Origin of the sequence: Saccharothrix sp. 6-C, from assembly GCF_016695385.1 — a bacterium.
In the GTDB taxonomy this organism is placed as follows: Bacteria; Actinomycetota; Actinomycetes; order Mycobacteriales; family Pseudonocardiaceae; genus Actinosynnema; species Actinosynnema texasense.
Window position 1 is genome coordinate 2,860,104 of the sequence record NZ_CP064192.1, and the last position, 57,671, is coordinate 2,917,774.

The following is a 57,671-nucleotide window of genomic DNA, read 5'->3' on the forward strand; positions in this document are numbered from 1 at the left end:
CTACGCCGCCACCTCCGACGCGCACCACTGGACCGCGCCGCACCCCGAGGGCAGGGGCGCGCGGGCCGCCATGCGCGGCGCGCTGGCCGACGCGGGCCTCACCCCCGAGGACGTCGGCTACGTCAACGCGCACGGCACCAGCACCGTGTTCAACGACCAGTCCGAACTGGACTCCATCCGCGCGGTGTTCGGGGGGCACGCCGAGCGCATCCCGGTCAGCTCCACGAAGTCCATGACCGGCCACATGATCGGGGCGGCGGGCGCGGTGGAGGCGATCGTCGGCGCGATGGCCATCAACCGCGGGCTCGTGCCGCCGACGGTCAACTGCCACCGGCCGATCGACCGCGCGGTCAACTTCGTCGCCCACGAGGCGCAGGCGCACGACGTGGACGTGGTCATGAGCAACTCCTTCGGCTTCGGCGGCCACAACGCCGTGGTCGTGCTGCGCCGGTGGCGGGACTAGGCAATCCCGGGCCGGGATCACGGGACGAGGGCTAGGGAGGACCAGGGACATGAGCGAGGACAGGCGGCGGTGGCCGCTCTCCCCGGGGCAACTGGGGATCTGGTACGGCCAGCGGTTGAACCCCGACAACGTGTTCGTCATGTCGGAGTACCTGGAGATCCACGGCGCGGTGGACGTGGCGCTGTTCGAGGAGGCGTTGCGCCGCACCGTGCTGGAGGCCGAGACCGTCCAGGTCCGGTTCGCCGAGGACGCCGACGGCGTGTGGCAGTTCCTCGCCCCCGACCCGCACCTGCACTACTTCGACCACACCGACCGCGCCGACCCGGTGGGCGACGCGGTGGCGTGGATGGACGACGACCTGTACCGGCCGATGGACCTGGAACGGGGCCCGCTGTCGGTCGACGCCCTGTTCAAGGTCGAAACCGACCGGTACCTGTACTACCAGCGCAACCACCACGTCATCGCCGACGGCGTGAGCGGGCGCATCTTCACCGACCGGCTCGCCACCGTCTACTCGGCGCTCGTCGCGGGCGAAGAGGTCCCGCCCGGCGCGTTCGCCACCCTCCAGCAGTACCTGGACGACGACGCCGCGTACCGCGCCTCGGACACCTACCGCCGCGACCAGGAGCACTGGCGGACCCGCCTCGCCGACCGGCCCGCGCCCGTCGGCCTCACCTCCGGCACCGCGCCCGCCAGCGCCCGCCCGGCCCGCGCCACCGCGCACGTCGACCCCGCGTTGATGGACCGGATGAAGGCGCTCACCCGGGCCAACGCGTCCACCTGGCCGATGGCGCTGACCGCCGCCACCGCCGTCTACCTGCACCTCGTCACGGGCGCGCGCACCACCCCCGTGGGCTTCCCCGTCATGGCGCGCAAGAGCAAGCTGCTGCGCGACACACCGGGCATGGTCAGCAACATCCTCGCGCTGTTCGTGGACCTCGGCCCGGAGTCCACGTTCGTCGACGTGCTGCGCCGCACCACCCTGGAAGCCCGCACCACGCTCAAGCACCAGCGGTACCGGCAGGAGGACGTGCTCCGCGACCTCGGCCTGGTGCGCGGCGCGGGCCAGCTCGCGAACGTCGTGGTCAACATCATGCCGTTCGACTACAACGTCACCTTCGGCGGACACCCCGTCACCGCGCACAACCTGTCCAACGGCGTCATCGACGACGTGGAGATCACCGCCTACGACCGGTCCGACGGCAACCCCGTGCGGATCGACCTGGACGGCAACGAGTTCCTCTACGCCGAGGACGAGGTGGCCGGGCACCTGGACCGGCTGCTGCGGCTGCTCGACCGGCTGCTGGCGCAGCCGGACGCGCCGCTGGCGACGTTCGACCTGCTCGACGCCGCCGAACGGGAGCAGGCGCTGGACGGGTGGAACCGCACCGACGCGCCGCTGGCCGACGCGGACGGCGTGGTGCGCCGGGTGCAGGACCACGCGCGCCGCACGCCCCACGCGGTGGCGGTGGTGGACGACGAGGGGCCGACCACCTACGCCGAGCTGGCCGGGCGCGCCGGCGCCCTGACCCGCCGGTTGTGGGACGCGGGCGTCGGGCGCGGTGACCTGGTCGCGCTGCCCACCGCGCCGGGCCGCGACTTCGTGGTGTCCGTGCTGGCGGTGTTCGGCGCGGGCGCGGCCTACGTGCCGGTGGACTCCGACGCGCCACTCGCCCGCGGCCGAGCGCTCCTGGCCGACAGCGGCGCACGGCTGGTCCTCGCCTCGCCCACCGTCGCCTCCTACGCCGCCGAGCTGGTCGCACCGGCGGCCGACCCCGACCAGGACCAACGCCTGTCCACCCCGGTCCCCGCCACCCCCACCTCGGCGCTCGGCCCGGAGAACCGCAGCGTTGCGGATCTTCCCGCAGCCGCCGTCCACCGTGCCGGGCTGCTGGTGGTGCCCGACGAGATCGCGGACGAGTGGCCCGAGCCCGTCGGCGCGGGCGACGACCTGGCCTACGTGTTGTTCACCTCCGGGTCGACCGGCAAGCCGAAGGGTGCGATGGTCACCCACCGCGGCATGGTGAACCACCTGCTCGCCAAGGTCGAGGACTGCGCCCTGTCCGAAGTGGACACCGTGGTGCAGAACGCGCCGCTGACGTTCGACATCTCCATCTGGCAGATGCTCGCCCCGCTCGTCGCCGGCGGCACGGCTCGGGTCGTCGCCCGCGACCTCGCCGCCGACCCGCGCGCCCTGTTCGACCGGACCGACGCCGAACGCGTGGCCGTGCTGGAGGTCGTGCCGTCGCTGCTGCGCGCCGCGCTGGACCTGTGGGACGCCGACGGCGGGCGGCCCGCCCTGGCCGAGCTGCGCCTGCTCGTCGCCACCGGTGAGGCGCTGCCCGCCGACCTGTGCGCCCGCTGGCTCGACGCGTTCCCCGGCATCCCGCTGATGAACGCCTACGGCCCCACCGAGTGCGCCGACGACGTGACGCACGCGTTCATCACCTCGCACGACGACGTGGCCGACGGCGTGCCCATCGGCAGCGCGCTGCGCAACACCCGCCTGTACGTGCTGGACGACCGGCTGCGGCCGGTGCCCGTCGGCACACCCGGCGAGCTGTACGTCGGCGGCGAGGGCGTCGGCCGGGGCTACCTCGGCGACCCGGGCCGCACCGGCGTGGTGTTCGTGCCCGACCCGTTCACCCCGCGTCCCGGCCGCCGCATGTACCGCACCGGCGACTACGTGGTGCGCCGCGCCGACGGGTCGTTGGTGTTCCTGGAGCGCCGCGACCACCAGGTGAAGGTGCGGGGACACCGCATCGAGCTGGGTGAGGTCGAGGCCGTGCTCGCCGGCGGGGCCGACGCGGTCGCGGTCGTCGTGCGCGAGGACCGGCCCGGCGACAAGCGGCTCGTCGCGTACGTGACGCCCGCCGACGTGGACACGGCCGCGCTGCGGGCGACCGCCGAGGCCCGGCTGCCGGGGTACATGGTGCCGTCGGCGTTCGTCGGGTTGGCCGCGCTGCCGTTGACGCCCAACGGGAAGCTCGACCGGCACGCGCTGCCCGCGCCCGACGCCGGCGCCACCGGCCGCGCGCCCCGGACGCCACTGGAGGAACTGCTGGTGGCCGTGTTCGCGGACGTGCTCGGTGTCGAGCGGGTCGGCGTCGACGAGGGGTTCTTCGACCTCGGCGGGCACTCGCTGCTGGCCACCCGGCTGATCAGCAAGGTCCGGGCCGCGCTCGGCGTGGAGCTGTCCTTGCGGTCGGTGTTCGACCACCCGACCCCGGCCGGGCTCGCGCTCGTCGTGGACGGCGCCGCGGTCGCCCGCTCCCGTCCCGTCGCCCGCCCGCGCCCGGACCTCGTGCCGCTGTCGTCCGCCCAGCGCCGCCTGTGGTTCCTGCACGGCCTGGACGAGACCGGCGGCACCTACAACGTGCCGCTGCCGCTGCGCCTGACCGGACCGCTCGACCGCGCGGCGCTGCTGTCCGCCCTCGGTGACGTCGTGACGCGCCACGAGCCGCTGCGCACCCGCTACCCGGAGGTCGGCGGCGAGCCCGTGCAGCAGGTGCTCGACGTGGCCGAGGCGCTGCGCCTGCTGCCGGAGCACGTGGAGACCGCGGCCGTCGCGGACCCGGCGCGGGAGATGACCGCCGCCACCGGGCACCGCTTCGACCTCGCGCACGGCCTGCCGTGGCGGCTCTGGCTGTTCGAGACGGCTCCCGACGAGCACGTGCTGCTGCTGGTCGTGCACCACATCGCCGCCGACGGCTGGTCGCTGGCACCGCTGCTGCGCGACCTGGGGGCCGCCTACCGCGCCCGGCACGCGGGCGCCGCGCCGGAGTTCGCGCCACTGCCCCTGCAGTACGCGGACTACGCGCTGTGGCAGCAGGACGCGCTCGGCGACGAGGACGACCCGGACGGCGCGTTCAGCCGCCAGGTGCGGTTCTGGCGCGACCGGCTCGCCGGCCTGCCCGAGGTGCTGGAGCTGCCCGCCGACCGGCCGCGACCGGACGTGCCGTCGCACCGGGGCGCCCGCGTGCCGCTGACCGTGGACGGCGAGGTGTACGGGCGGCTGGCCGAGATCGCGCGAGACGCCCGCACGAGCGTGTTCATGGTGCTGCACGCGGCTGTGGCGGCGTTGTTGACGCGGTTGGGCGCGGGCACGGACATTCCGTTGGGCACGGCGGTGGCGGGTCGTTCGGACGAGGTGTTGGACGACCTGGTCGGGTTCTTCGTGAACACGTTGGTGTTGCGCACGGACACGTCCGGCGATCCTTCGTTCAAGGAGTTGTTGGAGCGGGTGCGGCAGACCGACCTGGCCGCGTTGGCGCACCAGGACGTGCCGTTCGAGCGGCTGGTGGAGGAGCTGAACCCGCGCCGCTCGCTGGCCCGGCACCCGTTGTTCCAGGTGATGCTCGTGCTCCAGAACACCCCGGACCCGGACGTCGGGCTGCCCGGCCTGGACGTCGCCGTGGCCGACCTGCGCACGGCCGTGGCCAAGTTCGACCTGTGGTTCGACCTGTACGAGACCCGGGACGACAGCGGCGCGGTGACCGGGGTCGCCGGGGCGCTGGAGTACGCGCTCGACCTGTTCGACGAGGCGACCGCGCGGCGCCTGGTGACCCGCCTGGGCACGCTCCTCGCGGCCGTCGCCGCCGACCCCGCCACCTCGCTCGGGCGCCTCGACCTGCTCACCGCCGACGAACGGCACGCCGAGCTGGTCACCTGGAACGACACCGCCCGCCACGTCGACGCCACGTCCCTGGTCGCCCTGTTCGAGGCGCGGGCCGCCGCCACGCCCGACGCGCTCGCCGTGGTGTCCGACACGGGCTCGTTCACCTACCGGCAGCTCGACGCGGAAGCCGACCGGTGGGCGCACCGGCTCGCCGCCGCCGGCGTCGACACCGAGACGCCGGTCGCGCTCCTGGTGGACCGGTCGCCCGCGCTGGTCGTCCTGGTCCTCGCGGTGCTCAAGGCCGGTGGCTACTACGTGCCGCTGCACGAGTCGTACCCGGTGGAGCGCCTGGACTTCGTGCTCGCCGACCTCGGCGCGCCCGTCCTGGTCACCGACCGGCCCGAGCTGCCGGCCGGGCTGACCGCGCCCGCGCACGTGGTGCGCACCGACGAGCAGCCGCCCGCCGCGGGTCCGCTGGGCCGGGCTCCGCACCCCGACCAGCTCGCGTACGTCATGCACACGTCCGGCTCCACGGGCGTGCCCAAGGGCGTCGCCGTCACGCACGCGAACGTCGTGGAACTGGCCACCGACCGGCTGTTCACCACGGCCGCCCACGCCCGCGTGCTGCTGCACTCCTCGCACGCCTTCGACGCCGCCACCTACGAGCTGTGGGCGCCGCTGCTGTCCGGCGGCACGCTCGTCGTCGCACCCCCCGGCGTGCTGGACATCGCCACGCTCGGCCGGGTCGTCGCCGAGCACCGCGTCACCGCCCTGTGGCTGACCGCCGGGCTGTTCCGGCTGGTCGCCGAGGAGGCGCCGACGTGCCTGGCGGGTGTGCGGGAGGTGTGGACCGGCGGCGACGTCGTGCCCGCCGGCGCGGTGGCCCGCGTCCGCGCGCACTGCCCGGACCTGACCGTGGTCGACGGCTACGGCCCGACCGAGACCACGACGTTCGCCACGCGCTTCGCGCTGCGGCCCGGCGACCCCGACCCGGAGGCCATGCCCATCGGCCTGCCGATGGACAACACGCGCGTGCACGTCCTCGACGCCGACCTCGGCCTCACGCCGCCCGGCGCGGTGGGTGAGCTGTACGTGGCGGGCACCGGTCTCGCGCGCGGCTACCTGGGCCGGGCGGGGCTGACCGCCGAGCGGTTCGTGCCCGACCCGTACGGGCCGCCCGGCGGGCGCATGTACCGCACCGGCGACCTCGTGCGCCGCCGGCCCGACGGCCGGTTGACGTTCCACGGGCGGGCCGACGACCAGGTCAAGCTGCGGGGTTTCCGGATCGAGCCCGGCGAGGTCGAAGCCGTGCTGGCCCGGCACCCCGACGTGGCGCACGCCGTCGTCGCCGTGCGCGCCGACCACCGCGGTGAACGCCGCCTCGTGGCCTACGTGGTGCCCGGCGCGGGCGCGACCGCCGACCAGGCGGTGTTGCGCGCCCACGTCGCCGACGTGCTGCCCGCGTACATGGTGCCGTCGGTGGTGGTGGAGCTGGAGTCGTTGCCGCTCAACGGCAACGGCAAGGTCGACCGGCACGCCCTGCCCGCGCCCGCCACCGCCGCCACCGCGCCGTCACGGGCGGCGCACGGCGTGGAGCAGGCGCTGTGCGGGCTGTTCGCCGACGTGCTCGGGGTGGCGTCGGTCGGCGTGGACGACGGGTTCTTCGACCTCGGCGGCCACTCGCTGCTCGCCATGCGGCTGATCAGCCGGGTGCGGGCGGTGCTGGGCGTGGAAGCCCCGATCCGGGCGGTGTTCGAGCACCCCACGCCCGCCGGCCTGGCCCTCGCCCTGCACGACGCCGCGCCCGCCCGTGACCGGGTGACCCCGCGCCCCCGGCCCGACGTGGTGCCGCTGTCCGCCGCGCAGCAGCGCCTGTGGTTCCTCGACCGGCTGGACGAGGCGGGCGGCATGTACTCCGTGCCGCTGGCCGTGCGGCTCACCGGCGCGTTGGACGACGCCGCGCTGCTCACCGCCGTGACCGACGTGGTGGTGCGGCACGAGGTGCTGCGGACGGTGTTCCCCGAGGTCGACGGCGCGCCGCGGCAGGCGGTGCTGGACCCGGCGGCGGCCGCCGCGCTGCTCAGCGCCGCGACCAGGCGCGTCGACACCACCGAGGACGCGCTGACCGCCGAGCTGGCCGACGCGGTGCGGCACAAGTTCGCCCTGGCCGACGACCTGCCGGTGGCGGTCCGGCTGTACCGGCTCGCCGCCGACCACCACGTGCTGCTCCTGCTGCTGCACCACGTGGCCGCCGACGGCTGGTCGCTGGCGCCGTTGCTGCGCGACCTGGGCGTCGCCTACCGCGCCCGGCACGCGGGCGTCGCACCGGAGTTCGCGCCGCTGCCCGTGCAGTACGCGGACTACACGTTGTGGCAGCACGACGTGCTCGGCTCCGACGACGACGAGCGCAGCGCCCTGCGCGCGCAGCTCGACCACTGGCGCGCCCGGCTGGCCGGCCTGCCCGACGCGGTGGACCTGCCGACGGACCGGCCGCGGCCCGGCCGGCCGGAGAACGAAGGCGGCTCCGTGCCGCTGCGGCTGGACGCCTCCGTGCACGCCCGCGTGGCGCGCTTGGCCGCCGCGCACGGCGCGAGCCCGTTCATGGTGCTGCACGCCGCGCTGGCCGCGTTGCTGACCCGGTTGGGAGCGGGCGTCGACATCCCGGTCGGCACGCCGGTGGCCGGTCGGCGCGACGAGGCGTTGGACGACCTGGTCGGGTTCTTCGTCAACACGCTCGTGCTGCGGGTGGACACGTCGGGCGAGCCCGCGTTCGGCGAGCTGCTGGACCGGGTGCGCGACGCCGACCTGGCCGCGTTCGCGAACCAGGACGTGCCGTTCGACCGGCTGGTCGAGGAGCTGGCGCCACGCCGGTCGCTGGCCAGGCACCCGCTGTTCCAGGTGCTGCTGGCGCTGCAGAACAACGCCGACCCGGACCTGGACCTGCCGGGCGTGACGCCCGAGGTGGTGGACCTGCCCGCCGGGCCCGCCAAGTTCGACCTGTCGTTCACGCTGGCCGAGCGGCACTCCGACGGCGAGCCCGCGGGGCTGCACGGCGAGCTGGAGTACAGCCGGGACGTGTTCGACGAGGACACCGCGTTCCGGGTCGCGACCTGGTTCGCCCGGGTCCTGGACCAGGCCACGGCCGAGCCGTCGCGGCGCGTCGGCGAGCTGGACCTGCTCGCGCCCGGCGAGGCCGACCACCTGGCTCGTGGCGCGGCCGGTCCGGTCGGCCCGGTGCCCGACCGGACCGCGTTCGCCGCGTTCGAGCGGTTCGCGGCGGCGCACGGCGACCGGCCGGCGCTGGTCGCCGGGGACGTCCGGCTCACCGCGGCCGAGGTGGAACGGCGGGCCAACCGGCTCGCGCACTCGTTGCTGCGCAAGGGCACGGCGGTCGGCGACGTGGTGGCCGTGGTGCTGCCGCGCTCGGTCGACACGGTCGTGGCGCTGCTGGCCGTGCTCAAGGCGGGCGCGGTCTACCTGCCGCTGGACCCGGACCACCCGGCGGAACGCCGGCGCGCCACCCTCGCCGACGCCCGCCCGGTCCTGGTCGTCGACGGCTCGGTCGCCGCCCACACCCTGCCGGACGTGCCGGACACCGCGCCCTCGGACGCCGACCGGACCCGGCCGTTGACGGCGCGTGACGCCGCCTACGTCATCTACACCTCCGGTTCCACCGGCCGGCCCAAGGGCGTCGTGGTCGAGCACGGTTCCCTCGCGAACCTCCTGCGCCACCACGAAGAGAACGTGTTCACGCCCGTCACCCGCCGCCTCGGCCGGGACCGGTCGAGGGCGGCGCTCACGGCGCCCGTGGCGTTCGACGCGTCGTGGGACCCGGTGCTGTGGATGCTGGCCGGCCACGAGCTGCACGTCATCGGCGACGACGCCCGCCGCGACCCGGCCGCCCTCGTGGCGCACCTGCGCCGCGAGCGGATCGACGTCATCGAGACCACCCCGTCCTACGTGGACCACCTCGTCGCGCACGGCCTGCTGGACGGCGAGGAGCGGTACCCGGCGGTGGTGCTGCTCGGCGGCGAGGCGGTGCCCGCCCACCTGTGGGAGGCGCTGCGCGGCACGCCGGGGCTGGTGGCGCTCAACCTCTACGGGCCGACCGAGTCGACCGTGGACTCGATGATCGCCGACCTCGCCGACCACCCGACGCCGGTCATCGGCACGCCGGTGCTCAACAGCCGCGCGCACGTCCTCGACGCGTGGCTGCGGCCCGTGCCGGTCGGCGTGCCGGGCGAGCTGTACCTGTCCGGCCCGAACGTCGCCCGCGGCTACCTCGACCGGCCCGCGCTCACCGCGCACCGGTTCGTCGCGGACCCGTTCACCGGCGGCGGAGCGCGCATGTACCGCACCGGCGACCTCGCCCGCCGCCTGCCCGACGGGCACGTGGAGTTCCTCGGCCGGGTCGACAGCCAGGTCAAGGTCCGCGGCTTCCGGGTCGAGCCCGGCGAGGTGGAGGCCGCGCTGCGCCGCCACGACGGCGTGGACGCGTGCGCCGTGCTGCTCCGCCCCGACCACGGCGGCACGCCCCGGCTCGTCGCCTACGTCACCGCGACACCCGGCGGGCAGCTGGACACCGCGGCCCTGAGGTCCGCGCTGCGCGCCGAGCTGCCCGACTACATGGTGCCCTCGGCGGTGGTGGTGCTGGACGCGCTGCCGTTGAGCCGCAACGGCAAGCTCGACCACGCCGAGCTGCCCGCGCCCGCCGCGCCGGAGCCCGCGCCGCGGACCGGCGGCACGCGCACCGCGCGGGAAGAGGCGCTGTGCGCGGTGTTCGCCGACGTGCTCGGCCTGCCCGACGTCGGCGTGGACGACAGCTTCTTCGACCTCGGCGGCGACAGCATCGGCTCCATCCAGCTCGTCAGCCGCGCGCGCCGGGCGGGCCTGGTGTTCACCCCGCGCGACGTGTTCGAGCGCAAGACCCCGGCCGAACTCGCCCTCGTGGCCGTGGAACCCGCCGACGCCCGCCTCGTGGCCGACCCGACCGGCAGCGGGCCCGCCGTGCTCACGCCGGTCGTGCGCTGGTTCCTCGACAGCGGCGGCACGCTCGACGGCTTCAACCAGGCCCAGCTCGTCGCCGTGCCGGCCGAACTGGGCCTGGACCGGCTGCTGGGCGCGCTCGACGCGCTGCTCGACCACCACGACGCCCTGCGCTCCCGCCTCGCCCGCGACGACGAGGGGGAGTGGGTCTACGAGATCGCCGACCCCGGCGCGGTGCGCGCGGCCGACGTCACCAGCCGCGTGGACGTGACCGGGCTGGACGACACCGCGCGGGCCGCCGCCGTCCGCGCCGAGGCCGACACCGCGTGGCGGGACCTCGACCCGGCACGCGGCCGGCTCGTGCGGGCGGTGTGGTTCGACGCGGGCCCGGCGCACCCCGGCGACCTGCTGCTGGTCGTGCACCACCTCGCGGTGGACGGCGTGTCGTGGCGCATCCTGCTGCCCGACCTCGCCCAGGCGTGGCACGCCCTCGCCACCGGCCGCGACCCCGTGCTCGAACCGGTGTGGACGTCGTGGCGGCGCTGGTCGCACCTGCTGCACGACGCCGCGCACGACCCGGCGCGCGCCGACCAGCTCCCGTACTGGACCACCGTCCTGGACGGCCCGGACCCGCTGCTCGGCGCACGGCCCCTCGACCCGGCGCGCGACACCGTGGGCACCGCCCGCACCAGCGAAGTCGCCCTCACGGTCGAGGAGACCGCGCCGCTGCTCACGGAGGTGCCCGCCGCGTTCCACGCGGGCGTCGACGACGTGCTGCTGACCGCGCTCGCGCTGGCCGTGGGCCGGTGGCGGGAACGCCGGGGCCGGGGCGCGGAGACCTCCGTGCTGCTCCAGGTCGAGGGCCACGGCCGGGAGGACGTCGTGCCGGACGTGGAGCTGTCCCGCACGGTCGGCTGGTTCACCAGCGTGCACCCGGTGCGGCTGGACCCCGGCCGGGTCTCGTGGCCCGAGCTGCTGGCCGGCGGACCGGCCGCGGGCACGGCCCTCAAGCGGGTCAAGGAGCAGTTGCGCGAGCTGCCGGAGAAGGGCGTCGGCTACGGCCTGCTGCGCCACCTCAACGCCGACACGGCGGGCAAGCTCGCGGGTCTGGGCGCCCCTCAGGTGGCGTTCAACTACCTGGGCCGGGTCGACACCGCCGCGCCCGGCGGCGACCGGCTGTGGCTGCCCGCGCCCGGTTTCACCGCCCCGGTGGGCCACGACGACCTGCCGTTCGTGCACGCGATCGAGGTCACGGCCGTCACCGAGGACACCGCGGACGGCCCGCGCCTGGCCGCCACCCTCGCCTGGCCCGCGGACCTGCTCGCCGACACCGAGGCCGACGACCTCGGCGCGGCGTGGCGGCAGGCGCTGCGCGGGCTGGTCGAGCACGTCCGGGGCGCGGCGGCGGGCGGGCTCACCCCCTCCGACGTGGACCTGGTCCCGCTCAGCCAGGACGAGCTCGACCTGCTGGCGGACGACGAAGACGACGAAGACGACGAAGACGACGAGAGCGAGGACTTGGACCGATGAGCAAGAAGTCCGCAGTCGAGGACGTCCTGCCGCTGTCGTCGTTGCAGGAGGGGTTCCTCTTCCACGCCCTCTACGACCGCGACGGCCTGGACGTCTACACCGTGCAGATGGCCACCGAGCTGACCGGCCCGGTGGACGTGCCCGCCCTCCGCGCCGCCGCCGACGCGCTGCTGCGCCGGCACGCGAACCTGCGCGTCGGGTTCCGCCACAAGGGCCTCGACCGGCCCGTGCAGGTGGTGCGCCGCGAGGTGCGCGCGCCGTGGCGCGAAGTCGACCTGACCGGCGTGGCCGACGCCGAGGCCGAGTACGCCGAGCTGGTCGACGAGGAACGCGCCCGCCGCTTCGACATGGCCCGCGCGCCGCTGCTGCGGTTCGTGCTCGTCGCGCTGCCCGGCCAGGTGCACCGGCTGCTGCTGACCATGCACCACATCCTGATGGACGGCTGGTCCACGCCGGTGTTCCTGGACGAGCTGTTCACCCTCTACGAGCACGCGGGCGACGACTCGTCCATGCCCCGCGTCACGCCCTACCGCGACTACCTGGGCTGGCTGAACCGCCAGGACGCGGCCGGCGCGCTGGCCGCCTACGACGACGTGCTGGCGGGCCTCGACGGGCCGACGCTCGTCGGCGCGGCGGCCGACAACGCCTCCGTGGTGCCCGAAGGCGTGCTGGTCGAGCTGGACGACGAGCTGACCGACGCCCTCACCCGCACCTCGCGCGCCCGCGGCTGGACGATGAACACCCTCGCCCAGGGCGCGTGGGGCGTGGTGCTCGGCCGCTACCTCGGCCGCCGCGACGTGGTGTTCGGCGGCACGGTGTCCGGCCGGCCCGCCGAGCTGCCGGGCGTGGAGACGATGCTCGGCCTGTTCATCAACACGCTGCCGGTGCGCGTGTCGTGGACCGGCGGCCAGTCGCTGGGCGAGCTGCTGGCCGCCGTGCAGGACCGGCAGGCCGGGCTGATCGCGCACCAGCACGTCGGCCTGGCCGACGTGCAGCGCCGCACCGGCCACGGCGAGCTGTTCGACACCACGATGGTGTTCGAGAACTACCCGGTCGACGTCGACACCGCGCCCGTGCTGGGCGGCGGCGTGCGGATCACCGACTTCCAGGCCCGCGACGCCACGCACTACCCGATCAGCCTCGTGGGCCTGCCCGGCGAGCGGCTGGCGTTCCGGCTGGACTTCCGGCCCGACGTGCTGGGCCGGGCGACCGTGGCGCGGATGGGGGAGTGGCTGCGGCTGGTGCTGCGCGCCATCGCCGCCGACCCCGACCGGCCGGTGGACGCCGTCGACCTGCTCGACGCGGACGAGCGGGACCGCATCCTGGTCGACTGGAACGACACCGACCACGCCGTGGAGCCGCTGCACCTGACGGCCCTGCTCGACCGGCAGGCCGCGGCCACGCCCGACGCGACCGCCGTCGTGCACGGGACCGACGTCCGCACCTACGCCGAGCTGCACGCCGACGCCAACCGCCTGGCCCGCCTGCTGGTCGAGCACGGCGCCGGGCCGGAAACCCTGGTGGCGGTGGCGCTCCCGCGCGGCACGAGCCTGGTGACGACGCTGCTCGCGGTGCTCAAGACCGGCGCGGGCTACCTGCCGCTCGACCCCGACCAGCCCGCCGAGCGGCTCGCCGACATGCTCGGCGAGACCCGGCCCGTGGGGCTGGTCACCGACGCCGTCCTCGCGCCCCGGCTCGCCGCGCTCCCCGTGCCGGCACTGGTCCTGGACGAGCTGGAGCACGACACCCGGTCCGCCGAACCGCTGACCGACGCCGACCGGCGCGCGCCGCTGCGGCTGGAGCACGCCGCGTACGTCATCTACACCTCAGGCTCCACCGGCCGCCCCAAGGGGACGCTGATCGAGCACCGCGCGGCGGTGAACTACCTCCAGTGGTCGGTCGACGCCTACCCGGCGGTGCGGTCCGGCGCGTTCCTGCACTCGCCCGTCACGTTCGACCTCACCGTCACCGGCCTGTACGCGCCGCTGATCTCCGGCGGCGCCGTGCACCTGGGCGACCTCGCCGACGACGGCATCGACCCGGCGAGCCCCACCGCGGCCGGTTTCGCGTACCTCAAGGGCACGCCCAGCCACCTGTCCGTGCTGGACGTCCTGCCGGACACCTACTCGCCGACCGCCGAGCTCGTCCTCGGCGGCGAGCCGCTGCCCGGCGCGCAGCTCGACGTGTGGCGCAAGCGCCACCCGGGCGCACGCGTGGTCAACGAGTACGGCCCCACCGAGACCACCGTCGGCTGCACGTCGCTCGTGATCGAGCCGGACGACGAGATCCCGGCCGAGGTGCTGTCGCTGGGCCGGCCGCTGTGGAACACGCAGGCGTACGTGCTGGACGACGCGCTGCGCCCGGTGCCGCCCGGCGTGGTCGGCGAGCTGTACATCGCGGGCGCGAACCTGGCCCGCGGCTACGTCGCCCGACCCGGTCTGACCTCCGGCCGGTTCATCGCCGACCCCTACGGCCCGGCCGGGTCGCGCATGTACCGCACCGGCGACCTGGCCCGGTGGGGCGAGCACGGCGACCTGCTGTTCGCCGGCCGCGCCGACGACCAGGTCAAGATCCGCGGCTACCGGGTGGAGCTCGGCGAGATCGAGTCCGTGCTGTCGCGCCACCCGTCGACCGGCCCGGTCGGTGTGGTCGTGCGCGAGGACCAGCCCGGCGACCAGCGGCTGGTCGCCTACGTGGTGCCCGCCGAGGGCGGTGACTTCGACCCGGTCGCGCTGCACGCCCACGTCGCCGCCGCCGTGCCGGACTACATGGTGCCCTCGGCGTTCGTGCGGCTCGACGCGTTGCCGCTGACCACGAACGGCAAGCTGGACCGCCGCGGCCTGCCCGCGCCGGACGTGGTCGGCGGCACCGCCACGACCGGCCGCCCGCCGCGCAACTTCACCGAGGAAGTGCTCGTCGGCGTGTTCGCCACGGTCCTCAACCTGCCGTCGGTGGGCGTCGAGGACAGCTTCTTCGACCTCGGCGGCCACTCGCTGCTCGCCACCCGCCTGGTCAGCCGGGTCCGGTCGGTGCTGGACGTGGAGCTGTCCATCCGCTCGGTGTTCGAGGCGCCCACGCCCGCCGCGCTGGCCGTCCTCGCCGAACGCGCCCGGGGCACCCGCCACGACGTGGAGGTGGCGCCGCGCCCGGACGTGCTGCCCCTGTCGCACGCCCAGCGCCGGCTCTGGTTCCTCGACCGCCTGGAGGAGGCGGCGGGCATGTACAACGTGCCGCTGCCGCTGCGCCTGACCGGGCGGTTGGACCGGGACGCGCTCACTGCGGCGTTCCGCGACGTCGTGGCCCGGCACGAGTCGCTGCGCACCACGTTCCCGGAGGTCGACGGCAAACCGCGCCAGCACGTGCTGCCCGCGCCCGTCCTGCCGGTCGCGCACGTCGAGGTCGACGAGGACGACCTGCCCGCCGCCATCGCCGACGCCCTGGGCCACCGGTTCGACCTGGCCGCCGAGATCCCCTGCCGGGTCTGGTTGTTCGAGCTGGCGCCCGACGAGCACGTGGTGCTGTTCCTGGTGCACCACATCGCGGGCGACGGCTGGTCGTTGACGCCGCTGCTGCGCGACCTCGGCGCGGCCTACCGCGCCCGGCTGGCCGGCTCGGCGCCGGACCTGCCGCCGTTGCCGTTGCAGTACGCGGACTACACGCTGTGGCAGCGCCGCGTGCTCGGCTCCGACGAGGACGAGGGCAGCGCGCTCGCCGCGCAGGTCGAGTTCTGGCGCACCCGGTTGGCCGGGCTGCCCGAGGTGCTGGAGCTGCCGACGGACCGGCCGCGGCCGGCGGTGGCCTCCTACCGGGGCGGCCGGGTGCCGTTCCGGCTGGACGTCGACACCCACACCAAGCTCGTCGCCCTCGCCCGGCAGACCCGCACGACCGTGTTCATGGTGCTCCAGGCCGCCGTGGCGGCGTTGTTGACGCGGTTGGGCGCGGGTACGGACATTCCGTTGGGCACGGCGGTGGCGGGTCGTTCGGACGAGGTGTTGGACGACCTGGTCGGGTTCTTCGTGAACACGTTGGTGTTGCGCACGGACACGTCCGGTGACCCGTCGTTCAAGGAGTTGTTGGAGCGGGTGCGGCAGACCGACCTGGCCGCGTTGGCGCACCAGGACGTGCCGTTCGAGCGGCTGGTGGAGGTGCTCAACCCGCGCCGCTCGCTGGCCCGGCACCCGCTGTTCCAGGTGATGCTCGTGCTCCAGAACACGCCCGAGGCCGACCTCGACCTGCCGGACCTCGCCATCGACCTCGAAGAGGTGCCCGGCGGCGCGGCCAAGTTCGACCTGCTGCTCGACCTGCGCGAAACCCACGACCAGGCGGGACGACCGGCCGGCGTGGAGGGCGACCTCGAACACGCGCTGGACCTGTTCGACGCGCCGACGGCCCGGGTGCTCGCGCGGCGGCTCGTGCGGCTGCTGGAGACCGTCGTCGCCGACCCGGCGATCCGGCTCGGCGAGGTGGACGTCCTCGACCCCGCCGAACGCGACCGCGTGCTGCACACGTGGAACGACACCGCGCGGCCCGTGCCCGAGGTGTTCGTGGAGCAGCTCATCGCCCGGCAGGCGGGCCGCACGCCGGACGCGATCGCCGTCGTCACCCCGGACCGCACCCTCACCTACGCCGAGCTGGACGCCCGCGCGGACCGGCTCGCCGCCCTGCTCGCGGCACGCGGCGTGCGGCCGGAGACGGTCGTCGCGGTGTCGCTGCCCCGCACGTCCGACGCCGTGGTCGCGCTGCTCGCGGTGCTGCGGGCGGGTGGCGCGTACGTGCCGCTGGACCCCGGGCACCCGGCCGAGCGGATCGCGTTCGTGCTCCAGGACACGCGCCCGGTGTGCGTGATCGCCGACGCCGGCACCGCGGACCGGTTGGACGTGGCCGCCGACCGGCTCGTCCGGCTCGACGACCCGGCCGTCGCCGACCACCTCACCCGGCCCGTCGCGCCGCCCACCCCGGCCGTGCACGGCGGGTCGCTCGCCTACGTCATCCACACCTCCGGCTCCACCGGCCGGCCCAAGGGCGTGGCCGTGACGCGGCACGGCATGGCGAACCTCGTCGCCTGGGCCGCCGACCACTTCACCGCCGACGAGCTGTCCTCGGTGCTGCTGTCCACCTCGCTGAACTTCGACGTGTCCGTCTTCGAGCTGTTCACGCCGCTCACCGCGGGCGGCCGGGTCGAGGTCGTGGAGAACCTGACCACCCTCGTGGAGCGCGGCGGCTGGACCGGCGGCCTGGTCAGCGGCGTGCCGTCGGTGTTCGCCCAGGTCCTCGCGGCCGGGGTGGAGCTGGACGCGCGGGCCGTCGTGCTCGCCGGCGAAGGGCTGCCCGCGAGCGTCTACAACGACGTGCGCGCCGCCCTGCCCGCCGCCCGGATCGACAACATCTACGGCCCCACCGAGGCCACCGTCTACACCCTCCAGTGGGGTTCCACCACGCCCGGACCGCTCGACGGCCCCGCGCCGACCGGCCGTCCACTGTGGAACACCCGGGCGTACGTGCTCGACGCCGCCCTGCGGCCCGTGCCGCCCGGCACGCCCGGCGAGCTGTACCTGGCGGGGGAGAGCCTGGCCCGGGGCTACGTCGGGCGCGCCGCGCTGACCGCCGAGCGGTTCGTGGCCGACCCGTTCGGCCGGGGCGGGCGGCTCTACCGCACCGGCGACCTCGTGCGCTGGGGCGCGACCGGCCAGCTGGAGTACCTGGGCCGCTCCGACGACCAGGTGAAGCTGCGCGGCTTCCGCATCGAGCTCGGCGAGGTCGAGGCCGCGCTCGCCCGGCACGCCGACGTGGACCGCGCCGCCGTCGTGGTCCGCGAGGACCGGCCGGGGGACAAGCGGCTCGTCGGGTACGTCGTGCCCGGCCGGCCCCTCGACCCGGCCGCCGTGCTCGACACCGTGCGCGCGGCCCTGCCCGCGTACATGGTGCCCGCCGCGCTCGTCGTGCTCGACGCGTTCCCCCTCAACGCCAACGGCAAGCTCGACCGTCGCGCACTGCCCGCGCCGGACGCCGCCGTGATCGGCGACGCCGCGCCGCGCACCCCGGCCGAAGAGGTGCTGTGCGCGGTGTTCGCCGACGTGCTCGGCCTGGACCGGGTCGGCGTGGACGACGGGTTCTTCGACCTGGGCGGCCACTCGCTGCTCGCCACCCGCCTGGTCAGCCAGGTGCGTGCGGCGATGGGAGTGGAACTGCCGCTGCGCGCGGTGTTCGAGGCGCCGACGCCCGCGCTGCTGGCCGCCCGCGCCACCGCCGCGGGAGCCGCCCGCCGGGGCGTCACCCGCGCCGACCGGCCCGAGGTGGTGCCGCTGTCGTTCGCCCAGCGCCGGCTGTGGTTCCTCGACCGGCTGGAGGACGCCAACGGGATGTACAACATCCCGATCGCGCTGCGGCTGTCCGGCGACCTGGACGTGACCGCGCTGCGCGCCGCGCTCGGCGACGTGCTGGCCCGCCACGAGTCGCTGCGCACCGTCTTCCCCGACGCCGACGGCACGCCGCGCCAGCTCGTGGTGCCCGCACCCGAGGCCGACGAGATGCTGACCCGGGCGTTCAGCGTGCGCACCACCGACGCGAGCGTGCTGCGGGAATGCCTGGACGACGCGGCGGCGTGCACCTTCGACCTGTCCCGCGAGCTGCCGCTCAAGGCGTGGCTGTTCGAGCTGTCGCCCTCGGAGCACGTGCTGCTGCTGGTGCTGCACCACATCGCGGGCGACGGCTGGTCCTTCACGCCCCTGACCCGCGACCTCGGCCACGCCTACCGCGCACGCCTCGCCGGCCACGCCCCGCGGCTGCCGGAACTGCCCGTCCAGTACGCGGACTACGCGTTGTGGCAGGCCGACGTGCTCGGCGAGGACGGCGACCCCGACTCGGCGGGCACGGCCCAGCTGGAGTTCTGGCGGCGGCAGCTCGACGGCGTCCCCGACGCCCTGGAGCTGCCCGCCGACCGGCGGCGGCCCGCCGTCGCCTCCCACCGCGGCGGCCTCGTCCGGTGGCACGTCGACGCCGGCCTGCACGCCGACCTGCTCGCCCTGGCCCGCCGGTCCGGCGCCAGCCTGTTCATGGTGCTCCAGGCGGCGATCTCGGCGATGCTGACCCGGCTGGGCGCGGGCGAGGACGTGGTCCTCGGCACGGCCGTCGCGGGCCGCACGGACGCCGCGCTGGAAGACCTGGTCGGCTTCTTCGTCAACACGCTCGTGCTGCGCACCGACACCTCCGGCGACCCGGCGTTCACCGAGCTGCTCGGCCGGGTCCGGCAGACCGACCTGGCCGCGTTCGCGCACCAGGACCTGCCGTTCGACCGGCTCGTGGACGCGCTCAACCCCGAGCGGTCCGTGGCGCGGCACCCGTTGTTCCAGGTGATGCTCGTGCTGCAGAACGCGCCGGAGCCCGACCTGGAGCTGCCCGGCCTGAGCCTGGACCTGGTGGACCTCGGCGAGGGCCCGGCGAAGTTCGACCTGTCGTTCGACCTGGGCGAGACCCACCGCGCCGGCCTGCCCGCCGGCCTGGAGGGCACCATCCAGTTCGCCGCCGACCTGTTCGACCGCGCCACCGCCGAAGCCCTCGGCGCGCGCCTCACGCGCGTCCTGCGCGCCGTCGCCGCCGACGCCGCGACCCCGGTGAGCGCCCTGCCGGTGCTCGGCGAGGGCGAACGCGGCATCGTGCTGGACGTGTGGGGCCGCAACCCCTCCCACCGGGAACGCGGCACGGTCGTCGGCCGCTTCCGCGCCCAGGTCGCCAAGGCGCCGGACGCGGTGGCCCTGGTCGACGGCGACCGGCAGCTGACCTACGCCGAGGTGGACGCCCGCGCCCGCGCGCTCGCCGTCCACCTGCTCGGGCACGGCGTGCGCGCCGAGACCCGGGTGGCCGTGCTCGCCCGGCGCACCGCCGAGCGGACCGTCGCCACCCTGGCCACGCTCTACGCGGGCGGCGCGTACGTGCCGCTGCACGACGGCAACCCCGTCGAGCGGCACAACCTGATCCTGGCCGACACCTCGGCCGCGGTCCTGCTCACCGACCGCGCCGACCTGCCCGCGGGCCTGGCCGCGCCGGCGCACGTCCTGGACCTCACGGCCGTGCTGCCGCCCGCGCACGACGCGGAGCTGCCGACGCCGCACCCGGACCAGCTGGCGTACGTCATCCACACCTCCGGCTCGACGGGCGTGCCGAAGGGCGCGGCCGTCACCCACGCCAACGTGGTGGAGCTGGCCACCGACTCGATCTTCACCACCGGCGCGCACCACCGCGTCCTCGTCCACTCCTCCTACGCCTTCGACGCGAGCACGTACGAGATGTGGGTGCCGCTGCTCAACGGCGGCACGTCGATCGTCGACTCGCCGGACGAGGTGGACCTCGCGGGCCTGGCCGCCGCGATCCGCCGGCACGACGTGACCGCCCTGTGGATCACCGCCGGCCTGTTCCGGCTCGTCGCGCAGGAGGCGCCGGAGACGTTCGCGCCCCTGCGGGAGGTGTGGACCGGCGGCGACGTGGTCTCCGAGCACGCCGTGGCCGCCGTGCGCCGGGCGTGCCCGGACCTGGTGCTGGTCAACGGCTACGGCCCCACCGAGACCACCACGTTCGCCTCGCGGCACGCGGTGCTGCCCGGCGACGTGGCCGCGAGCCCGCTGCCGATCGGCGCCCCCATGGCGGGCACCGCGCTGCGCGTGCTGGACCACCGGCTCCAGCCCGTGCCGCCGGGCGTGACGGGCGAGCTGTACGTGGCGGGCGGCAAGCTGGCCCGCGGCTACCTGGCCCGGCCGGGGCTCACCGCCGAGCGGTTCGTGCCCGACCCGCACGGCGCGCCCGGCGACCGCGCGTACCGCACCGGCGACCTGGCCCGCTGGTCCCGCGACGGCAGGCTGGAGTTCGTCGGCCGCACCGACGGCCAGGTGAAGCTGCGCGGCTTCCGGATCGAGCCGGGCGAGGTCGAGGCCGCGCTCACCGGGCGGGCGGGCGTCACCGGCGCGGCGGTCGTGGTCCGCGAGGACCGGCCCGGCGAACGCCGACTCGTCGCCTACCTCGTGGGCGAGGACGTGGACGTGGCGCAGGCGCGGGCCGTCGCCGCCGCCGCGCTGCCGGACTACTCGGTGCCGTCGGCGTTCGTGGTGCTGCCGGAGCTGCCGCTGACCGTCAACGGCAAGGTCGACCGCCGCGCCCTGCCCGCGCCGCACCGGGAGGCCACGCCGGTCGCCGTGCCGCGCACGGCCGTGGAGGAGGCCCTGGCGGGTGTCTTCGCCGACGTGCTCGGCGTCGAGCGGGTCGGCGTGGACGACGGGTTCTTCGACCTGGGCGGCGACAGCATCATGTCGATCCAGCTCGTCAGCCGCGCCCGCACGGCCGGGTGGGTGTTCACCCCGCGCGACGTGTTCGAGCTGAAGACCGTCCGCCGCCTCGCCGACGCGGCCGCGCCGGTGGCCGAGCAGGACGACGACGTGGCCGACCGCGACGGCGTGGGCGAGGTGCCGCTGACGCCGATCGTGGAGTGGCTGCGCGCCGGCGGCGGCCCGGTCGACGGGTTCAACCAGTCGCACGTGGTCGCCACCCCCGCCGGGCTCACCGCCGGGCACCTGGTGGACGCGCTGGCCGCCGTGCTGGAGCACCACGACGCCCTGCGCACCCGGCTGCGCCGCGACGACGACGGCGGCTGGGCGCTGGAAGTCCTGCCGCACGGCGCGGTGCGGGCCGAGGAGCACGTGGCCCGCGTGGACGTCGCCGGCCTGACCGAGGGCGACCTGGCGGCCGTGGTCACCGAGCACACCGAGGCCGCCCGCCGCGCGCTGCGGCCCGACGACGCGGTGATGGTGCGCCTGGTGTGGTTCGACGCCGGGCCCGACGCGCCCGGCCAGCTGCTCGTCCTGGCGCACCACCTGGTCGTGGACGGCGTGTCGTGGCGCATCCTGCTGCCCGACCTCGCCACCGCCGCGACCGCCGCCCGGCTCGGCGTCCCGCCCGAGCTGCCGCCGGTGCGCACGTCGTGGCGGCGCTGGGCCGCCCGCCTCGCCGAGGCGGCGACCGAACCGCGGTGGGCCGGTCAGCTGCCGCACTGGCTCGCCACCGCCGACACCGCCCAGCCCGCCCTCGCCGCCCGCCCGCTCGACCCGCGCCGCGACACCCTCGCCACGGCGCGCACCGCGGTGGTCGAGGTCGACCCGGACGTGACCACGGCGTTGCTGACCACCGCCCCCGCCGCGTTCCGCGTCAGCGTGGACGACGTGCTGCTCACCGGCTTCGGCCTGGCCGTGCGGGAGTGGCTGGCCCGGCGCGGCGAACGGCTGCCCGACGGGCTGCTGGTGGACCGCGAGGGCCACGGCAGGCACGAGGACGCCGTCGCGCCCGGCCTGGACCTGTCCCGCACGGTCGGCTGGTTCACCAACCTCTACCCGGTGCGGGTGGACGTGCCGCCGCTGCGGTGGGACGACGTGCTCGCGGCCGGCGAGCCCGTCGGCACGGCGCTCAAGCAGGTCAAGGAAGGGCTGCGCGCGGTGCCCGACCACGGCCTCGGCTACGGCCTGCTGCGCCACCTGAACCCGGACACCGCGGGCAAGCTCGCCGCCTGCCCGGCGCCGCAGATCGGGTTCAACTACCTGGGCCGCACGAGCGTCGGCGCGACCGGCCGCGACTGGACCCCGTTGACCGACGCCGGCGGCGCGGTCGGCGACGACGGCCTGCCGTTCGCCCACGTGCTGGAGGTCAACGCCTTCACCGAGGACGGCGCGGACGGGCCGCGCCTCGTCGCCGCCCTGTCGTGGCCCGCGGCCCTGCTCGACGAACCGGACGTGGCCGCGCTCGGCGGGCTGTGGCGCGACGCCCTGGCCGCGCTCGCCGCGCACGCCCGCGACCCGCGCGCCGGCGGCCTCACGCCCTCCGACGTGGCGCTGGTCCCCCTGTCGCAGAAGAACATCGACCACCTGGAGGCCATGATGAGGAAGGCAGGGCGATCATGAGTGGACCACGCCTGAGCGCCGCACCGCGCATCGAGGACATCCTCCCGCTGGCCCCGTTGCAGCAGGGCCTGCTGTTCCACGCCCTGCACGACACCGACGGCCTCGACTTCTACACCGTGCAGGTGGCCGTCGACCTCTACGGCGAGCTCGGCGTGGACGCGCTGCGCGACGCCGTGGAGGCGTTGGTGCGGCGGCACGCCGGCCTCCGGTCGGTGTTCGTCCACGAAGGGCTCGACCAGCCCGTGCAGGTCGTGCTCGACCACGTCGAGGTGCCGTGGGAGGTGGTGGACTGCTCGGCGATGTCCGTCGCCGAGGCGGAGGCCCGGTTCGAGGAGCGCTACGACGCCGACCGGCTGCGCCGCTTCGCGCTGCACGAGGACGTGCCGCTGCGGTGCGTGCTGTTCCGGATGCCGTTCAAGGACTTCCGGCTCGCCGTCACCGTGCACCACATCGTGGTCGACGGCTGGTCGCTGCCCGTGCTGCTGGACGAGCTGTTCGAGCTGTACGACCGGCACGGCGACGAGAGGGGCATGGCGCCCGTCGCCCCGTACCGCGAGTACCTGGCCTGGCTCGACGCACGCGACCACGAGGTGTCCCGCAAGGCGTGGGACGCGGTGCTGCACGACGTCGCCGGGCCCACGCTGGTCGGCGGCCCGGGACGGCCGGGCGAGCAGGCGCCGCCCGCGCAGCTGAGGGCGAAGCTCGGCGAGGAGCTGACCGGCCGGCTGGCCGAGCTGGCCCGTGAGCGCGGCTGGACGGTCAACACCGTCGTGCAGGCCGCGTGGGGCCTCACCCTCGGCCTGCACACCGGCCGCACCGACGTGGTGTTCGGCGGCACGGTGTCCGGCCGCCCACCGGAGCTGCCGGGCGTGGAGCGGATGATCGGCCTGTTCATCAACACGCTGCCGGTGCGGGTGCGCTGGTCGCCCGACGACACCGCCGCCGACCTGCTCGACGCGCTCCAGTCGCAGCAGACCGGCCTGCTGGAGCACCAGCACGTCAACCTCGCCGACCTGCAGGGCCGGGTCGGTCGCGGACCGCTGTTCGACACGACCCTGGTGTTCGAGAACTACCCGGCCGGCGACGAGGACAACACCGAGTTGGCCGGCGGCGCGTTCCTCATCGACGTGGAGGCCCGCGACGCCACGCACTACCCGGTGACGCTGATCGGCGTGCCCGGTCCGAACCTGGCGTTCCGGCTGGACCACCGGCCCGACCTGGTGGACGCCGCCACCGCCCGCCGGCTGGCGGACTGGCTGCTGCGCACCCTGACCGACCTGGTCGAGCACCCGGACCGGCCGCTGGGCGCGGGCACGCCGCTGACCGACGCCGACCGCGACCGCGTGCTGCACGCGTGGAACGACACCGCGACGCCCGTCGAGGACGTCACGCTCACCGACCTGCTGGACCGGCAGGCGGCCTCCTCGCCGCACGCCACCGCGATCCTCGACCAGGACCGCGTGCTGGACTACGGCGAGCTGCACGAGTCCGCCGACCGCCTGGCCCGCCGACTCGTCGCCGCGGGCGCGGGGCCCGACGCGGTGGTGGCCGTGTCCCTGCCGCGCTCGGCCGACCTGGTGGTGGCGCTGCTGGCGGTGCTGAAGTCCGGCGCGGCCTACCTGCCGCTGGACACCGACCTGCCCGCCCGGCGGCGCGCCGTGCTGCTGGCCGGGGCACGGCCGGTGTGCGTGCTGACGGACGACGCGGCGGCGTTCGACGGCCTGCCGGTGGTGGCGGTGCACGGCGACGACGCGCCGGACGTGGCGGTCCGCCGGGCCTCGCCTGACGACCTGGCGTACGTCATCCACACCTCCGGCTCCACGGGCACCCCCAAGGGGGTCGGCGTGCCGCACCGGGGCATCGTGAACCGCCTGCTGTGGATGCAGGACCGCTATCGGCTCACCCCCGACGACCGCGTGCTGCTCAAGACGCCGTGCACGTTCGACGTGTCGGTGTGGGAGTTCTTCTGGCCGCTGATCACGGGCGCGGCGATCGTGGTGACCAAGCCGGACGGCCACCGCGACCCGGCCCACCTGGCGCGGGTGATCAACGACCACGGCGTCACCACCGCCCACTTCGTGCCGTCCATGTTGGACGCCTTCCTGGTGGACCCGGTGGCGTGCCCGACCCTGCGGCGGGTGGTGTGCAGCGGCGAAGCGCTCCTGCCCGCCACCCGGGACCGGTTCCTGGCCGCGTACTCCGCCGAGCTGCACAACCTCTACGGCCCCACCGAGGCGTCGGTCGACGTCACGTCGTGGCAGTGCGACGCCGACGACCCGCGCGTGCCCATCGGCAGGCCCGTCTGGAACACCCGCGCGTACGTGCTGGACGCCCGCCTCGCGCCCGTGCCGCCCGGTGCGCCGGGTGAGCTGTACCTGGCGGGCGTGCAACTGGCGCGCGGCTACCTCGGCCGTCCCGGCGTCACCGCGACGCGGTTCGTCGCCGACCCGCACGGCCCGGCTGGTTCGCGGCTGTACCGCACCGGCGACCTGGCGCGCTGGGACGACGACGGCGCGCTCGTGTACCTGGGTCGCGCCGACGACCAGGTGAAGCTCCGGGGCGTCCGGGTCGAGCTGGGCGAGGTGGAGGCCGCCGTGGCGCGGTGCGCCGGGGTCGCGCACGCGGCCGTCGCGGTGCGCGAGGACGTGCCCGGCGACCAGCGGCTGGCCGCCTACTACGTGCCCGAGCCCGGCGCCTCGCCGGACCCGGACGCGGTGCGCGGGCACGTGGCCGCCGACCTGCCCGCGCACCTCGTGCCCGGCACGTTCACCGAGCTGGCGGAGCTGCCGCTCAACGCCAACGGCAAGCTCGACCGCCGGGCACTGCCCGCGCCCCGGGGCGCCGCCGCCGCGGGACGCGCGCCGCGCACCCTCGTCGAGGACCTGCTGTGCCGCATGTTCGCCGAGGTGCTGCGGGTGGACTCGGTCGACCCGGACCGCGGGTTCTTCGCGGCCGGCGGCCACTCGCTGCTCGCCGTGACGCTGGCCGACCGCGTCCGGTCCCGCTTCGACGCGGACGTGACCGTGCGGACGTTGTTCGAGTCGCCCAGCCCGGCCGAACTGGCCCGCCGCCTCGACGGCGACCCGGCCGCGACCGGCGTGGACGCGCTGGGCGCGCTGCTGCCGCTGCGGGCGGGCGGTGACGCGCCGCCGCTGTTCTGCCTGCCCCCGGCGTCCGGGCTGAGCTGGTGCTACACCGGGCTGCTCGGCGCGCTCGACCCGGACGTGCCGCTCTACGGCCTCCAGGCCGACCTGACGGGGGCCGACCCCGGCACGATCGGCGACCAGGCCGCCCGGTTCGCGGACCACATCCGCTCGGTCGCGCCGCACGGCCCGTACCGGCTGCTGGGCTGGTCGATGGGCGGGCACCTGGCCCACGAGGTCGCCGTCCGCCTCCAGGAGGCCGGCGGGACCGTGGACCTGCTGGCCGTGCTCGACTCCTACCCCCGCGTCGGCACGACACCGCTGAGCACCGCGGAGGTCTTCGCCGACGCGTTCGCCGGCACCGGCCTGAGCCCCGAAGACCTCGCCACGCCCGAGGGCCACGCCCGCGCCGTCGCCGTGGTGCGCGCCGAGCTCGGCGGCTACGAGCAGACCACCGAGGACCTCGCCCGCGCCGTGCTCGACGCCTACCTCGCCAACGGCCGCGCCCTGTCCGCGCACACCCCGCGCCGCTTCGACGGCGACCTGCTGTTCTTCCGCGCCACCGACGCCGCGGACCACCCGGAACGCGACCCGGGCCGGTGGGCGCCGCACGTCACCGGCGCCATCCGCGTGCACGACGTGCCCGCACCCCACGAAGAGATGACTCGTCAAGACGTCCTTGACGAGGTCGCCGCGGCGGTCGACGCCGCCGTGGCGACGCCGCGACCCGAAGGAGACCCGCGATGAGCACCAACCCGTTCGAGGACGAGAACGGCACCTACTTCGTGCTGGTCAACGACGAGGGCCAGCACTCCCTCTGGCCGCACTTCATCCCCGTCCCCGACGGCTGGCGCGTGGTGTTCGGCGAGGCGGGCCGCCAGGAGTGCCTGGACCACGTCGAGGCGAACTGGACCGACATGCGCCCCAAGAGCCTCGTCGACGCCATGGGCGCCTGAGCAGACCCGTCTACGACAAGGAGGTGCGCATGGCGGCCACGACCACCGCCGACCGCTGGCTGCGCACGCGCACGCCCCGGCCGTCGGCCGCGACCACCCTCGTGTGCCTGCCGCACGCGGGCGGATCGGCGAGCTACTACCGCGACTGGGGCGCGCGGCTGCCCGCGTCGGTCGAGGTGCGCGTCGTGCAGTACCCCGGCCGGGAGGAACGCCTCGTCGACGAGCCGGTCGACGACATGGCGGCGATGGCCGACGTGCTCGCCGACGTCCTCGCGCCGCTGTCCGACCGGCCCGTCGTGCTGTTCGGCCACAGCATGGGCGCGGCCATCGGCTACGAGGTGACCCGGCGGTGCGAGCAGCGCGGCCACCCGCCCGCGCTGCTCGTGGCCTCCGGGTTCACCGCCCCGCACCGCCGCACGCCCCAGGACCTGCACACCCGGGACGACGACGCGCTCGTCGCCGAGATCAGCCGGGTGTCCGGCGCCGACGCCGCCGCGCTGGCGAGCCCCGACCTGCGCGAGCTGCTGCTGCCGATGATCCGCGCCGACTACCGGCTCATCGAGCGGTACGCGCCCACCGCGCCGGACCCGGTGGCCACGCCGCTCGTGGTCTACCGGGGCGACGCCGACCCGGACGTCGACGCCGCCGGCGGCGAGGCGTGGCGCGACCTCGCGGCGTCCGGCGAGCTGCGCGAGCACCGCGCGTTCGACGGCGGCCACTTCTACTTCCGGCACGACCCGACCGCCCTGCTCGGGGCGATCTCCGCGCACCTCGGGCGGGTCCGCCCGGTGACGACTCACTGAGGGTGAGGGAAATGTTGTTGGCCAACGAAGACACGCTGACCACCGCCACGCTGGACACCGTCGAGCACGAGTGGCTCGACCGGATCGCCCGCGACCTGCTCGACGTGGCGGGCGGGCGGCTCGACAGCCCCGAGTGGGTGGCCGCGGCGCGCCGGGCGTGGGAGGACGCGCCCGCGTCGCTGCGGCACGCGCTCAAGGAGTTCCGCCGCGACTCCGGCACGGGCGGCGCGCTGCTGCTGCGCAACCTGCCCGTGGACGAGGACAACCTGCCGCCCACGCCGAAGGCCGAGGGCTCCGTGGTGCGCGAGGCGACGGTGTCCGCCGCCGTGCTCGTGCTCGTGGCGCACGGCCTGGGCGACCCCGGCGCGTTCCGCGCGGAGAAGTCCGGCGCGCTGGTGCAGAACGTGGTGCCGGTGCCGGGCAGGGAGGAGGTGCAGGGCAACGTCGGGTCGGCGCACCTGACCTTCCACACCGAGAACGCGTTCCACCGTCACCGGCCCGACTTCGTGCTGCTGGGGTGCGTGCGCCCGGACCACGAGCGGATCGCCGAGCTGCGGCTGGTGTGCTCGCGCCAGGTGCTGCCGAAGCTGGGGGAGCAGGCCCGCGCCGCGCTGTCGTCGGCGGAGTTCGTCACCGCGCCGCCGCCCTCGTTCGGCGCGACGTCCGGCGAGGTGCCCCCGCGCGCCGTGCTGCACGGCGACCCGGACGACCCCGACCTGTGCGTGGACCAGGCGGCCACCGAGCCGGTCACCGACCGCGCGGTGGCGGCCCTGGCCGAGCTGGGCGAGCTGTTCGACAACTCGTTCAACGCGCTGCGGCTGACCGCGGGCGACCTGGCGATCGTCGACAACCGGGTCACCGTGCACGGCCGGTCGGCGTTCACCCCGCGCTACGACGGCGCGGACCGCTGGTTGCAGCGCACGTTCGTCTTCGCCGACCTGCGCCGCTCCCGGGGCCACCGCCCCGGCGACGGCTACGTGCTGGAGAGCTGAGCCGTGGACCTGCTCAAGGGCAAGACCCTGCTCGTGACGGGCGTGCTCACGCCGTCCTCCATCGCCTACCACGTGGCGCGCCTGGCGCAGGAGGAAGGCGCGAACGTCGTCCTCACCGCGTACGGCCGGGTGCGGCTGGTGGAACGGCTCGCGCAACGCCTCCCGTCGCCCGCGCCCGTGGTGGAGCTGGACGTCACCGACGCCGACCACCTCGCCTCCCTGCCGCAACGGCTGGCCGCGCACGCGGACCGCGTGGACGGCGTGCTGCACTCGGTGGCCTACGCGCCGGCCGAGGCGCTCGGCGGCAACTTCCTCACCGCGCGCTGGGACGACGTGGCGCCCGCGTTCCACGTCTCCGCGTACTCGTTGCAGGCGCTGGTGCGGGCCGTGCGCCCGATGCTCGGGCCGGGCAGTTCCGTGGTGGGCCTGGACTTCGACGCCTCGCACGCCTACGCGGAGTACGACTGGATGGGCGTGGCGAAGGCGGCGCTGGAGTCCTGCGCCCGGTACCTGGCGTCCTACCTGGGCCGTGACGGCATCCGGGTCAACCTCGTCGCCGCCGGGCCGCTGCGCACCACCGCGGCCGTCGCCATCGGGCCGGGCGGCGACGAGGCGGCCCGCCGCGAGGGGCAGCGGTGGCACGGCAAGTCGCCGCTGGGCTGGGACGACCAGGAGTTCACGCCCGTGGCCCGCGCGTGCGTGGCCCTGCTGTCGGACTGGTTCCCCGCGACGACCGGCGAGATCGTCCACGTCGACGGCGGCGCGCACGTGATCGGGGACCGCCCCGGCGTCCCCGTCGCGGCGCCGTCCCCGCCGGCGGGATCGTGATCACGGGCGATGGGGTTCGCGGTGCAGGCCCGGGGGACCTCGGCCGGAGAGGTCCGGTCGCGGGAGGTCCTGGCGCAGGCGGCGGGGCAGGACCCGGTCGTGCTGTACCTGATCGTGGCGTGCGAGATCGCCTTCTGGGTCGTGCTGGCCTTGGGGCTGCTCGCCCGGTACCCGCTGCGCAAGCCCCGCCTCGGCGGGGCGCTGCTGCTGGGCGTGCCGGTGGTGGACGTGGTGCTGGTCGTGGCGTGCGCCGTCGACCTGCGCACGGGCGGCACGCCGGGCATGACGCACAGCCTGGCCGCGGCCTACCTGGGCGTCAGCCTGGCGTTCGGGCCGCACCTGGTGCGGCGGGCGGACGCGTGGTTCGCGCACCGCTTCGCCGGCGGCCCGCGACCGGCCCGACCGCCGCGCCGCGGCCGGGCCCGGCAGCGCCACGAGTGGGCGATGTGGCTGCGCTGCCTCGCGGCGCTGGCCGTCTCGTCCGCGCTGACCCTGGTGATGTTCCTGATCGGCGGGCCGAGCACGGTCGAGCTGTGGAACTTCGAGATCCAGCTCGCCGCGGTCACCGCGCTCTGGCTCGTCGGCGGCCCGCTGCGCCTGACGCTGTTCCCGCCCAAGACCCCGGTCGGGGCGGACGACCACACGGAGGAGGAACGGTGACCGCAGCCGTCGAGGCGCGAGGCGTCGTCAAGTCGTACAAGGCGCACCGCGCCCTCGACGGCGTGGACCTGACCGTGCCCACCGGGACGGTGCTGGGGCTGTTGGGCCCCAACGGCGCGGGCAAGACCACGATGGTGCGGGTGCTGACGACGTTGCTCAGGCCGGACGCGGGCGACGTCCGCGTCGCCGGCTACGACGTGCTCTCGCAGTCCGCCGACGTGCGGCGTTCCATCGGCCTGTCCGGGCAGTACGCGGCCGTGGACGAGAGCCTGACCGGGTACGAGAACCTGTACCTGGTCGGCAGGCTGTACGGCTTCAAGGCCACCGAGGCGCGGGCCCGCGCCCGCGAGCTGCTGGCGCTGTTCCGGTTGGAGCAGGCCGCCTCCCGCCTGCTGCGCACCTACTCCGGCGGCATGCGGCGGCGGCTCGACCTGGCCGGCGCGCTCGTCGCCCGGCCGCCGGTCGTCGTGCTGGACGAGCCGACCACCGGCCTGGACCCGCGTTCCCGCCTCGACACCTGGGAGATGGTGCGGCGGCTCGTGGACGACGGCGCGTCCGTGCTGCTCACGACCCAGTACCTGGAGGAGGCCGACCAACTGGCCGACTCGATCGTGGTGATCGACCGGGGACGGGTGGTGGAGCGGGGCACCTCCGACGAGCTGAAGGCCCGCGTCGGCAGCGAACGGCTGGAGATCGTCGTGGCCGACTCCGCCGACCTGCCCGCGCTGACGGGCGTGCTCGCCGAGGTGGGCGCGGCCGAGCCCGTGGTGGACGAGCACCTGCGCCGGGCGCACGTGCTCGTGCACGTCGGCCCGAAGACGCTGATGGAGGCGTTGACGCGGCTGGACGCGCTGGACGTGCGGGTGCTCGACGTGTCGCTGCACCGGCCCAAGCTGGACGACGTGTTCCTGATGCTCACCGACCGCGCCGAGGACGGGGAGGACTCGTGACCGCAGTGGCCAAGGTCGCCGTCGACGGCTGGATGATCGCCTGGCGCAACCTGCTGCACGTGCGGCGCAGCGTCGACTGGGCGTTCGCCGCGGTGGTGCAGCCGGTGATGTTCGTGCTGCTGTTCGGGTTCGTGTTCGGCGGCCTGCTCGGCGGCGCGGCGTACCGCGAGTACCTGCTGGCGGGCATCCTGGTGCAGACGTTGGCGTTCAACTCCGCGTTCACCGTCATCGGCCTGTCGACGGACCTGCGCAAGGGCTTCATCGACCGGCTGCGGTCGCTGCCGATGTCCGGCGTGTCGGTGATGGTCGGCCGGACGCTGTCGGACCTGGCGGTGAGCGTCGTGGCGATGCTCGTGACGTGCCTGTGCGGGCTGCTCATCGGCTGGCGGGTGCGCGGCAGCTTCCTGGACGCCGTGCTGGCGTTCCTGGTGCTGCTGGTGTTCGCGTTCGCCATGTCGTGGATCGGGGCGCTCATCGGGCTGGTCTCGCCGAGCCCGGAGGCGGCGCAGAGCGCCGGCCTGATCTGGCTGACCCCGCTGACGTTCGTGTCGTCCGGCTTCGTGCCGGAGGAGTCCATGCCGGGACCGCTGCGCGTGATCGCCGAGTGGAACCCGCTGACCGCGGTGATCAACGCGGTGCGCGGCCTGTTCGGCAACACCGTGCCCGGGCTGGACGTCGTGTCCGGCTCCTGGCCCGACGACCACGCGCTGGCCTACGCCTGGCTGTCGTCGCTGCTGATCGTGGCGGTGTTCGTGCCGCTGAGCATGCGCGCCTACCGCCGGGTCGCGGCCCGCTGAGCGCAGGAGAAGGCGGTAGGTGGGACGGGCGCCCGTCCCACCTACCGCGCGGCGGCCAGGGGAGGCCGCCGAGTCCCGGTCGACGTCACCGCCGCCGGGTGGCGACCATCGACCGGTACACCGCAGTGATGGCGAAGATCAGCACGCCGACCATCGCCACCGTGATCGCGACGTTGGCCACGTCGGACACCTTGCCGCCGATGAAGTACTGCTTGATCAGGTTGGACCCGACGATCAGGACGACGTACACCCACCACGGGGCCCACCGACCGTCGTTCACCTTGCCCTCAGCCACTTGTCCTCCTCGCCGGGCGCGGGCACACCCTCAGCACAGTTCCTTGATTTTCGCGGCGCCGTCGGCGATGTCCTCGGATTTGTCCGACAGCAACTGGCGGGCCGCGGCCAACACCTTGGCAGCCCGCGACGATTCGTCCATGTTCCCGGCGATGTCGTCGATTACCGAACCCAATGTCCTGGCCGCTTCGCTCTTCCCGTCGGGGTTCGCGGACATCCATCCGTTCGCCACGTGGCACAGCAGGGTCGTGCGGCCTTCATCGGTGTTGTCGCCGGTCGAATTCCCGTCGGCGACCGGGTCGCAAGCGCTCAGCGCGAAAGCCGACACCACCGCCAGTGCTACCGCCACGCTTTTCATGGTGACATCCGCTCCTCTCGGTGTGGTCGGCGGGCCGTGCGCCTGCCGTGACACCATCATCGCGAGGCGGGCGGGTGCGCGGCATCGGCGGTCGGAGCGATCACGGGTCATCACTTCGGCCGATGCGAGCCGCGGTGGCGTGTGCTGTGATCGCGCGGTGCAGGCCGGAATAACTCGCGCCGTCTCCGGGCTCCGGAAGTTGCCGGAGTGGCAGCACGACGCCCTCATCGTGATCAGCTCGTTGCTGGTCGGCTCGGTGTTGTTCGCCACCGGCCTGTACCCGTTGTTCCGCCTCGACGACCAGATTCCGCCGTGGGTGCGGGTGCTGTTGTTCGGCGGTATCTGCGTGGTGGAGGCGTTCCGCCGGATCGCGCCGGGCACGGCCCTCGCGGTGGGCACGGCGTTCCTGTTCGTGGACTGCGTCATCGGGGTCAGCACGCCGACCCTCGTCGTGTACGCCGACCTGCTCTACGCGGCCACGCTCTACGGCCCGCGCCGGCTCAGCCGCGACATGGTGCCGATCGCCGTGCTGACCTCGATCAGCACGATCACCGCGACCGTGCTCCTGGTGCCCGGCTGGCGCGCCACGGTGCTGGCCGCGTTCGCCGTGCTGCCGTTCCTGCTGATCCCGGTGTGGTGGGCGACGAACGTGCGGCAGCACCAGCGGATGGCCGAGGTGGAGCGCGCGAACACCCGGCAGCTCGCCAAGATCGCCCAGCTGGACCGGACCGCCGCGGTCGCCGCCGAACGCGCGCACATGGCCCGTGACCTGCACGACGTCATCGCCGGGCACCTGTCCGCGATAGCCATCCAGGCCGAGGCCGCGCTGTCGTTGAAGGACGACGACCCGATGACGCGAGTGGTGCTCAAGTCCGTGCGGGAGAACAGCGTCAGCGCGTTGGACGAGATGCGTGCCATGATCAACCTGCTGCGCGCCGACGTCACCGACCCGGACGAGCCGACCGCTCCCGCGCGGTTGGCCCAGCTGTCCCGGCTCATCGAGTCGGCGCAGGCGGGCGGCATGCGGCTGGACGTCCGGGTGGAGTACGACGACACCGAGCCGCTGCCCGCCGCGGTCGACCTGACCGCGTACCGGATCGCCCAGGAGGCGCTGACCAACGCCATGAAGCACGCACCGCGCACGAACGTCGTCCTCGACCTGCGCCGCACCGACACCGAGATGGTGCTGGAAGTGGTCAACGAGCTGTGCGACGGCGGTGACGGGGGAGGCCTGGGCACCGGGCTGCTGAACATGCGGGAGCGCACGGCGGCGGTCGGCGGCTCGCTCACCGCCGGACCGGCCGACGGCGCCTGGAAGGTCCGCGCGGTGCTGCCGCTGCCCGGGGTGGAGCGGTGAGCATCAGGGTGCTGGTGGTGGACGACCACGCGGCCATCCGCGCGGGCCTCGTGCTGATCCTGGGCAACGCCGAGGGCATCGAGGTGGTCGGGGAGGCGGGCGACGGCGCGACGGCGATCAGCCAGGCGCGGGCGCTGCGGCCGGACGTGGTGCTGATGGACATCCGGATGCCCGGCCTGGACGGCATCGCCGCGACGAAGGCGCTGCACGGCGACAGCGTGGCCCAGGTGCTGGTGCTGACCACGTTCGACCTGGACGAGTACGTGTTCGCCGCGCTGCGCGCGGGCGCCGCGGGGTTCCTGCTGAAGTCGGTGGACGCGCCGCGGCTGGTGGAGGCGGTGCGGCTGGTCGCGGCGGGCGAGAACGTGCTCGGCCCGGAGATCACCCGCAAGCTGATCAAGGCCTACGCCGAGGCGCCGGTGAAGACCCAGCCGGTCCTCGACAGCCGCCTGGACCAGCTGACCGAGCGGGAGCTGGACGTGCTGCGCTGCCTGGGCCGCGGCCTGTCGAACGCCCAGATCGCGCACGAGCTGTTCATCAGCGGCGCGACGGCGAAGACCCACGTCTCCCGCATCCTGACGAAGCTGGACCTGCGCTCCCGCGTGCAGGCCGCCATCTACGCCCAGGAGAACGACCTGGTGTGAGGAAGGTCCGGCCGAGCGCGCGGTACCCCCGAGGGCTTCACCAGCCGAGCGCGCCGCCGCCCGTGACCGGGATCGTCGCGCCGGTCACGTACGTCGAGCCCGCGACCCAGCGCACCACCTCGGCGATCTCCTCCGGCCGGGCCAGCCGGCCGAGCGGGACCTGGTCGATCAAAGCCTGCCGCTGCCGGTCCGTCAGCACCGCGACCATGTCGGTGTCCACCGGGCCCGGCGCGACGACGTTGACCCGCACGCCGCGCCGCCCGTACTCCAGCGCCACCGACCGCGCGAACCCCTCCAGCGCCGCCTTGGCCGCCGCGTAGTTCGCCTGACCGGGTGACCCGGCGCGGGCCGAGGCCGAGGAGACCAGCACGATCGACCCCGCCCGCGCCTTCGCCATCGCGGGCAGCACCCGTTGCGCGACCCGGAACGCGCCGAGCTGCGTCACCTCGATGACCTCTCGGTAGTGCTCCTCGGGCATCCGCGCGACCAGCCCGTCGCGGGTCACGCCCGCGTTCAGCACGACCACCTCCGGCGCGCCCTGGTGCGCGGTGACCTCGGCGACGGCGTCGGCCACCCGTTCGGCGTCGGACAGGTCCAGCTCCACCCCGAACACCCCGTCGACCGACACGCCCGACCCGCGGTGCGTGCCCGCCACCCGGTCCCCGGCGCGCAGGAACTCCCGCGCCACCGCCTCGCCGATGCCCCGGTTCGCGCCCACGACCAGCACGGACCTGGTCACGACGCCAGCTCCACGACCGCCTCGCCGCGCGCGACCACGACGCCGTCGTCCCGCGTCGCCGTCACCTGGACCCGCGCGGTCCCTGCCGCCACGTCGACCGAGGCGACCTTCCCGCCGCACGTCACCCGCGCGCCCAGCGGCGTCGGCGCGGTGAACCGGGTCTTGAACGACCGCAGCGCGCCCGTCGCCGGCCACGACGTGACCAGGCGGCCCAGGTGCGCCATGACGAGCATCCCGTGCGTCACGATTCCGTCCAGCCCGCCTTGCCGCGCGGCGTCGTCGTCGAGGTGCACGGGATTGTCGTCGCCGGACGCGACTGCGAATTCCCGAAGCTTCTCCCGGGTGATCGCGGGCACCTCGGTCGCGGGTAACCGGTCACCGACCGCCGGCGCGCTCACGCGGTCTCCCCTTCCTCGATGACGAGCACCTGTCGCAAATCCGCCAGGTGTTCCCCGCCCCGGTGCACGGCCGTCTCCTGCACGATGAACTCCAGCCGTCCGCCCATCCGCCGGTAAACGTCGGCGACCACGCTCTCGAAGCGCAACTCCTCGCCGGCGTGCACGCTCCGGTGATAGGTGAACGACTGCTCGGCGTGCAGCACGCGCAAGGGGTCGAGTCCCATCTCGACCAACAACCCCTCGCCGCGGGCCTCGAGTTCCAACCCGAACAGCATCGTCGGCGGCAGCACCACCTCGGGATGACCGGCGGCGCGCGCCGCGTCGACGTCGACGTGCACGGCGGCGTCCTCGCCGATGGCCCGCGCGAATGCGACGACCCGTTCCCGGGGCACTTCCAGCACAACGGGATCGAGTCGTTTTCCGACGAATTCCGGAGCGATCATCGGCGCACCGTACCGGCGCCCGCGGCCGCACCGCGAGAGCGCGCGCGAATAGCGCGACGGTTTACCGAAATCTATATTTCCGCGATATCCGGCGCGGTCCGGGTCCGGTCCTGAGCGGGTCCGGTCGGGTCGGAGGCCGAGCCCGGTGCGGGACGACCCGCGCCCGGGTCGTCCCGCACCGCCGGGCCGTCAGTGGCAGCAGTCGCCGTGCTCCGCCGCCTGGACGGAGACCTTCCCGCCCTCGTCCTCGGCGGCCCCGGTCGACCACCACTCGACGGGCCTGGTGTCGGTGTAGGAGTCGTGCCACTTCCACCACGAGTACGCCGAGGTCTGGGGGTAGCCCTCGGGCGAGTCCTCCCAGTGCTCCTGCCTGCCGAGCGCGGTCATGTCGAGGTAGCTGAACGTGCTGCCCAACGCCTCGTCGCCGCGCTCGTTGATGAAGTAGGTGCGGAACACGCGGTCGCCCTCGCGGATGAACGCGTTCGTGCCGTGCCACTCGTCCACGCCGAAGTCCGCGTCGAAGTCGTCGAGGATGGTGACCCAGGGCATCCGCCAGCCCATCCGCGCCTTCAACCGCTCGATGTCGGCCAGCGGCGCGCGCGAGGCCAGCGTCAGGGTGGTGTTGCGGGCGTTGAGGTGGGCGACGTGCCCGACCTGGTCGGCCGTCACGAACGAGCAGCCGGGGCAGGCGTGGTCCGGCCAGCCGTGCACGCCGGGCTCGAAGAACGCGCGGTAGACGATCAGCTGCCGCCGGCCCTCGAAGAGGTCGAGCAGGCTCCGCCGGCCGTGCGGGGTGTCGAACGAGTACTCCTTCTCCACCTCGAACCACGGCATCCGCCGACGTGCCGCGGCCATCGCGTCCCGTGCCCGGGTCAGCTCCTTCTCCTGCACCAGCAGTTCCTGGCGAGCGTCCTCCCACGCCGACGCGGAAACGATCGGAGGTGTCTTCATCGGTGGTGTCCACCTTCCAATTTCAGGGTGACGCGCACGGTCCCGCCCACCGCCGGGGTCGGCGGGCCGTGATCAGCCGCGGTGTCTTCGGGTGCATCCGGTGGGACCGCGGTGGGGACGCTGCGGTCGAGGTGGTCCTTCAGCGCGCTGAGCGGTCCGTCCCAGTCACGCGCCAGCGACGCCAGGTACTGCTGTGCCACCTGCATCGGCGCGGAGCGCAGCCGGAACCGCACCCGGCGCCGCTCGCCGGGTTCCGCCAGCACCAGGCCCACGTCGGTGAGCAGGGCGAGGTGCTTCGCGATCGCCTGCCGGGTGACGGGCAGGCGGTCGGCGAGGTCCGTGGCCGTGGCCGGGCCGCCCGCGGCCAGCGCCGCCAGGATGGCGCGCCGGGTCGGGTCCGCCAGGGCGGTGAAGACCTGCTCGGCCACCGCCTCGATGTCGGGTGGCATCGACGTCAAGCGGGTTCGAGGTGGTCGACCAGCTCCCCCAACTCGCTCGCCCAGCCCTGGTTGTGCGCGTCGTACGCCTTGCCGTGACCGTCCTCCGGCAGCTGCGCGAACCCGCTCTCCACGACCTTGAGCCGCGTGCCCGCGCCGATCTCCTCGAGGGTGAACTCGACGTACGTGCGGCGCGGGTCGTCGGCGGGCATGCCGAAGACCGGCCAGGTGAAGGCGAACACGGTCGGCTCCTCGACCCGTTCCACCCGCAGCTCGACCGTCGGGCCGCCGGACCAGGTCATCCGCGCGGCGCCGCCCGGGCGCAGGTCGATCGTCGCCTCATCGCCGAACCACTCGCCCAACCCCTCGGCCGTGGTGATCGCCGCCCACACCCTGGTCGGCGGTTGCGCGATCTCCACGACCCGTTCGATGCGATCAGGAAAACCCATGACGGCCCCTCGCGAGTAGCGAAACCTACGGTCGCGAGGTTATCGCAACCATTTGGTTGCGTCCACGTGGTCGAGTGGTCTCGATCGGGTGATGCGGCAGCTCGCCGGTCAGACCCCCACGGTGAGTGCGCCGACCAGCGACAGCCGGGAGACGCCGGTGGTGGCGCAGCTGAGCGGGTCGGGGTTCAGCGCGGTCAGCTGCATCTTCGCCGGCTGCGCGGCGAACGCGCCCGAGCTGATCGAGCCCAGCAGCACGATGACGATGTTCGCGCCGACCCGGCTGGACGTCCGGTTGTACGAGTACGCGCTCGGCGTCACGGCCGGATCGGTCCACGAGAAGACCCGCGTCCCGGCGCCTTGGTAGAACAGCGCGGTGCAGGTGTAGTCCGGCAGCGTGGCGGTCTCGGTGTAGGAACCGGTGGCCGCGGCGCCGTTGGCGCAGTTGAAGAGCTGGCCGTTGACGGTGACGCCGACCGTCCTGGGTGTGTCGGTCACCGGCTCGCTGAAGGTCACCACCTCGTTGACCAGGCAGAGCTGCCCGTCGGCCGCGTTCGCCGACGGGGTGACGCCGGACAGCGTCGCGGCGGCGGCCAGGCAGGCGGCGGCAGCGGCTTTGCTCGCGTTCATCGGGGACCTCCGGGTCTCGACGGCGGGGACACGGTGGTCATCGGCGGCCCCTCGCGTTGCGTTACCGGTCGGGCACCGCCCGTGCAGGCGAGGGGGCGGGCCGGGTCGCGTGGACCCGGCCCGCATCGCCCGTCGCCTCAGGCCACCCGGTGCAGCCAGCCGTCCACGTCCGGCACGCGGCCGTGCTGCAGGTCGACCAGGGCTTGGCGCAGGGCGCCGGTGACGGGGCCCATCTCCCCGTCACCGACGGTGAAGTCGCCGTCCACGTCGCGCACCCGGCCGACCGGGGTGACGACCGCCGCCGTGCCGCACGCGAACACCTCGGTGATCTCGCCCGCCTCGCACCCGGCCCGCCACTGGTCGACCGACACCGGTCGCTCGGCGACCCGGTAGCCCAGGCGCGCGGCCATGCGCAGCAACGAGTCCCGGGTCACGCCCGGCAGCAGGGTGCCGGTGAGCGGCGTGGTGAACACCTCCGCGCCCGCGCCCGAGCCGCGCACGAAGAACAGGTTCATGCCGCCCATCTCCTCCACCCACCGGCGCTCGGCCTGGTCCAGCCACACCACCTGCTGGCACCCGGCCTCCTGCGCCTTGCGCTGCGCCACGAACGACGGCCCGTAGTTCGCCGCGCACTTCACGTCGCCCGTCCCGCCGGGCATGGCCCGCGCCTGGTCGCGCGACACCAGCACGGACACCGGCCGCACCACGTCGCCGAAGAAGCCGCCCGCCACGAAGGCCATCACCAGGAACAGGTACTCCTCCGACGGCCGCAGCATCAGGTTCGCGTCCGTGCCGAACATCAGCGGGCGCAGGTACAGGCTGTGGTCGGGGTGGTCGGACAGCTCGGCGTGGTCGGCGGCGACGAGCCGGTCCACGCCGTCGACGTAGAGCTGCTCGGGCAGCGACGGCATCGCGAGCCGCGCGGCCGACCGGTTGAAGCGGCGCGCGTTCTCCCACGGCCGGAACACCGCCACCGAGCCGTCCTGCTGGCGGAACGCCTTCATGCCCTCGAAGATCACCTGGCCGTAGTGCAGGCCGAGGGTGGCCGGGTGCAGCGACAGGTTGTCCATCGGCAGCAGGTCGCCGTCGTGCCAGCCGAGGTCGGGGGAGTACTTGAGGCTGTAGAGGTGCGGGGTGAACGCGGCGCCGTGGCCGGGGGACGCGGCGGCGGGCTTGTTCAGCAGCGAGGTCATGACGGGGCTCCGTTCGGTGGGGAGGGATCAGACGAGGGGGGCGAAGAAGAACGTCTCGCGCTTGCTGAAGCGGCCGTCGTCGGCGAGGGTGAAGAAGTCGGCGTAGCGCAGGCTGGTCCGCGTGCCGTCGCGCAGCACGCCCTCGAACGACCCGCGCACGGCGACCTGGTCGCCTTCCAGCACCACGGACTCGACGCGGTGCTCGCCCTCCTTGATGACCCGCACGCTGGTGTAGAAGTGCGCCACGCCGTCGTGGCCGGCGACCGGCGGGTAGCCCGGGCGGTGGTAGGTGGTGTCCTCGGTGAACATGGCGACCAGCGCGGGCACGTCGCCGGTGTCGACGAACCGGTAGAAGTCGTGGACCAGGGCGGCTTCGCGGGTCAGGGCTGCGGTCATGGCGGTTCTCCTCACGAGTGGTTCTCCAGGTGGGCGGCGAGCACCGCGCCGACGGCGGCCAGCGGGCCGGGCCGGGTCAGGTCGCCGTGCCGGCAGTCGACGCGGTGCGCGTCGACGTCGCCGGTGATGTGCGCGCGCCAGTCGGCGGGCACGGGGGACAGGTCGGTCTTGTCGGCGGTGGCGGCGAAGAACAGCACGTCGCCGTCGAAGCGGGCGGTGGTGCCCTCGCCCATCAGGGTCAGGTTGTCGGCGAAGACCTCGGCGAGGTCGGCGAGCCGGGCGGGCACCACGTCGGCGAGCGGCCCGTCCGCGACGCGGGCCGCGAAGTCCGCCACCGACACCGGCGCGGGGTCGTCGGGGTAGCCGAGGGAGCGCAGCAACGCGGCCAGCACCCGCGGGTCGCGGGCGGAGTGCACGTCACCGGTGGGCGCGGTGGGGTAGCCGTCCAGCAGCGCCAGGGTGGCCACCTGCTCGCCCTCCTCGCGCAGGGCGGCGGCCATCGCGTGCGCCACGCCCGCGCCGAACGACCAGCCGAGCAGGTGGTACGGCCCGGTGGGCTGCACGGCGCGCACCTGGTCGAGGTAGTCCTTGGCCATCCCGGCCAGGCTCGTGGGCCGGGCGTCCGGCTGCGACAGCCCCCGGGCCTGCAGGGCGTACACGGGCCGGTCGGGCAGGTGCGGCAGCAGGCCCGCGTACACCCAGCCGACGCCGGCCGCCGGGTGCACGCAGAACAGCGGCGCGGCGGAGCCATCGGCGCGCAACGGGAGCAGCACGGGGGGTGGCGCGTCCTCGGTCGCGCCGTCGTGCAGCCGCCGTGCCATCGCGGCCACCGTGGGCGCCTCGAACACCGCCCGCACGCCCAGCCGCACGCCGAACTCCGCGCCGATGCGCGCCACGAGCCGGGTCGCCAGCAGGGAGTGCCCGCCCAGGTCGAAGAACCCGTCGTCCACGCCGACCGCGGGCACGCCGAGCACGTCGGCGAACAGCGCCGCCAGCGCCTCCTCGGCGGGTGAGGACGGCGCCCGGCCGGTCGACCGGACGGCCGGCGCGGGCAGCGCCTCGCGGTCCAGCTTGCCGCTCGGGCCGACCGGGATGTCGTCGAGCACCACCACGGCCCACGGCACCATGTGCTCGGGCAACCGCGCCGCGGCGTGCGACCGGAGCGCCGACTCCTCCGGCACGCGGTCGCCCGCCGCGACGACGTAGGCGACGAGCCGCAGGTCGCCGGGCGCGTGCTCGCGGGCCACGACGGCGGCGCGGGCCACGTCCGGGTGGTCCTGGAGCACGGCGGCGATCTCGTCCGGCTCGATCCGCAGGCCGCGGACCTTCACCTGGTCGTCGGCCCGCGACAGGTACTCCAGCACGCCCTCGCCGCACCACCGCACGACGTCGCCGGTCCGGTACACCCGCGCGCCCGGCGTGAACGGCGACGCGACGAACCGCTGCGCGGTCAGCCCCGGCCGCGCGTGGTAGCCGCGGGCCAGCTGCACGCCGGTCAGGTACAGCTCGCCGGGCACGCCCGGCGGCACGGGCCGCAGCCGGTCGTCCAGCACGTGCACGCCGGTGTTCCACACCGGGCGCCCGATCGGGATCGTCGCGGTGGTCTCGTCGCCGCGCACGGCGTGGGAGGTCACGTCCACCGCGGCTTCCGTCGGCCCGTACAGGTTGTGCAGGCCCGCGTCGGAGACCGCGGCGAACCGGCGGGCCAGCGCGGTCGGCAGGGCCTCGCCGCTGCACACCACCCGGACCAGGTCGGCGCACCGCCCGCCGGACTCCTCCAGGTGCGCGACGAACGCGTCCAGCATCGACGGCACGAAGTGCGCCGTGGTGACGCCTTCCCGGCGGATCACGTCGGCCAGGTACGCGGGGTCGCGGTGCCCGTCCGGACGGGCCACGACGAGCGCCGCGCCCACCTGGAAGGGCCAGAAGAACTCCCACACCGACACGTCGAAGCTCGACGGCGTCTTCTGCAGCACCCGGTCGTCCGGGCCGAGGCGGTACTCGTCCTGCATCCACAACAGCCGGTTGACGATCGCGCGGTGCTCGACCACCACGCCCTTGGGACGCCCGGTGGAGCCGGAGGTGTAGATGACGTAGGCCGGGTCGCCGGGAAGCACCTCCGGCAGCGGGCCGGCCGGCCCGTCCTCCAGGCCCCGCAGGGTGTCCGCGTCGAGGACCAGCACGGGGTCGGCGTCGGCGAGCATGAACGCCACCCGCTCGGCCGGGTAGCCGGGGTCCACGGGCAGGTAGGCCGCGCCCGCCCGGTGCACGGCGTGCAGCGCGACGACCAGGTCCACCGACCGGGGCAGCAGCACGGCCACCACCCGGTCCCGGCCGGCGCCCGCGGCGTGCAGCGCCGCGGCGAGCCGGTCGATCCGGGCGTCCAGCCCGGCGTAGGTCAGGCGCTCGCCGTCGGCGATCAGCGCGACGGCGTCGGGCGTGCGGCGGGCCTGCGCGGCGAACAGGGCGGGCAGCGTGGTGTCCGGCACGGTCCGCTCGGTGTCGTTCCACGCCACCAGCACCCGGTCGCGCTCGTCGTCGCCGAGGAGGTCCACGTCGCCCAGCCGGACGTCCGGGTCCGCGGTCGCGGCGGCCAGGACGCGGACGAGCCGCTCGGCCAGGGAGCGGGCGGTGCCGGCGTCGAACAGGTCCTCCCGGTAGAGGAGGGCGCCGTCGACGCCGGCGGGCGAGCCGTCGCCCGCGCGGGTCTCGCGCAGGCCGAGGCTCAGGTCGAACGCCGTGGTGCCGGACGTGACGCCCACCGGCTCCGCGGTCAGGCCGGGCAGCGCGAGGTGCGCGTCACCGGTGTTCTGGAGGGTCAGCAGCACCTGGCACAGCGGGTGGCGGGTGAGCGAGCGGGGCGGGTTGAGCCGTTCCACCAGCCGTTCGAACGGCACGTCCTGGTGGTCGTAGGCGGCGAGGTCGGTGTCGCGGACGCGGGCCAGCAGCTCGGTGAACGTGGGGTCGCCGGAGGTGTCGGTGCGCAGCACGAGGGTGTTGACGAAGAAGCCGACCAGGTCGTCGAGGGCTTCGTCGGTGCGGCCCGCGACCGGCGTGCCGATCGGGATGTCCACGCCCGCGCCGACCCGGGTCAGCAGCGTCGCCAGCGCGGCCTGGAACACCATGAACGGCGTGGTCCTGGTGCGGCGGGCCAGGTCGAGCACGGCGCGGTGCAGGTCGGCGTCCAGCGCCAGCGGCACCCGGCCGCCGGTCTGCGCGGACGTCGCGGGCCGGGGCCGGTCGGCGGGCAGCGCCAGCTCGTCGGGCACGCCGGCCAGCGCGTCGGCCCAGAACGCGATCCGGTGCGCGAACGGCCCGTCCGGGTCGTCCTCGTCGCCGAGCAGGTCGCGTTGCCACAGCGTGTAGTCCGCGTACTGGACGGGCAGCGGTGTCCAGGCGGGGGCCCGGTCGTCGAGGCGGGCGGTGTAGGCGTCGGCCAGGTCGCGCAGCAGCGGTCCCATGGACCAGCCGTCGCCCGCGATGTGGTGCAGCACCAGCAGGAGCACGTGCTCGTCGTCGGCCAGCCGGATCAGGGCGGTGCGCAGCGGCAGGTCCGCGGTCAGGTCGAACGGCGCCGAGACGAGCCTGCGCAGCACCGCGTCGAGGTCGCCGGGCGCGCGGTCGAGCAGCGTGAACGGCGCCGTGACGCCGTGGCGCACCTGCTGGTGGGGTGTGCCGCCGACCTCGGGGAACACGGTGCGCAGCGCCTCGTGCCGCGCCACCACGTCGGCCAGCGCGGCGCGCAGCGCGGGCACGTCCACCGCACCGCGCAGCCGCAACGAGACCGGTACCGCGTAGCTCGGGTTCTCCTCGTCGAGCCGGTTCACGAACCACAGGCGGCGTTGCGCGAACGACAACGGCACCAGGTCGGGCCGCGCGGCGGGGCGCAGGGCGGGCCGGGCGGCCGGGCCGCGGTCCAGGCACGTGCCCAGCCCGGCGGGCGTGGGGTTGGCGAACAGCTCGGCCACGGTCAGCTCGGCGTCCAGCGCGGTGCGGACCCGGCTGACCAGGCGGGTGGCCAGCAACGAGTGCCCGCCCAGGTCGAAGAAGTCGTCGTCGGGCCCCACCGAGGGCACGCCCAGCAGCTCGGCGAACAGGCCGCACAGGATCTCCTCGCGCGGCGTGCGCGGCGCGCGGCGACCGGTGACGAGCTCCGGGACGGGCAGGGCGCGGCGGTCGAGCTTGCCGTTGGGGGTCAGCGGGAGCGCGTCGAGCACGACCAGCGCGGTCGGCACCATGTGCTCCGGCAGCACGGTCGCGAGGTGCGCCCGCAGGACGCCGGTGTCGAGCGCTCCGCGCGGCACGACGTACCCGGCCAGGGTCTTCATGCCCGGCCGGTCCTCGCGGACCACGACCGCCGCGTGCGCCACCGCCGGGTGGGCCGCCAGCACGGACTCGACCTCGCCCAGCTCGATGCGGAACCCGCGCAGCTTCACCTGCTGGTCGGCCCGCCCGGCGAACTCCAGCTCGCCCCGCGCGTTCCACCGCACCAGGTCGCCGGTCCGGTACATGCGCTCGCCCGGCTCGCCGAACGGGCACGCGGTGAACCGCTCGGCGGTCAGCCCGGGCCGGTCGTGGTAGCCGCGCGCCAGGCCCGCGCCCGCCAGGTACAGCTCGCCGACCACGCCGACGGGCGCCGGCCGCAGCCGGGCGTCCAGCACGAGCGCGCGGGTGTTCGCGACCGGGCGGCCGATGGGCGGCGGGACGTCGGCCCGCGCGTCCGGCGGCACGTCGGCGCCCGTGGCCACGACCGAGAACTCCGTCGGCCCGTACAGGTTGCGCAGCCGGAACGCGGTGTGCGCGGGTGGCCGGCGGCGCAGCGCGTCACCGCCGGTGAGCAGGGCGCGCAACGCGGTCGGCCGGTCCGCCAGGTCGTCCAGGACCAGCTCCAGGCGCGGTGTCGGCAGGAAGCAGGTGGTGAGGCCGGTGTCGGCGATCCACGCCACGAGCGCGTCGTCGTCGGCCAGGACGTGCGCGTCGGGCAGGTGCACGGACGCGCCCGCCGTCAGCTGCGGCCAGATCTCCCAGACCGCCGCGTCGAAGCCCTGCGCGGCGACGTGCCCGGCCCGGTCGGCGGGCGTGATGCCGTACTCGCGGACGTGCGAGGTGCACAGGTCGGCGAACCCGTGGTGGTCGACGACGACGCCCTTGGGGCGGCCGGTGGAGCCGGACGTGTAGATCACGTAGGCGGCGTCCCTCGGGTGCACCGGCACGTCCACCGGCGTGTCCGGCGAGTCGCTCAGGTCTTCGAGGCACACGACCGGCGGCCCGGTCACGAGGTCGCGCAAGGCCCGCTCGGTCACCACCACGGGCGTCGCGGAGTCGGCGAGCATGTGCGCCAGGCGTTCGGCCGGGTAGTCGGGGTCCAGCGGCAGGTAGGCGGCGCCGACCCGCAGCACGCCCAGCAGCGCGGCGACACCGGCGGGCGAGCGGCGCAGGCAGACCCCGACGACCGAGCCGGGCCGCACGCCGAGCGCGAGCAGCCGGTTCGCCACCCGGTTCGCCGCGCCGTCCAGCCCGGCGAACGTCAGACCGCCCGCCGCCGAGCCGAGGGCGGTCGCGTCCGGTGTCTCCCGCACCCACCGGGCCACCAGCGCCGGCACGGACTCCCACACGTCGACCGGCGCGGCGGTGTCGTTCCACTCGACGAGCACGCGGTCCCGCTCGCCGGGCACGAGGACGTCGAGGTCGCTGAGCCGGGTGGCCGGGTCGGCGGAGGCGAGCAGGCGTTCCAGTCGCGTCACCAGCGACCGGGCGGTGTCCTCGTCGAACAGGTCGACCGCGTACTCCAGGTTCGCGGTCAGGCCGCCGTCGTGCTCGGCGAACGCCAGCACCAGGTCGAACTTGGCCGTGGGCGTCCAGGCGGGCACGGGCTCGACGGTCAGGCCGGGCAGGGACGACCCCTCGCCGTCCGCGTTGTTCTGCACCACCAGCGTCACCTGGAACAGCGGGTGCCGCGACAGCGACCGGGCCGGGTTCAGCTCCTCCACGACCCGCTCGAACGGCACGTCCTGGTGGTCGTAGGCGGCCAGGTCGGCGGCGCGCACCCGGGCCAGCAGCTCGCCGAACGCGGGGTCGCCGGAGGTGTCGGCGCGCAGCACGAGCGTGTTGACGAAGAACCCGACCGCGTCGTCCAGCGCCTCGTCGGTGCGGCCCGCGACGGGCGAGCCGATCGGGATGTCCGTGCCCGCGCCCAGCCGGGTCAGCAGCGCGGCCAAGGCGGCGTGCAGCACCATGAACGTCGTGCTGCCGGTCGCGTCGGCCAGCGCGCGCACCGCGTCCCGGGTGGCCGGCCCGAACTCGGCCGCCACCAGCCCGCCCCGCCCGGACGGCACCGCCGGTCGCGGCCGGTCCGCGGGCAGGTCCAGCTGTTCGGGCACGCCGGCGAGGGTGTCGCGCCAGAACGCGAGCTGGGTGGAGACGAGGCTGCCCGGGTCGTCCTCGGCCCCGAGCAGGTCCCGTTGCCACAGCGCGTAGTCCGCGTACTGCACGGGCAGCGGCGCCCAGTCGGGGGCGGCACCCCCGGCGCGGGCGGTGTACGCGGTGGTGAGGTCGCGCAGCAGCGGCGCCTTCGACCAGCCGTCGCTGGCGATGTGGTGCAGCACCAGCACGAGCACGTGCTCGACCGGGGAGACCACCAGCAGGTGTGCCCGCAGCGGCGGTTCGACGGCGAGGTCGAACGCGTGCGCCGACAGCCCCGCCACGGCCGCGTCCACGTCGTCGGTGGTCACGACCGCGAGTTCCGGCGCGGTGTCCAGCACCCGCTGCACCGGTTCGCCGTCCACCTGCGGGAACACCGTGCGCAGCGACTCGTGCCGGTCCACCACGTCCGCGAGGGCGGCGCGCAGCGCGGGCACGTCCAGCTCGCCGCGCAGCCGCAGCGCCCACGGCGAGTTGTAGGCCGCCGAGCCGAGCTGGTCCACCACCCACAGGCGTCGCTGCGCGTGCGACAGCGGCAACGGGTCGGGCCGGTCGAGGGGCCGCAGGACGGGGCGGGCGGAGGTCGCAGCCGTGAGGCGGGACGCGAGGCCGCGCGGGGTCGGCGAGGCGAACAGGTCGCGGATGCCGAGTTTCGCGCCCAGGGCGGCGCGCGCCCGGCCCACCAGCCGGGTGGCGAGCAGGGAGTGCCCGCCGAGCGCGAAGAAGTCGTCCTCCGCGCCGGCCGGCGCCGCCAGCCCCAGCACCACCGCGAACAGGCCGCACAGGATCTCCTCCTGCGGGGTGCGCGGCTCGCCGTCGCCCGCCGCGTGAGCGGGTGCGGGCAGGGCACGCCGGTCCAGCTTGCCGTTGGGCGTGCGCGGCAGCTCGTCCAGCACGACGACCGCCGACGGCACCAGGTGCTCGGGCAGGAGCCCGGCGACGTGCCCGCGCACCTCGGCGGGCGTCACGCGACCGACCACGTACGCCACCAGCCGGGGGTCGCCGGGCCGGTCCTCGCGGACCACCACCGCGCTCTGCCGCACGTCGGGGTGCCGGTCGACGGCCGCGCGGACCTCGGCCGGCTCCACCCGGAACCCGCGCAGCTTCACCTGGTCGTCGACCCGGCCCACGTACTCCAGCACGCCGTCGTGCCGCAGCCGCACCAGGTCGCCCGTGCGGTACATCCGCCGTCCCGGCCGGAACGGGTCCGCCACGAACCGCTCGGCGGTCGCGGCCGGCGCGCCCAGGTAGCCGTGCGCGAGACCCGCGCCCGCCAGGTGCAGCTCGCCGACACCGCCGGGCGGCACGAGCGCCAGCCGCCCGTCCAGCACGTAGCCGTGCTTGCCCGCCACCGGACGGCCGATCGGCACCGACCGCGCGGCCAGGTCGGCGGCGGTGAGCTCGCGCGCGGTGCTGTAGCCCATGCTCTCGGCCGGGCCGTAGCCGTTGGTGAGCCGCACGTGCGGGTGCTCCGCCAGGGACTTCGCCACGTGCGCGGGTGACGCGGGTTCGCCGCCGGTCATGGCCCGGCGCACGGTGGCGAACACCTCGGGGTGCTCGTCGAGCACGTGGTTGAACAGGCTGGCGGAGGCCTTGAACACGGTGACGCCGTGCTCGACCGTCAACCGGGCGATGTCGGCGGGGTCCGGCGGCCCGGCCGGGTGGAGCACGCACGTGCCGCCGTGCAGCAGCGCGCCCAGCAGCTCGGTGGCGAAGGCGTCCCACGAGACCGGCGCGGCCTGGAGCCACACCTGGTCGGCGTCGAACTCGGCGTAGTCCTGACCGGTGAGCGTCGCGACCAGCGCGCGGTGGGGCGCGAGCACGCCCTTCGGCTCACCGGTCGAGCCGGAGGTGAACATGACGACGGCGGGCGCCTCGGGCGAGACCCGCACCTCGGGCGCGTGGTCCGGGCCGGGCGCGCAGGGGTCCACGAACCGGGCGTCGACCCCGTCGAGCGGCTCGCCGACGACCACGGTGGCGCCCGCCCGCCGCAGGGCCCCGCGCAGCCGGTCGGCGGGGAAGGCGGTGTCCAGCAACGTGTAGCCGCTGCCCGCCTTGAGCACCCCGAGCAGCGCGGCCACCAGCGCCGGCCCGCGGTCGAGGTGCACGCCGACCACCACGCCGGCCGGCACCCGGTGGGCGATCCGGTTGGCCCACCGGTCCAGCTCGGCGTACGTGACGCGGCCGCCGTCGTGGACCAGCGCGGTCTTCTCCGGCGCCTCGGCGGCCCGTGCGGCGAACAGCTCGTGCACGGTCGCGTCGAGGTGCGCGTGGCCGGGTGCGGTCAGCGCGGCGCGCTCGTCGTCGTCCAGGATCGGCAGCGAGCCGATGGGGGTGTGCGGGTCGGCGGCGACGGCGGTCAGCAGCCGGACCAACCGCCGGCCGAACGCGGCGACGGTGGACCGGTCGAACAGGTCGACGGAGTAGTCCCAGTCGACCAGCAGGCCGTCGGTCCGCTCGCGGAACGCGATGGTCATGTCGAACTTCACCGCGCCGGTGCCCAGCGGCACCGGTTCGAAGAACCCGTCGGCGTCGGCGGCGCCCTCGGTGCTGTGCACCAGCATCACCTGGAACAGCGGGTGGCGGGCCGGCGAGCGCGGCGGGTTCAGCTCCTCCACGACCCGCTCGAACGGCACGTCCTGGTGGGAGTACGCGGTCAGCACCGCGTCGCGGACCCTGGCCAGCAGCTCGGCGAACGTGGGGTCGCCCGAGGTGTCGGCGCGCAGGACGAGCGTGTTGACGAAGAACCCGACCAGGTCGTCGAGGGCTTCGTCGGACCGGCCCGCGACCGCCGTGCCGAGCGGCACGTCCGCGCCGCCGCCGTGCCGGGTGATCAACGCGGCCACCGCGGCCTGCGCCACCATGAACAGCGTCGCCCCGGTGTCGGCGGCGAGGTCGGCCAACGCCCGGTGCACCGGCGCGGGCACGGCCAGCGGCACCGAGTCGCCCCGGTGCCCGGCGGTGGCCGGACGCGCCCGGTCGGCGGGGAAGCCCACCTCGACCGGCAGGTCCGCCAACGTCCGCGCCCAGTGCCGCGCCTGCCGGGCGAACCGGCTGTCCGGGTCGTCGGGGTCGCCCAGCACGTCCTGCTGCCAGTAGGTGTAGTCGGCGTACTGCACCGGCAGCTCGGGGAACCGCGGCGCGCGTCCGGCGAGTCGGGCCGCGTAGGCGGTCGCCAGGTCGCGGGTGAGCGGCCCGGTCGACCCGCCGTCGCCCGCGATGTGGTGCAGCAGCACCAGCAGCACCGGGTCGTCGCCGGCCACCCGGAACAGGCGGGTGAGCACCGGCGGCGCGGCGGTCAGGTCGAACACGTGCCGCGCCGCGTCCTCCAGCGCCGAGGTCAGCTCGTCCGCCGCCACGACCGTCACCGGCAGGTCCACCGCCGACACCGGTCGGATGTCCTGGCACGGCCGGCCGTCGACCTCCGGGTACGCGGTGCGCAGCACCTCGTGCCGGGCCACGACGTCGCCCAGCGCGGCCCGCAGCGCCGCCACGTCCACGTCACCGCGCAGCCGCAGCGCGACCGGGATGTTGTAGGTGGCGCCGGGCTCGGCCCGGCTGAGGAACCACAGCCGCCGCTGGGTGAACGACAGGGGGATGCTCGGCGCGCTCACTTGACCTCCTCCGGGCGGACCCGGCGCCGCAGCGCGGGGCGGGCTTGTTCGGCGTGGCCCAGGCGCTCCGCGAGCGCGGCCACCGTGCGGTTCTCGAACACGGACTTGATGGACAGCTCGGCCCCGAAGGCCGTGCGCACCCGGCTGATCAGGCGGGTCACCAGCAGCGAGTGCCCGCCGAGGGCGAAGAAGTCGTCGTCCGCGCCCACCTCGCCGGTCAGCCCGAGGACCTCGGCGAACAACGCGCACAGGACCTCTTCGCGCGGTGTCGCCGGGGTGCGCCCGGCGGGCCGGTCGAGGTAGTCGGGCGGCGGCAGGGCGGCCCGGTCGAGCTTGCCGTTGGCGTTGCGCGGCAGCACGTCCATCCGCACGTACGCGCTGGGCCGCATGTGCTCGGGCAGGTGCTCTTCGGCGTGCGCCCGCAGCGACGCCGGGTCGGGCTCCGCGCCGGGCTCCGCCACCACGTACGCCACCAGCCGCCGGTCACCGGGCCGGTCCTCGCGGGCCACGACGGCCGCCTGCCGGACGCTCGGGTGGTGGGCCAGCGCGTTGGACACCTCGCCCGGCTCCACCCGGAACCCGCGGATCTTGATCTGGTCGTCGGCGCGGCCCAGGAAGTGGAGCACCCCTGACGGTGGCTCTCCGTCGACTCCGTCGACGGAGAGCCACCGCACCAGGTCACCGGTCCGGTACATGCGCTCGCCGGGGCTGCCGTGCGGGCAGGCGACGAACCGCTCGGCGGTCTGCGCCGCCGCGCCCAGGTAGCCCCGGGCCAGGCCGACGCCGGTCATGTAGAGCTCGCCGACCACGCCGGGCGGCAGCAGGTTCAGGTGCGCGTCGAGCACGTAGAAGCCCTTGTTGACGATCGGCCGCCCGACCGGGATCGACGGCAGGTCGGTGTCCTCCAGCCGCACCTGGTGGCACACCGTGAAGATCATGTTCTCCACCGGCGAGTAGCCGTTGACCAGCCGCACGCCGGGGTGGCGGTCCAGCAGCTTGCGCAGGTGCGCCACCGAGGCCGGCTCGCCGCCGGTCATGATCTGCCGCACCCCGGCCAACGCGGTCGGGTACTCGTCGAGCAGGTGGTTGAGCAGGCTCGCGGACAGGTGCACGGTGGTGATCGCGTGCCGGGCGACGAGCGCGTCGATCACCGCGGGCTCCGGCGTCGGCCCCGGCTGCAACACGCACGTGGCGCCCGCCAGCAGCGGCCCGAACAGCTCCAGCGCGAACGCGTCCCACGACACCGGCGAGCACTGCAACCACACGTGGTCGGGGGAGAAGTCCACGTACTCCTGGCTGAGCAGCGTGCCGACGAGCGCGCGGTGCGGCGCGACGACGCCCTTGGGCACACCGGTGGACCCCGAGGTGAACATGACGCACGCGACGTCCTCGGGCGACACCCGCACCCCCGGCGCCGTCACGGGGTGGCGCGCGACGCGTGCGGCCGTGCCGGGGTCGTCGACCGCGAGCGCGGGCACGTCCGGCAGCCGGTCGGCCAACGACGACGACGTCACCACCAGCGGGGTGCCGGCGCGCTCGACCAGCCCGGCCAGCCGCCGACGCGGGAACCGCAGGTCCAGCGCCGTGTAGCCGGCGCCCGCGGTGAGCACGCCCAGCACGGCCACGACGAGGTCCACGTCGCGGTCCAGCAGCACGCCGACGACCTGCCCGGCCCGCACCCCGCGGGCGACCAGCTCGTGGGCCAGCCGGTTCGCCCGGTCCACCAGCTCCCGGTAGGTCACCCGGACCTCGCCGTGGACCAGCGCCACCGCGTCGGGCGTCCGCCGCGCCTGCGCCGCGACCAGCTCGTGGGCGCAGCGGTCCACCGGCGCGTCGGCGTAGGTGTCGGTCCAGGCGGCCAGCAGCCCGCGCCGCTCCTGGCGGTCGAGCAGCTCAGGCCGGCTGATCCGGGTGTCCGGCTCGGCGATGACCGCGGCGAACATCCTGGTGAGGCGGGTGGCCAGGGCGGCGGCGGTGCCGCGGTCGAACAGGTCGGTCGCGAACTCCAGGCTGCCGGTGATGCCGGCGGGCGCGCCCGCGTCGTCGTGCTCCTCGCGCAGCCCCAGGGTGAGGTCGAACTTGGCGCTCGCCGTGTCCACGGGCCTGACCTCGGCGGTCAGGCCGGGCATCGCCACCCGGCCCGCCGCGGTGTTCTGCAGCACCAGCATCACCTGGAACAGCGGGTGCCGCGACAGCGACCGGGTCGGGTTCAGCTCCTCGACCAGCCGCTCGAACGGCACGTCCTGGTGGTCGTAGGCGGCCAGGTCGGCGTCCCGGACGCGGGCCAGCAGCTCCCGGAACGTCGGGTCGCCCGAGGTGTCCGTGCGCAGCACGAGCGTGTTGACGAAGAACCCGACCAGCTCGTCGAGCGCCTCGTCCGCGCGGCCCGCGACCGGTGAGCCGGCCGGCACGTCGGTGCCCGCCCCGAGCCGGGTCAGCAGGGCCGCGAACCCGGCCTGGAGCACCATGAACGGCGTGGTGCCGGTGGTGCGGGCCAGGTCGAGCAGCGCCCGGTGCAGCTCGGCGTCCAGCTCGACCGGCACCGACTCGCCCCGGCCGGACGCGGTCGCCGGGCGGGCCCGGTCGGCGGGCAGCGGCAGCTCGTCGGGCACCCCGGCCAGCGCCTGCCGCCAGAACGCGAGCTGCCGGGCCAGCGGGCTCGTCGGGTCGTCCGGGTCGCCGAGCAGCTCGCGCTGCCACAGCGCGTAGTCGGCGTACTGCACGGGCAGCGGCGCCCAGTCGGGGGCGCGGCCGTCCAGCCGGGCCGTGTAGGCGTCGGTGAGGTCGCCGAGCAGGGGGCCCATCGACCAGCCGTCGCCCGCGATGTGGTGCAGCACCAGCAGCAGCACGTGGTCGTCCTCGGCGACCCGCAGCAACGACGCCCGCACGGGCAGCTCGGCGGTGAGGTCGAACGCCTCCCGCGCCGCCGCCGTGACCACACCGTCCACTTCGGACTCGGTGAGGTCGAGCACGGGCAGCGGCAGCGCCACGTCCGCCGCCGGCCGCACCACCTGCTGCGGCACGCCGTCGATCGAGGGGAACACCGTCCGCAGCGACTCGTGCCGCCGCACCACGTCGGTCAACGCCGCGTGCAGCGCCCCGACGTCGAGCCCACCGCGCAGCCGCACGGTGTGCGGCACGTTGTAGGACGCGCCCGCGCCCTCCAACTGGTCGATGAACCACAGCCGGGCCTGCGCGTAGGACAGGGGGACCTCGTCCGGTCGCGGCGCGGCGGTCAGCGCCGGGCGGTCGGCGACCCGGTCCAGCCGGCCGCACAGCCCGGCCGGCGTCGGCGCGTCGAACAGGTCGCGGATCGCGAGCTCCGCGTCGAGCGCGGCCCGGACGCGGCCGACGAGCTTCGCCGCCAGCAGCGAGTGCCCGCCGAGGGCGAAGAAGTCGTCGTCGACGCCCACCCGGTCGGCGGTCAGCCCGAGCACGTCGGCGAACAGCCCCACCATGATCGTCTCGCGGGGTGTGCGCGGCGCGCGCCGCCCGACGCCGGAGCCGGCCGCCGGCGCGGGCAGCGCGGCCCGGTCCAGCTTGCCGTTGGCGTTGAGCGGGATGCGGTCGAGCAGCACGTACGCGGAAGGCCGCAGGTGGCTCGGCAGCACGGCCGCCGCGTGGGCCGCCAGCGCGGCGTGATCGGGCGCGGAACCGGCCTCGGGCACGACGTAGGCGACCAACCGCTTGTCACCGGGCCGGTCCTCCCGGACCACGACCGCGCTGCGCCGCACGCCGGGGTGCGCGTCCACGACCGCCCGCACCTCGCCGGGCTCGATCCGGAAACCGCGGATCTTGACCTGGTCGTCCGCGCGGCCGACGAACTCCAACCTGCCGTCGTGGCGCCACTTCACGAGGTCACCCGTGCGGTACATGCGGTGGCCGGGCTCGAAGGGGCAGGCGACGAAGCGCTCGGCGGTCAGGCCCGGTTCGCCCGCGTAACCGTGCGCGGAACCGGCGCCCGTGACGTACAGCTCGCCGGCGACACCCGGCGGGACGAGGTCGAGGCGGTCGTCCAGCACGTAGGACCGCTTGTCGGCCACGGCGAGGCCGATCGGCACCGGGCCCTCGACGTCCTCCGGCCGCACGTCGTGGAAGCTCGTGTAGACCATGTGCTCGGCCGGTCCGTAGCCGTTGACGACCCGCACACCGGGGTGCTCCCGCACCAGCCTGGCCAGGTACGGCGCGGACGCGGCCTCACCGCCCGTCATCACCACCCGCAGCACGTCGAACACGGCCGGGTGCTCGTCGAGCATGTAGTTGAGCAGGCTCGCGGACAGGAACACCGTGGTCACGCCGTGCTCGGCGACCAGCTCGGCGATCCGCGCCGGTTCGGGCGCCTGCCCCGGCTGGAGCACCGACGTCGCGCCGGACAGCAGCGCGCCGAACATCTCCAGCACGAAGCCGTCCCACGGCAGCGGCGCGCTCTGCAACCAGACGTGCTCCGGGGAGCCGTCGAAGAAGTCCTGGCCGATCAGGGTGCGCACCACCGCGCGGTGCGGTGCGAGCACGCCCTTGGGCTTGCCGGTCGAGCCGGACGTGAAGATGACGCAGGCCGGCGCGGCGGGATCGACGTCGACCCCGGGTGCGTGGTCGGGTCGCCCGCTCACGTCCGCCGCGATGTCCAGCATCCGGTACGCGCCGTCCAGGCGGGTCAGGCCGGCCGCGTCCGTCACGACCGCGACCGCGTTCGCGGCCCGCAGGACCGCGGCCACCCGCCCGTCGGGGAAACCGGGGTCGAGCAGGGTGAACGCGGCGCCCGCCTTGAGCACCGCGAGCACGGTCACCACCAGGCCGGTGCTCCGGTCGAGCAGGACGCCCACGAGGTCGCCGGGGCGGACGCCGCAGTCGAGCAGGTGGTGGGCCATCCGGTTGGCCGCCGCGTCCAGCTCCCGGTAGGTCGTGCGGACGCCGTCGAACACGACGGCGGTGGCGTCCGGCGTGGCGGTCGCGTGCCCGGCGACGACCTCGTGCGCCGTGCGGTGGTCCACGACCCGCGCCGGCGCGCCGGGCGAGCCGGCCGCGAGCACCGCCCGCTCGGCCGGGGTGAGCACGTCCAGCCGGCCGATCCGGACGCCCGGGTCGGCGGCGATGGCCCGCAGCACGCCCACCAGCCGGTCCACCAGCGTGGTCGCGGTGCTCCGCTCGACCAGGTCGGCCGCGTACTCCAAGCCGCCCACCACGCCCGTCGGCGTGCCGCCGTCGTACTCCTCGCCGAGGCTGAGCGTGAGGTCGAACTTGGCCGCGCCCGTGTCGACCGGCGCGAGCTCCACCAGGAGGCCGGGCAGCTCCGGCCGTGCGCCCGCGTTGTTCTGCACCACGAACGCGACCTGGAACAGCGGGTGCGTGCCCGGCGTGCGCGCCGGGTTCAGCTCCTCGACCAGCCGGTCGAACGGGACGTCCTGGTGGTCGAACGCGGCGAGGTCCGTCTCGCGGACGCGGGCCAGCAGCTCGGTGAACGTCGGGTCGCCGGAGGTGTCCGTGCGCAGCACGAGGGTGTTGACGAAGAAGCCGACCAGGTCGTCCAGCGCCTCGTCCGCGCGGCCCGCGACCGGCGCGCCCAGCGGCACGTCCGTGCCCGCGCCCATCCTCGTCAGCACGGTCGCGAACGCGGCTTGGAGCACCATGAACAAGGTCACGCCGTGCGCCCGCGCCACGTCCAGCAGCGCCCGGTGCAGGTCGGCGTCCAGCCGCACGTCCACCAGCCCGCCCGCGCCGCCCCCGGCCGTCCGGGGGTGGTCCAGCGGCAGCGGCACCTGGTGCGGCAGGTCGTCGAGCGCCTGCCGCCAGAACGCGAGCTGCGCGTCGCCCACCTCGTCGAGCAGGTCGCGCTGCCACAGCGTGTAGTCCGCGTACTGGACGGGCAGCGGCTCCCAGTCGGGCGCCTCGCCGGCCAGGCGGGCGGTGTAGGCGTCGGCCAGGTCGCGCAGCAGCGGTCCCATGGACCAGCCGTCGCCCGCGATGTGGTGCAGCACCAGCAGGAGCACGTGGTGGTCGGCCGCGACGCGGAGCAGCGAGGCCCGCACCGGCGGCTCGGCGGTCAGGTCGAACGCCTCCCGCGCCGCCCGCGCCACGGTCTCGTCCACATCGGACACCTCGCGCACGGGGAGGGCCACGTCGCCCGCCGGCCGCACCACCTGGCGCGGCTCGCCGTCGACCGACGGGAACACGGTCCGCAACGCCTCGTGCCTGCCGACCAGGTCGGTCAGCGCGGCGCGCAACGCGGCCACGTCCAGCTCACCGCGCAACCGGACGGTGTGCGCGACGTTGTAGGCGGGGTTGGGGCCGCGCAACTGGTCCACGAACCACAGGCGGGCCTGCGCCGGGGACAGCGGCGTCCACTCCGGGCGGTCCACCGGCCGCGGCGGCGTGCGCGCGGCGCGGGCCGCGTCGAGGCGGTCGATCAGCGCGGCCGGGGTCGGCGCGTCGAACAGGTCGCGGATGCCCAACTCCGCGTCGAGCGCGCCGCGGACCCGGCCGACGAGCTTCGCCGCCAGCAGCGAGTGCCCGCCGAGGTCGAAGAACCCGTCGTCGAGACCGACCTCGGCGACGCCCAGCACCTCGGCGAACAACCCGACGAGGATCTCCTCGCGGGCGGTGCGCGGCCGGCGCGCCGCGGGCGCGGCCAGGTCCGGCACGGGCAGCGCGGACCGGTCGAGCTTGCCGTTCGCGGTCAGCGGCAGGGCGTCCAGCGGCACGTAGGCGACGGGCCGCAGGTGTTCCGGCAGCAGCGCCGCCACGTGCGCCCGCACCTCGGCCACCGGGGTCGACGTGACGACGTAGGCCACCAGCCGCTTGTCGCCGGGCCGGTCCTCGCGCACCACCACGGCCGCGTCGGCCACGTCGGGGTGCGCGGTGACGGCGGCCCGCACCTCGCCGGGCTCGACCCGGAACCCCCGGATCTTGACCTGGTCGTCGACCCGGCCCAGGTACTCCAGCGTCCCGTTTGGCAGCCAGCGCGCCAGGTCGCCGGTCCGGTAGGCGCGCTCGCCCGCCCGGAACGGGTGGGCCACGAACCGCTCGGCGGTCAGGCCGGGCGCGCCCAGGTAGCCGTGCGCCAGGCCCTCGCCCGACACGTACAGCTCGCCCGCCACCCCCGGCGGCACGGGCCGCAGCCGGTCGTCCAGCACGTGGGCCCGCTTGCCGGCGACCGGACCGCCGATCGGGACGGACGCCGCGCCGGCGGCGGTGATGTCGTGGGTGGTGGTGAAGCCCATGCTCTCGGCCGGGCCGTAGCCGTTGACCAGGGCGACACCCGGGAACTCGCGCAGCGCCCTCGCCACGTGCGCGGGCGACGCGGGCTCGCCGCCGGTCATGGCCCGGCGCACGGTGGCGAACACCTCGGGGTGCTCGTCGAGCACGTGGTCGAACAGGCTCGCCGAGGCGTCGAAGACGGTCACGCCGTGCTCGACCACCAGCGCCGCCACCACGGCCGGGTCCACGTCGCGGCCGGGCAGCAGCACGGACGTGCCGCCGTGCAGCAGCGGCCCGAGCAGCTGGGTGGCGAAGGCGTCCCACGAGACCGACGCGATCTGGAGCCACACCTCGCCCGGTCCGAACCCGGCGTAGTCCTGCCCGGTGAGCGTGGACACCAGTGCCCGGTGCGGCGCGACGACGCCCTTGGGCACGCCGGTGGAACCGGAGGTGAACATGACGCACGCGACGTCGTCCGGGGTCGTGGCCACGTCGGG

The 57,671-nt window shown here is 75.1% G+C and carries 25 protein-coding genes and 1 pseudogene (2 of these 26 cut by a window edge); 13 read left to right on the top strand and 13 right to left on the bottom strand.

The window, feature by feature from the left end; genetic code table 11:
- The 11 genes in view from fabF to IOD16_RS12840 are tightly spaced (at most 49 nt apart) and all read left to right on the top strand, a layout consistent with a single transcriptional unit that may run on beyond the window.
- Positions 1-463, top strand: the final stretch of a protein-coding gene (gene fabF, locus IOD16_RS12790; RefSeq protein WP_201440220.1) for a beta-ketoacyl-ACP synthase II. The gene continues 788 nt to the left of window position 1, outside the view; the window shows 463 of its 1,251 coding nt (coding positions 789-1,251); its start codon lies off the left edge, out of view; its stop codon occupies positions 461-463.
- 49 nt (positions 464-512) lie between these two features.
- Entirely contained in the window at positions 513-11,597 is an 11,085-nt protein-coding gene (locus tag IOD16_RS12795; protein WP_201440221.1) for a non-ribosomal peptide synthetase, read from the top strand.
- Positions 11,594-22,531, top strand: a complete 10,938-nt coding sequence (locus IOD16_RS12800; RefSeq protein ID WP_201440222.1) for a non-ribosomal peptide synthetase — start codon at positions 11,594-11,596, stop codon at positions 22,529-22,531. The genes IOD16_RS12795 and IOD16_RS12800 overlap by 4 nt, the downstream gene beginning before the upstream one ends.
- Complete coding sequence (locus IOD16_RS12805; protein WP_201440223.1) at positions 22,528-26,421, top strand: non-ribosomal peptide synthetase; 3,894 nt, start codon at positions 22,528-22,530, stop codon at positions 26,419-26,421. Before IOD16_RS12800 ends, IOD16_RS12805 begins: the two co-directional genes overlap by 4 nt.
- Positions 26,418-26,630 carry an MbtH family protein gene (locus tag IOD16_RS12810; protein ID WP_123742039.1) on the top strand — a complete coding sequence of 71 codons (213 nt, stop codon included), beginning with the start codon at positions 26,418-26,420 and terminating at the stop codon, positions 26,628-26,630. The genes IOD16_RS12805 and IOD16_RS12810 overlap by 4 nt, the downstream gene beginning before the upstream one ends.
- 29 nt (positions 26,631-26,659) lie before the next feature.
- Positions 26,660-27,433, top strand: a complete 774-nt coding sequence (locus IOD16_RS12815) for a thioesterase II family protein (protein WP_123742038.1) — start codon at positions 26,660-26,662, stop codon at positions 27,431-27,433.
- A 17-nt stretch (positions 27,434-27,450) separates the two neighbouring features.
- Positions 27,451-28,425 carry a TauD/TfdA family dioxygenase gene (locus tag IOD16_RS12820; protein ID WP_236594941.1) on the top strand — a complete coding sequence of 325 codons (975 nt, stop codon included), beginning with the start codon at positions 27,451-27,453 and terminating at the stop codon, positions 28,423-28,425.
- 3 nt (positions 28,426-28,428) lie between these two features.
- On the top strand, positions 28,429-29,253 hold the full coding sequence (gene fabI / locus IOD16_RS12825) for an enoyl-ACP reductase FabI (RefSeq protein ID WP_201440225.1): 825 nt from the start codon (positions 28,429-28,431) through the stop codon (positions 29,251-29,253).
- Positions 29,254-29,262: 9 nt separating this feature from the next.
- Entirely contained in the window at positions 29,263-29,913 is a 651-nt protein-coding gene (locus tag IOD16_RS12830) for a hypothetical protein (RefSeq protein WP_236594942.1), read from the top strand.
- Entirely contained in the window at positions 29,910-30,863 is a 954-nt protein-coding gene (locus IOD16_RS12835) for an ATP-binding cassette domain-containing protein (protein WP_201440226.1), read from the top strand. Before IOD16_RS12830 ends, IOD16_RS12835 begins: the two co-directional genes overlap by 4 nt.
- The gene (locus IOD16_RS12840; protein ID WP_123742034.1) at positions 30,860-31,660 is read left to right on the top strand and encodes an ABC transporter permease; all 801 of its coding nucleotides are present in this window, start codon (positions 30,860-30,862) and stop codon (positions 31,658-31,660) included. The genes IOD16_RS12835 and IOD16_RS12840 overlap by 4 nt, the downstream gene beginning before the upstream one ends.
- An 85-nt stretch (positions 31,661-31,745) precedes the next feature.
- Here the strand turns inward: IOD16_RS12840 and IOD16_RS12845 are convergent, their stop codons facing one another.
- Together IOD16_RS12845 and IOD16_RS12850 are read right to left on the bottom strand one after the other, a co-directional pair.
- Positions 31,746-31,955, bottom strand: coding sequence for a hypothetical protein (locus IOD16_RS12845; RefSeq protein WP_123742033.1), 210 nt, complete (start codon positions 31,953-31,955; stop codon positions 31,746-31,748).
- Between the two features lie 30 nt (positions 31,956-31,985).
- Positions 31,986-32,303: a hypothetical protein gene (locus tag IOD16_RS12850; protein ID WP_148088700.1), complete on the bottom strand. Its 318-nt coding sequence runs from the start codon at positions 32,301-32,303 to the stop codon at positions 31,986-31,988.
- A gap of 208 nt (positions 32,304-32,511) precedes the next feature.
- On the opposite strand from IOD16_RS12850, the gene IOD16_RS12855 reads away from it, so the two are divergent.
- Positions 32,512-33,669, top strand: coding sequence for a sensor histidine kinase (locus IOD16_RS12855; RefSeq protein ID WP_236594943.1), 1,158 nt, complete (start codon positions 32,512-32,514; stop codon positions 33,667-33,669).
- Entirely contained in the window at positions 33,666-34,313 is a 648-nt protein-coding gene (locus IOD16_RS12860; protein WP_123742030.1) for a response regulator, read from the top strand. The genes IOD16_RS12855 and IOD16_RS12860 overlap by 4 nt, the downstream gene beginning before the upstream one ends.
- 37 nt (positions 34,314-34,350) lie before the next feature.
- On the opposite strand, the gene IOD16_RS12865 is transcribed toward IOD16_RS12860, so the two are convergent.
- The 11 genes and pseudogenes from IOD16_RS12865 to IOD16_RS12915 all read right to left on the bottom strand — a co-directional run.
- Positions 34,351-35,052, bottom strand: a complete 702-nt coding sequence (locus IOD16_RS12865) for an SDR family oxidoreductase (protein WP_201440228.1) — start codon at positions 35,050-35,052, stop codon at positions 34,351-34,353.
- Entirely contained in the window at positions 35,049-35,450 is a 402-nt protein-coding gene (locus tag IOD16_RS12870; protein ID WP_201440229.1) for a MaoC/PaaZ C-terminal domain-containing protein, read from the bottom strand. Before IOD16_RS12870 ends, IOD16_RS12865 begins: the two co-directional genes overlap by 4 nt.
- Positions 35,447-35,893: an FAS1-like dehydratase domain-containing protein gene (locus tag IOD16_RS12875; protein ID WP_201440230.1), complete on the bottom strand. Its 447-nt coding sequence runs from the start codon at positions 35,891-35,893 to the stop codon at positions 35,447-35,449. The genes IOD16_RS12870 and IOD16_RS12875 overlap by 4 nt, the downstream gene beginning before the upstream one ends.
- Before the next feature lie 189 nt (positions 35,894-36,082).
- Positions 36,083-36,844, bottom strand: a complete 762-nt coding sequence (locus tag IOD16_RS12880) for a DUF899 domain-containing protein (protein WP_201440231.1) — start codon at positions 36,842-36,844, stop codon at positions 36,083-36,085.
- A 122-nt stretch (positions 36,845-36,966) separates the two neighbouring features.
- Positions 36,967-37,293 (bottom strand): annotated as a pseudogene (locus IOD16_RS12885) (metalloregulator ArsR/SmtB family transcription factor); the annotation flags it as partial.
- Positions 37,294-37,298: 5 nt separating this feature from the next.
- Positions 37,299-37,730, bottom strand: a complete 432-nt coding sequence (locus tag IOD16_RS12890; RefSeq protein ID WP_123742024.1) for an SRPBCC domain-containing protein — start codon at positions 37,728-37,730, stop codon at positions 37,299-37,301.
- Between the two features lie 108 nt (positions 37,731-37,838).
- A complete protein-coding gene (locus tag IOD16_RS12895) occupies positions 37,839-38,357 on the bottom strand; it encodes a hypothetical protein (RefSeq protein WP_201440232.1) in 519 nt (172 codons plus the stop codon).
- Positions 38,358-38,494: 137 nt separating this feature from the next.
- Positions 38,495-39,550 (bottom strand): branched-chain amino acid aminotransferase, encoded by a 1,056-nt coding sequence (locus IOD16_RS12900; protein WP_201440233.1) that lies wholly within the window; start codon positions 39,548-39,550, stop codon positions 38,495-38,497.
- Between the two features lie 27 nt (positions 39,551-39,577).
- On the bottom strand, positions 39,578-39,946 hold the full coding sequence (locus IOD16_RS12905; RefSeq protein ID WP_201440234.1) for a nuclear transport factor 2 family protein: 369 nt from the start codon (positions 39,944-39,946) through the stop codon (positions 39,578-39,580).
- 11 nt (positions 39,947-39,957) lie between these two features.
- Positions 39,958-49,980, bottom strand: a complete 10,023-nt coding sequence (locus tag IOD16_RS12910) for a non-ribosomal peptide synthetase (RefSeq protein ID WP_201440235.1) — start codon at positions 49,978-49,980, stop codon at positions 39,958-39,960.
- Positions 49,977-57,671, bottom strand: partial view of a non-ribosomal peptide synthetase gene (locus IOD16_RS12915; RefSeq protein WP_201440236.1) — the 3' portion only. The gene runs 6,621 nt beyond the window's last position; only the last 7,695 of its 14,316 coding nucleotides appear in the window; the start codon falls outside the window, past its right edge; its stop codon occupies positions 49,977-49,979. The genes IOD16_RS12910 and IOD16_RS12915 overlap by 4 nt, the downstream gene beginning before the upstream one ends.

Excerpts from the sequence above, each read along its gene's own strand:
- IOD16_RS12795 (WP_201440221.1), top strand. The coding sequence starts at position 513 with ATGAGCGAGGACAGGCGGCGGTGGCCGCTCTCCCCGGGGCAACTGGGG.
- IOD16_RS12800 (WP_201440222.1), top strand. The coding sequence starts at position 11,594 with ATGAGCAAGAAGTCCGCAGTCGAGGACGTCCTGCCGCTGTCGTCGTTG.
- IOD16_RS12805 (WP_201440223.1), top strand. The coding sequence starts at position 22,528 with ATGAGTGGACCACGCCTGAGCGCCGCACCGCGCATCGAGGACATCCTC.
- IOD16_RS12810 (WP_123742039.1), top strand. The coding sequence starts at position 26,418 with ATGAGCACCAACCCGTTCGAGGACGAGAACGGCACCTACTTCGTGCTG.
- IOD16_RS12815 (WP_123742038.1), top strand. The coding sequence starts at position 26,660 with ATGGCGGCCACGACCACCGCCGACCGCTGGCTGCGCACGCGCACGCCC.
- IOD16_RS12830 (WP_236594942.1), top strand. The coding sequence starts at position 29,263 with ATGGGGTTCGCGGTGCAGGCCCGGGGGACCTCGGCCGGAGAGGTCCGG.
- IOD16_RS12875 (WP_201440230.1), bottom strand. The coding sequence starts at position 35,893 with ATGATCGCTCCGGAATTCGTCGGAAAACGACTCGATCCCGTTGTGCTG.
- IOD16_RS12880 (WP_201440231.1), bottom strand. The coding sequence starts at position 36,844 with ATGAAGACACCTCCGATCGTTTCCGCGTCGGCGTGGGAGGACGCTCGC.
- IOD16_RS12890 (WP_123742024.1), bottom strand. The coding sequence starts at position 37,730 with ATGGGTTTTCCTGATCGCATCGAACGGGTCGTGGAGATCGCGCAACCG.
- IOD16_RS12895 (WP_201440232.1), bottom strand. The coding sequence starts at position 38,357 with ATGAACGCGAGCAAAGCCGCTGCCGCCGCCTGCCTGGCCGCCGCCGCG.
- IOD16_RS12900 (WP_201440233.1), bottom strand. The coding sequence starts at position 39,550 with ATGACCTCGCTGCTGAACAAGCCCGCCGCCGCGTCCCCCGGCCACGGC.
- IOD16_RS12905 (WP_201440234.1), bottom strand. The coding sequence starts at position 39,946 with ATGACCGCAGCCCTGACCCGCGAAGCCGCCCTGGTCCACGACTTCTAC.